The following is a 48,186-nucleotide window of genomic DNA, read 5'->3' as shown; positions in this document are numbered from 1 at the left end:
TTTTACATAAAATACTGGTCTAGTTTCGTGATGTCTTTTTTAAGCAATTTGTCCTTTGATAACTTCAAAAGATATTATTTTTCAGTTGACATACTACCGCAGGTCTTTTCTCCATAAAGATTATACTTATATAATTATAGAAAACCACTGAAAAATCCTTCTTTTTTCTCAATTTTCTGTCTAATAATCTCGCAATTTGTACATATACCGTATAAAACATACAATTCCGTTGAAAAATATAGAAATTAAAGTTGGTTTATCCATGCTTTTCATCTATTTACCATTACAATGAAATGGTGTATTCTTAAGTTTGATAAAAAACAAATATTGAAATTCATTCGCCTTACTATGTAAAAAAGGCTTTATACCCATCTTTTGGGTGTTGTAATAAAGGAATGAAGAACTGGAGGAACATATGGTTAATAAGTTGAAACAAACGGATAACTACTTCCCACATTTCCTATTGCTATTCATTGTGTTTCAACCAATTTTAGATTTATTAACATCTTTTTCAATCTATATACTACACATGAGCGCAACAGTTGGAGTTGTAGTCCGTTTCGTCTTTATGCTTCTTGCATTAGGGTACCTACTTCTTCATCACAAACAACAAGATGCGAAAAAGTACATCCTCTATTTATGCTTACTCGGAATCGCACTCGCAATCGGTCTTGTAAATAATATGATGGTTAAATCTCCAGTTTCATTTGGAGAAGAAGTTAAATTCATCTTAAAGAGCGTATATCCAATTGTGCTACTGTTTGGATATATTATCGCCTTTAAAGAGCTAAAAAATAAAGAGTATGTATTTCATAAAATCATTACATATTTCTTATATGCAACTTTAATTTTAAGCATTACAATGATTGTCGCAATGCAAACTGGAACGGATTTCCCAAGCTATCCTCACTCAAAAATCGGTTCAAGAGGTTGGTTCTTCGCTGGAAATGATTTAAGTTCTCTTTTCGCCATTATGTTCCCAATCATTGTCTTATATTCGATTCATAAAACAACTTCTTTCTCGAAAATATATTACTGGATTCCAACAATACTTGCGATGTATGCAAGTATTATGGTCGGAACGAAAGTCGGATATGGCGCAATTGTTATTACATTAGGCGTAGCACTTTTCTTCTCATTCATTGAATATATGATAAATCGTAAAAAAGAAGGAAAAGGATTCACACATATTGTAAATACCGTTGTTGTCGCAGTTATACTAGGAGGTTTAATTGCTCTTACACCGCATACTCCTATCGCAAAAAATATGGGCATTCACATGCAAATATACGAATACAAAAAATCAGTACAAGAAGAGAAAGATCGAAAAGAAGGAAAAGTAATTAAAGCAGATCCAGAAGATGCAAAAAAACATGCAAAAGGTGAACTTACAGATTCTGAAGTAAAAAGTTTAATTTACAGTGATCGCGACAAATTCTTAAAAACATACAAACAATACTATAAAGACGCACCGCTTTCACAAAAACTATTCGGAATGGGTTACGCTGGTAACTACACAGATAAAATTAAATTAATTGAAATGGACTTCCATGACCTATTTTTCGCATTTGGAATTGTCGGTTTCCTTATTTACTTAATACCACTTCTATACTTTGGTATTAAATTATTCATCCGCATGATCACAAACTTTAAGAAAATCATGAGCGTAAAGTATATGCTATTAGCGAGCACACTCATTCTATCACTTGGCATTGGCTTTATGTCTGGCCACGTATTAACAGCACCAGCCGTTAGTATTTTCTTCGTTGTTATACTCGCTTATATCATTGTTGATTTTGAAATTGAATAAAAAGAAGGTGCTACGAAATATTAGTAGCACCTTCTTTTTTATTTAATTAATGTTTTACGTATTCTAAACTTTCTTTTGCAATATACGCTTCTGTTACAGTAGGATTATCTGAAATAACTTTAACCCACGCTTTTCCATTTATTATCTCTTCACCAGTAACTGTGACAACTACATTTGTATTTAAACGATACAGTCGCTCATTTGATATACTAGGATTCTTTTTCACTTCCACGTTATTCATCACACGTGCAAGTTTGTACTTGTTGTATTCTTTTTTACCTAAATAAGAATCAAAACGGTTCATATGCCCCGCTACTTTTTTACCCCAGTTCGCATCAGATGCATATTTCGCATTTAAACCAGCAGCTTTATCACCTGTATATGTTGCTGTATAACGCCAATGTCCTGGATTTAAATATCCTTCATTCATGTATAATTTTGCTGCATGTTCAATACAATCTTCTTTTGAATTGAATGCTTCTCCGTTACCATATGGACTATCGTCTGTTGCTTTTAAACCAAATAAATTATTTTTGTCTTTTGCAAGAGCGCTTGTTCCATAATAACTTTCATGAATTGCTAATGAATATAAGAATAATGCATTTACATTATACTTGCTTTCTACTTCTTTAAATTTCTTTCCTAAACCAATTAATGGAGAGTCTGGCTTAATCGATTTCACATAACTATCTAGTTGTTCAGCTGTATAATCTGTTTTCGAACGTAATGATAAATAATTGAAATATTGATAGAAAGTTTCGTCTCCAAATGTCTTTCCATCTACACTATACATTTGCTGTCCTTGCTTCATGAAAGAAGGTGCCACACCATATCTAAATTCTGTATATCCAGGTGAACTTGTATTATATGTATAATATTTATGGTATAAATATCCATCTGATTTCACATAATAAGACGACTGTTTCATTTCATTGGTAGGAATTAAAGTGATTTCATTCTTCTTCACATAACCTGTCAAACCAGAAAGTTGAACTTTCACACGATCTTCGCCAACTTCTAACACTTTCAATTCTGTTCCATACTGAATATACGTATATACTGTTGCTAAATTCTCATCATAAATATTAATGATGTTTTGCCCAGTTATTCTTTTCGCACTTGCAAAACCATCTTTAATCCATAAAAATTCGTTCTCGTATTTTACCGCATTCATACCTTTATTTTGAGCAGCGGTAACCGCTTCTTTATACGTATTATAGCGCTCTACTTCTTGCTCTGTTCCGTTTTCTCTTACATTTGTCACGACATATTTCTTAGTTTCTACAGGATTGCTATTTCCGTTTTTTTCAATCGTCTGAAGCATGCGATCCAACATAGCTGAAGCCATCCCTCTTGTAGCTGATAAATGTGGTCTAAATGTATTATCTTCTGGATACCCTTTAATAATTTGAGTAGCCACCATAACTTGCACATGCTCTTTATAGTTAATACTATCTTTATCAGTAAAGGTAAGCGGACTTACAGCTACTTTAATATTTTTATAGTCTAACGCTCGCTTTACCATGATCGACATTTCTTCACGTGTAATCACATCATTTGGTGAGAACGTCTCGTTCGTACGACCATTAATAATTTTCGCTCCATATGCTCTACTTACACCATCATATAAACCGTAAGTCTTCGGCACATCCTCGAAATTCGAATCAGCTTTCGGTAAATTTAAAGCCCTCGCTATGAATGTAGCAAACTCTGCTCTTGTTACTAATTTATCAGGCGCATATACATTGTCTCCATACCCCATTAAAACTCCTTTAGTAATAAGTGAGCGCATATTCGTCTCAAACATATGTCCTGTAATATCATCATTTGCCGCATAACTTGAAATAGGAGTTAAAAGTAATGATCCCGTTAATGCCACTGCTGTTATACCTTTTGAAAAAGTCTTCAAGGTTATCCTCCTCGTAATCTACGAATTTATTATCACAAATTTGATTATATAATAATCACAATCATTTTAGCATAATAAATAGGAATTAAAATAAAACGTTTTTTAATTTGAATTTTCATTACATTCAAAACAAAATAAAAGACACTTTACTTTTTTAATAAAGTGCCTTTTTCCATATGATCAATGAGTTTCTTTGTTGCCTGTTTGCCTTGCAACCGAAGCTCATCTATTGTCAATTGTAACTCTTGCTGCACAGTTCCTTGTTGCATTAATTGCTTTTTCGCAATTTCATATAAATATTCAGCACTCCATTCGCCATCCACACTTCCTATAACTGGCTGATTCACTTGACTTAAAAACGAATCAATTTTCGGATCGTATGAAATCCCGACCATTGGAGTTTTGGCTACAGCAGAAAAAACTAGTGCATGAAGACGCATACCAATTAGTAATGAACATTGTGATAAAATGAATATTTTCTCGTCGATATCCATTTTATATGGAAGCATATACGTCTCTTCTCCCATTAAGTCTACTACTTCACGTGAAGCTTTTTGATCAAATGGCTCATGCATTGGAACAAATAGAATTTGGTATCCTTCTTGCTTTAATTTTTTTAATGCCGCAGCTAATTTTTTTATATAATCTTCTTTTGCATTCCAATAACGCACACTAACCGCAATTACTTTTCCATGTATCGAATGCTTTTGCAACCAATCCGATTGTTTTGTCCGTTTCCATGTTAAAACAGGGTCTGGAACAATTTCAATATCGTTTTTTATGCCAAGTTCTTTTAAATATAAAAACGAATCCTCATCTCGAACTGATACATAGGAAGCTTTTGCCAAGTTCCATTTTACTAATAGACGATTATATCCTTTTGTAATTGGACCTATTCCTTGTGAATAAATATAATACGGCTTTTTTAATAATCGAGCGAGTCCCATAATACCCGTATAATATAGAATACTCTTCGTACTTGTCTGATCTTGAAGAAGGCTCCCGCCACCGCTAATAACTCCATCACTGTTTTTGATTGCATGATAAACAGCTTTTATATCCCAGCGATCTACCGATTCTACACCATACATTTCCTTTGTATATTTAGAATCATTTGATAGTACTACTAGTTCTATATCCGGGTTCTCTTTACTTAACGATTCAATAGTTGATTGTAGAATCGCCTCGTCTCCAACATTATAAAAACCATAATATCCTGATAAGACTAAACGCACCCTAAATCTCCTCCAAAACTAGGTAACCGTTTATTTCATCTAACATAAACTAGTACCCATTCCTTACCTAAACACTTGATACCCTACATAGTTTCCTCTTTATCAGTTCATATGAATTATAATAAAAAATTAAATTTCTATATTTATCTTTTCAAAAATGGTATTTTGTTTATTGATATCCATTTTAATTTCAAAGCACATACACCATACAAAATGGTTGTAATACTTAATGCTATACCACTGAATAATAACGTCATAATTCTTGAAGATGTAATATTTATCACATTACATAATTCATACAATCCTAGTCCCAAAATACATGCTATTGCTAGCACACCAAAAAAGCTTTTTAAATGAATAGAATAGGCAATATAGCTTCGAATATACAAATGATTTACAATACAAATCAATACGTAAGTAATTAATGTACTATACGCCGCTCCATCTATGCCAAACTTCTGCACGAACATTATGTTTAACACGACTTTCACACAACTCGCACCAATAACAATCCATGCAGCTTGTGCAGAACGGTTAATGCCCTGTAAAACACCTATTGATAATACCATAACCGCAGTAAAATACGAACTGCCAATCATCACTGTTAACATACTACTGCCTTTTACGTCTGTGAACAATCCGACATTTAACGGTACTGTTAATGCCATCAACCATATTGTTAACGGTGCTGTCAAAACATGCGCTAGTCGATTTGTATTTTGAATTGTTATTTTCGCCAAATTTATATCTCTTTTGGCCAATGCGGAAGTTAAGAGTGGTATTAACGGAAATACAATTGCGCTTGCAAAAATAACAATTATTTGCGTGAATGCAAAACCGCGACTGTATATTCCAAATTGTTCTTGAATTTCTGTTGATGATCCTTGTAATACATGCGGTATTGTAAGCGAGTCTACTAAATTTAAAAGTGGCATTGATAAAGCTCCAATAGCGATTGGGATCGATACCCGCAATATCTTTTTGCCGTTTTCTCTTAAATCTCGGAGCGAATAGGAATTGCTTTTATTGTAGTATGGACTTCTATTATATTTTATACGCAAATATATAAGCGAACTAATGACTCCAAGAAAAGAGCCGACCATCGCACCACTAGTAATAACAGTATTACTCTTATCCCATGATACTAGTATGTAAGCAATTATTAACATAAAAAACACACGTACAAATTGCTCAATGACCTGTGATACCCCTGTTGGTTTCATATCACCGAAACCTTGAAAATACCCTCTATACACCGCCATATATGGCGCAATGAGTAATGCTAATGAAGTAATAAGCAACGGCATTCTAGTTTCTTGTCCACCAAGCATATTTGCAATTTCAATAGAAAATAATACAATGACTAAACAGCCGAAAACGCCAAATGCTATCCCTATAATTGACGCTGATGTAAATAATTTCGGAATTTCCTTTTGCTTATTTTTTTCGTTCAACTCTGCAATTAATTTCGAAATTGCAAGTGGAACTCCGGCTACCGATAATGTAAGAGCAATCATATATACAGGAAAAACAAGGCGGAAAATACCGAGCACTTCATCTCCTGCAATATTTTGTAATGGAATTTGAAAAAAACTACCAAGCAATTTCGACAAAAAAGTTGTAATGGTTAAAATTGCTGCTCCTTTTACAAATGTTTTATTCATATTTTTTCTCTTTTCTTTTATACATATACTCTCAAACATATTGTTTTAAACGATAGGAATTCACTTTATCCCATTGGTTATCATAACAAATTTATTATAGGTTGAATACTTGGTTTTTTTTTCAAAATAGAAAAGAGAACCCATTTAAGCCTGTCTCTTCACAATATTTTTTCTAATTCCTTCCATTATATGTGTACACACTATAACCGTTTCTGTTACGCAAAAAGAGCCCTTCCTCCCTATCACTGCGATACATATTACTAAAAACATTATAAAAATATCCCACAACTCTACATTATAATTTATGTAAGATTGTGAGATATTCTAATTACCATCTAAACACTTAAAATTTTCAATTGCTCTTTCTGTTCATCGCTTGCCATTACTGCGATTGTTTTTTCAATACTCGGATGTACTTGCTCAAGCTTTACACTTGCTCCTACTTTATTTGATTGCTCAACAAAATTTAATAATGCCATAGCTCCTGATACATCCATATAACGCACATCTTTCATACGTAAAACAACCGGTGACTTCACATCTTGTAAAGTAGAGAAAATACGATCTACTGATAGGAAAGAGAGCGGTCCTTGAATTGTGTACGTTTCTTCTTTTTCTTTTACGATAGAAGTTTTGCGTTCTTTACATTTCACCATATATATGATGAACGAAAGAATAATACCGAATGCAACAGCAATCATTAAATCGAACTTCACCGTTACAATCATCGTTACGAGCATAACAACGACATCACCTTTAGGAGCGACATGCATCTTTTTCATGCTTCCCCAATCGAACATTCCAATACCAGTTAAAATTAAAATACCTGATAATACAGCAAGTGGAATATATTGTACGACCGAACCAAGACCCATAATAAAAATAAATAAGATAACACTATGCATACATGCCGAAAGTGCCGTTTTACCGCCACTTCTTATATTCACGATAGACCTTACAGTCGCACCTGCACCTGCTAATCCGCCAAACAATCCGCTCATCATATTACCGATACCTTGTCCGACCAGTTCTTTATTACTTTTATGACGTGTACCTGTCACATTGTCCATTACAACCGATGTTAACAACGAGTCAATCGATCCTAATAAAGCAATACTAAGCGCTGGCAAAATAAGTGCTGCTATTCCTGTTCCACTTAAAGATGGAATATGAAGCGTAGGCATCGCTTCTGGAATGGTTCCAATCTTTTCAATTACTTTATTTAGTGAAAGATTTCCGATAATCGGTAACTTTACTGTAAGTCCTTCGAGTAAGGAAGAAAATAAAGGAAGCAAAGCTGTCACACCGACTAGTGCTACTAAACTAGACGGAATCGCCTTAATCCATTTACCAGAAACAATCATTACAATAATCGTTAACACAACAAGTAAAAAACTATTTTGTACGTGCTTTATTTCGCCTAAAATAATGATTAATGCAATACCATTCATAAATCCCGAAACGACAGGATACGGAATATATCGAACGTAAGAACCGAGCTTACATACACCGAATAAAATTTGAAATAACCCTGCCATCATAAAGGCAATAAAACTTGCCTCTAACCCGTGCGTCGCAATAACTCCTGTTGCAATAACGGTAATTGGTCCAGTTGGTCCTGTTACTTGCCCAGGTGTCCCGCCAAATAACGCTGCGAATAAACCTGCAAAAATCGCACCATACAATCCAACAAGCGCTCCCTCAGACGTTCCTGTCGCGGCAATACCAAATGCAATCGCAAGTGGTAACGCAACAATCGCAACAGTAAATCCTGCTAAACATTCCTTTGCTATTTTTTGAAACATAAAAAAACCACCTTTGTATAAAGTCCATGTTCCATTGTACACCTAAAAAGATACATTCGTTAGCTCACTTTTTACATTCTCGTGACGTAAACGTATTCAACGAAAAGTTTTCCCCTTATCTTTGGAAACAATTGCAACTATGCTATAATGAACAAATTAAATCTTTTACTATATACTTGGAGGCACTATGCTAACTTTTGAAGAAAAATTATCGATTATTGAATCTTTCCCAGAACTAGAAAGAAAGAACGTATCATTAAAACGTGTAAACTTCCACTTTGAAGAAAGTCGTTTAGATAAAAAGAACGTTGTATTTCATTTACACCCAAATGGAAATGGATTTGTATATGCAAGCGGTATTAAAGGTTATAAAACAGATGATAAAGGCATGGTTAACATCCGTGAGTTTTCAGCAGAGGAGTTACGTTCAGTAATTGAGAAATCAATTGACCTTCTATCACAAGAAGAAGTAGTAGCACCTGTAGAACCTGCGAAAGAAGAAGAATGGCAGAACGAAGATGGTCATATTCTTACTCTTATTTCAGAGGATGACATGTGGAACGTGTACGCTGGTGTAAACTTAGACGGTACATTCAACTCTTATCCAGAAGCTGCGGAATACCTTGATGAAGAAGGCTTTTCACGCAAATAAAAATAGAAACCTATTTTATTCAACGACTTTTATAGTAATCAAAGAAGACACTTAAGGTGTCTTTTTTTGTTATATAAACTCCTTTCTCACACTATCTCTATTAATTTTCATAAAATGATTCAGAGGAGGTTTATATGAATACAACTGCTAAATTAATAACTTGGAAAGAACATGGCGATATGATTATTCTAGAATGTGAATTAAATGGAAAACGCTTCGAGATATCAACATATAAACAACGAATATATAATGCACACCTTTTATCAGCTGACGTTTATATTCGTTTAGACTCATCTGATAATATAATTGGAATAAATATTTATAAAAAGTAAGAAAAGCCCCCTATTCGTAGGCGGGCTTCATCTTTATTACACAATATTAGAGTATACTCTCTTTTTTTTCATACAGTTTATGTAATTATACATATTCATCAAAAATACACTAAATGAATATTACATGTAGTAAAATATAACTTGTGGGCACGTTCTATAAAGCAGATTCTTTTAAAAGGCGTAACATATCAATTATTATAGGGGATGTGGCGTCACTTCGATATTGATCTCAAATCTCTTGTCTTTTGTGAACTAACAATCTAGTGTATATAGACGATTCTGCTTTATAGTGTGTGTTTACACTCATAACAAAGGGGTAATGGTAATACGGATAGATTCCGATTCGTATGAAATGAAATGGTTCAAGTCGGAGAAAGGCACCTTAGGGTGTCTTTTCTTTTTGTATTACATTCACTTTGTGTTTCCACCTTATTTCAAATGCGCTAATTAACCTTCACCAAGAGGAAATGAGAATTAACAAAGATATTGTTTCTTCTGTTTAATACAGAAGAATGCAGGATACCCCATAGATATGGGGCATCCTGCATTTTCTATTTTTTCGCACCTTTCAACGACTCCCTCAGTACAAACTTCTGCAACTTCCCACTCGCATTACGAGGGAGTTCATCTACAAATAAATAATGACGCGGACGTTTATAATCTGCTAGTTCATCACTTTCTTTGCAATACGTTTCTAAATCAGCTTCAGTTATTGTTTCATCTTTCTTCACAATAACTGCCACAACACGCTCTCCCCATAATTCATCTGGCTCACCAAGTACCGCCACATCTAATATACCTGGATGACTATGAAGGAAATCTTCAATTTCACGAGGATAAATATTTACGCCACCGCTAATTACCATATCATCAACGCGATCAGCAACGAATAAATAACCGTCTTTATCAAAATAGCCTAGATCACCAGAATGATACCATCCTTTATACATCGATTTTTTATTCGCTTCTTCACGATTATGATAGCCAGCCATCATAGTTGGGCCGCGTAAAATAATTTCTCCCACTTCATAAGGAGGTAATACATCATCTGGTTCTGCCGGTGCATCCTCGTTCGGTTTCACAATACGAACTTCATGGCTAAAACATGGCGTGCCTGCTGAACCAGCTTTCGTAATTTGATCCTCCTCTACGAGAAACGCAACAACTGGCCCCATTTCTGTCATTCCGTATATTTGAACAAGATCAATATAAAGACGTTCTTTACATTCCTTCACTAACGCCGGTGCCATTGCTGCTCCGCCATATATACCGATTTTCATTGACGTTAAATCATACTGAGCTAAATCTTTTTGCAACAACATATTCCACATCGTCGGCGCTGCAAAGAACGTCGTAATCTTTTCTTCTTGAATCGTATGTAATACTGTTTCTGTATCAAAATGATGCAAAATAACATTCTTTCCGCCAACTTGAATGCGTGGTATGATTCCGGCATTTAATTCACCACAGTGATATAAAGGCGCAACAACAAGCCCAACACTATCTCTATTATATTTAAGGAAATACGTACAAATCATACTATGCTCAGTCATTTCGCGATGACGATGTAATACGCCTTTCGGATGCCCAGTCGTACCGCTCGTATAAAGCATTGAACAATAATCCATTTCATCAATTTCGATATTTACTTTCTCAGAAGATGCTTCATTCACTTTTTCATGGTAGGAACTTGCATAGGAAGGTTTATCGTTTTCTATAGACCAAAAAGATGTATTTGGAAAATCTCTTTCAATTATAGCAACAGTTGACTCAACTGCTTTTTCAAAGACAACGACTTTCGAGGATGCGTCCTGAAGAATATAAGATACTTCTTTCGCCTTTAAGCGGAAGTTAATCGGGTTAAAAATCGCTCCAATTTTCGCACAGGCTAAGTAAACGTTTACAAATTCATGGCAATTATATAAGTAAACAGATACCGTATCTCCCTTTCTTACCCCTTCTTCTAATAGAGCGTGTGCCGTTTTATTTATTTGTTCATCCCACTGTTTATACGTCCAGCGAATATTTTTTTCAGGTTCCACTAACGCCTCTTTATTTGGATACTTACCAACTGATAAATCAAAAATTCTCCCTATCGTCATATACATGCCAACAATTTCCCCCTTTTCTCTTTCATAAATCTATCATTTCGTCCATAAGTAGACATTGTCCTCTAATGATTTGACTAATTTTTCTGATTATTATCGACATAGTTTTACATACGGTACCGCTAGACGCTAAATGAAATTATATCGGCGATTTTCCAGATATATCGACCGTAACTTGAAATATATCAGCGATTTTCAAAATATATCAACCACAACTCAATTTATATCAGCGATTTTTCGAATATATCAACTTACCGACAAAAACTGACAAGATATAATCGGACCGCCCGTTACTGCAGGATAAAAAAGAGGTTGTTCCCACTCGGAACAACCTCTTTCTTCTTATGCAAATAGCTCTTCTAAAATTTTCAGTTTATCTTCTGTATATTTCACAAAGCCATCATTATATGATTTTGGATCTTTCGGATTCGCAAAGTGCGTAATTGCTCCCGTCTTCGGGTGAACAAATTTACTTGATGCACCACAACCAAGTCCGATAATTGATTGTACTTCTTCCATAATGACAATGTTGTAAATACTTTCTTGCGTCGGCATTGCATAACCAACATTCTCTAAGTTACCTAAAATATTCTTTTGACGATATAGGTAATATGGTACGTAATTATGCTTTTGCGTCCACTCTTCTGCTTCGTGCATCATCGCTGTAATTTCTTCGCGACCTGCTACTTTATATTTACGTTTGTTTTGCGTCATTTCAGAAGCACGTTTAAATGATAACGTATGAACTGTTAATGATTCTGGCATTAACTTTTCTGTTTCATCTAACGTATGCTTGAAGATATCTAACCCTTCACCAGGAAGACCAATAATTAAGTCCATATTAATATTGTTCATTCCCATTTCACGAGCTAAATGGTATTTCTCAATTGTTTCTTCTACAGTATGATGACGTCCAATTGCTTTTAGTGTCTCTTGATGGTATGACTGTGGATTAATACTAATACGGTCAATGTTCCATTTATTTAACACTTCTAGCTTTGCTGGAGTAATCGTATCTGGGCGACCTGCCTCAACTGTTACTTCACGCACATTTTTCACATCTGGGAACGCTTCATACATTTCTTCATACAGCATATCCATCTCTTCTGCTGTAATACTTGTAGGTGTACCGCCGCCGTAATAAATCGTCGTAACTTTTACACCTTTTTCTTTTAAAAACTTACCAATTTCACGAACTTCATAATGTAAACCACCTAAGAACGAATCAACAGATCCTTGGCGTCCATTAATTGCATAAGCCGGGAATGTACAGTATGCACATTTCGTTGGGCAGAACGGAATACCGATATAAATACTTACTTCTTCTTTCAAACGGTATAAATCCGGAACAACTGCTAATTGGCAATCAACAATGCGCTGAAGAAGTTCAATTTTCTCTTCATGAATTAAATAACTTTCACGAAGTTCTTGATGCGCTTCTTCTTTTGACATACCATTTTGAAGCATTTTGTGAAGAAGTTTCGTCGGACGTACTCCCGTTAAAATACCCCAGCTTTGTTCAATACCAGTTAACTGCTGAAGAACAGAAAGATATACATAAGAAACAACGTGTTTCACTTGCTTCATACGCTCTTTTTCATCTGTGAAAGCAGATAAATCTTTCGAGAATGTTTCTTCATACACATTTCCTGTGCTAACATCCGTTAATTGAGCGGATGCTTTCACATTATCCTCAATGTGTATATCAACAATCAGATTTGCTTCCTCTTGTTCAAATCCAATCGTACTATCTTCAAAAAATAAGCCGCCAATATTTTGTAGCGGACGTAAAAAACGATCATCTTGTAACGTTTTAATTGAAATTAACAACATTATCACCTTTTCATTTGCAAACTCTCTTTAGTTTACTTGAAGGGCGTTTACAGGTCAATACAGAAGGTTTTACCTGTTTCTCTTACATTTTTTCAAATAATTCTTTTTATGAATATTGCTCATGTATATAGACATCATGATTTTCTCTTGTTAAAATTTATTAGTGTTAAAATCGATACATAGTGAAAATACAATATAAAAAGGAGGACTGTTAACACTAGATTCCACAATCTAATGTGTTAAAAACAAATATGAAAAAGAAATTTTATAGTGTTTTAACTCTCTCTCTTGCATTACAAACTGTTCTTGCACCTACTTATTCATTTGCAGAGAGTGCTGAAAAATCCGCCGAAGTATATACGGAGGATCAAGTTTTTAAAAGTATTAAAGAACATGTTAATGAGCATAGTACTCATGAAGAAGATATCGAGGTTACTGGCCAATTCCTACTATACACTTCAAAAAAACATTCATTATATACCGCGAATGATTTAAAAAACAAATCGAATATCGAGATTACAGAACAAGTCGTAACGGCGACAAAGAAAAAAGGAAATGCTTATTACATAACCACGTCAACTGGCGCTGGATGGATAGATAACAATGATAATAGCTTAGAAGTTCAAGAGATTCATAAACTATCTAACCAAAAATTAATCGTAAAAGAAGAAGCTTCCATACATGCACTTCCGTTCCAATCGTTTAAAGAAGAAGGAAAACTAGAGCCACAAGTCATAACTCCTACTGAACAAGCTGGAAATTGGTTTAAAGTCCAAATAAATGAAACAGCAAAATGGATTTATGCACCTTCTGCTACATTTGAAGGTACAAAAGCTTCATTATTAAAAAACAGTCGTACTGCTAAAAATAGTTTATTGAGATCGCCAGAAGCTCTACAAACAAACAATATTTATGGCGTTACATTTAAAGAAATGATTGTCCCAAAAGGAAATGACGATATTCGCCCTGGCTACCCGATGGTGCCTAAATATATTACGATTCACGAAACGGCTAATACAGCGAAAGGTGCTAATGCTCTGAATCATGCAAAATTCTTAGATAATCAAGCACGCGGAACAGCTGATCGCGCTGCATCTTGGCATTTCACAGTAGATGATAAAGAAATTTATCAACATCTTCCAGTAAATGAAGTTGGATGGCATGCTGGAAATAAAACTGGAAACTATGAATCTATCGGAATTGAAATTGCCGTTAATCAAGATGGAAACTATGAAAAAGCGGTAGAAAATGCGCGTAAATTGGCAGCTTATTTAATGAACGACTTAAATATTTCTCTAGATAAGGTCCAAAAACACCAATTTTGGTCAGGAAAAAACTGCCCTGCGTTTATGATTCAACGCGGACAATGGGATGCTTTCTTAAAAGGAACTGAAACATACTATAAGGAAAACCAAAAAAATCCCGTAACTGATGACATTACAGGTGGATGGTATGAACAAGACATTCGTCAATTAGCAGCTAGAGGCATTATGCAAGGAGAAGGGAACGGCAAGTACTTCCCAGAACGTCTTGTAACGCGTGCTGAATTTGCTACATTAATTACTCGTGCTTTACAATTACCAAGTGGAAATGCTAATTTCACAGACTTAGAACAAGTACACCCATCTTTAAGAGACGGTATTAATCGTGCAGCAAGCGCAGGCATAATCCGCGGACGTGGTGATAATACATTTGATCCAAATACTACAATTACACGCGAAGAAGCTGTTATTATGATCGATCGTTCTCTAAAACACGCTGGTATTTTTGCAAAACAAGTTGAACTACCATTCGTAGACCAAAACTTAATTTACGCTAAAGAAGAAGTACAAAGAGTGTATGGATATGGAATTGTAAAAGGTAATGAATTTAATCAATTCGTACCAAAAGGACCATCACAACGTGCTCACGCAGCTGCATTTATAAACAGAATGCTTAGCGTAATTGAAGCTTAACATATTTATCATTCCATATAGATATTTTCATTTTATCTGTATTCACTTAAAAGGCATCAGAGATTATATATCTCTGATGCCTTTTATACATCCGTTAACTATTTTTAGCCATGAATCTTAAACGTATTCCTAGTAACAGAAGCATAAAACCGATGAATGGAACGTAATTCGTATTGTGTCCTGTAGCTGGAAGTTGTTGATTATTAGAAGAACCTTGTCCTTTTTCTGGTAAATTAGGTTTTTCTACTCCCTCACCTGGCTTCTCTGTTCCTTCACCTGGTTTTTCTGTTCCTTCACCTGGTTTTTCTGTTCCTTCACCTGGTTTTTCCGGACCTTTTTCTGTATCTTTTTTATTTGTAATTTGAAGTTTTACAAATTCAATTTTTTCATTAGAAATCGTAAATTTCATTTCCTTATCGGATAAAGTATATCCTTCTGGCGCTTGGATTTCTTTTAAAATATAATCTCCTGGTTCTAACTTCTGAGAAATTGCTTTACCGCTCTTATTTGTTGTTAATGTGTCAATTTTTGTTTCGTCTTTCCAAATTTCAAACACTGCGCCTGCTAATATTTTATTTGTATTATTAGCGTCTACCTTTGTAATTTCTAATTGACCTGTAATTTCTTCTTTCACTTTTTCATTCATAACTTCTTGTTTTACTACTTCATTTGCTACAACATTTACTTCTACTGTTACTTCTAACGCTCTATAACCTTCTGGTGCTTTCGTTTCTTCTAACGTATACTTTCCTGGCACTAAGCTTTCGAATTTCACAACACCGTCTTTACTCGTTGTTTTCGCTTCTCCAACTACTTGACCAGCTTCGTTCTTTAATTTAAATTCCGCACCTTCTAGAACTTTTCCACTCTCTGCATCCTTTTTGATTACTTGTAAGCTTCCTAGTTCTTTTGCGTTTTCTATTTGTACTTCTACTACTTTATTTGCTTCCACAACGACTTCAATTTCTTCTTTTAGTAGTTTATATCCTTGTGGTGCTTTCATTTCTTTTAATGTGTACTTTCCTGGTTCTAATTTCTGAGAAATTACTTTACCAGTTTTATCTGTTCGTAATGTATCTACTTTCTTACCATCTTTATACACTTCAAATTCTGCGTCTGATAATACTTTCGTTTTATCTTCCGCATCTACTTTTACAATTTCGAATTGACCAAGGCTCTTACCGTTCGTTACTTTTACATCAATAACTTTTTCACCGTCAACTGTTACATGAATTATTTGTTTTGTTAACTCATAACCTTCTGGTGCTTTTGTTTCTTCTAACGTATATTCACCTGGCACAAGTCCGTCTACTTTAACCGTTCCAGACTTATCTGTTGTAATTCCTTCTTTTACAACATTTCCTTTCGCATCTTTCAATGTAAATTCTGCGCCTGCTAAGCGTTTCGTTTGATCTTTATCATCCATTTTAATAATTTGTAGAGAACCTAAGATTTTTTCGTTTTCTGCCTCTACTTTTACTACTTTTTTCTCATTTTGAATTGTTACTTTCCATTCTTTATTTGAAAGTTTGTAGCCCGCTGGTGCTTTCGTTTCTTTCACTGTGTATTCACCTAGCGGTAATTTCGGTGACATCACTTTTCCACTCTCATCTGTTTTCAGTTCCGCTACCTTTTTACCATCTTTATACACTTCGAATTCTGCACCTGATAACAATTTCGTTTTATCATTCGCATCTACTTTCACGATTTCGAATTGACCCATTACTTTTTCATTCATGACTTCTTGTTTTACTACTTCGTTCGCTACAACGTTCACTTCTACTGTCACTTCTAGCGCTTTATAACCTTCCGGCGCTTTCGTTTCCTCTAACGTGTACTTTCCTGGCACTAAGCTTTCGAATTTCACAACACCGTCTTTATTTGTTGTTTTCGCTTCTCCAACTACTTGACCAGCTTCATTTTTCAGTTTAAATTCTGCACCTGCTAGAACTTTTCCACTCTCCGAATCCTTTTTGATTACTTGTAAGCTTCCTAGTTCTTTTGCGTTTTCTACTTGTACTTCTACTACTTTGTTTACTTCCACAACGACTTCAATTTCTTCTTTTAGCAATTTATATCCTTGTGGTGCTTTCGTTTCTTTTAATGTGTATGTTCCTGGTTCTAATTTCTGAGAAATTACTTTACCAGTTTTATCTGTTCGTAACGTATCTACTTTCTTGCTGTCTTTATACACTTCGAATTCTGCGTCTGATAATACTTTCGTTTTATCTTCCGCATCTACTTTCACAATTTCGAATTGACCTGTTACTTTTTCGGGGATCTTTTTATTCACCACATCTACAGTCACTACTTTATTAGCCTTTACATCAACAGAAACTGAACTAGATGATAATTCATATCCTTTCGGTGCTTCTACTTCTTTTAATGTATAGCTTCCAACTGGAAGTTGTTTCGATAAGGCTTCGCCTTTATCACCTGTAACAATTGTTTCCACAACATTACCATCTTTATCGATAACATCAAATTTTGCACCTGGCAGAAGTTGACCAGATTCACTATCTTTTTTCAATAATTTAAATTGGCCATTCTCTACTCTTTTCGTATTCTTCATAACAAGTTCAATTACGTTTGTATTATCAATTGTTACTTTGACTGGTGTATCAACTTTTATATATCCTTCTGGTGCATTTATTTCTTTTACAAAATAGTCACCAAGTGGTAAATCTTTAACTTCCGCAATACCCTTTTCGTTTGTTGTAACAGTAGCCACAACGTTATTATCTTTGTCTATAACATCAAATTTTGCGTCTTTTAAAACAATGTTTTCATCGTTTTCATCAACTTTTTTAATTTGTAAATGTCCTTTTTCAGCTGCTGGTTTATTCCATTTTGGCCAGTTAAATTTAAAGTTATGAACCTCAAAACCATCTCTTTGGTGTAATCCTCCAACATAGGCTTGTCCATTAATAGAACCACCTTTTGTTTCTACAACTGCATTAGGTGCAAACACACTACCTACTACACCATAACCTTTAGTTGTTATCTTTGTAGCATTAGGAAATACCCAAATTACCTTACTAGCTAACTCAGTAAAAGATGAATTAGGGTCATATGCTTGAGATGTATTAATTAAATCCGTCGCCATCCCAGTATTTCTTGTATCATACAAAATTGCACCGCCACCAAAACTCACTTCTTCTGCATCTGAATAAATAACAATAAAATCTTTATTCTCTACATTCGGAAGAAAAACGTCTTTTACATCGAATGCTTTCTTTCCCGTCTGACCTGAAGAGACATAAATATTAGGGTTGTTTGCATCTTCACCGATTCCAAAGCTCATATTAGGTTTTGGCTTATCAGTGTGTAGTTTACTTGCATCCCCAATTACACCATCAACGTCTTTTCTAAATTCTTTAAACTTAGCATCAATCTCCGCTTGCTCTTTATAAGAGATACGGTCATACGATGTTTTCATTGCGCCATCTGGGTCACCGTCTTTTGTCATCGCCACTGTTCCATCTTGAATAATTACCTGTCCTGCTCCAGCTTTCGTAAATTGACCGCCTAGTAATAATGATGGATATCCTTCATCTACCCAAGTTGCTCCAGCTAAGTTATTTGCTCCAGTTGCAGCCGCTACGACTGTATAACTTGATGCGTTCATATTTTTCTGAACAGCCATCGCACCTTCAATATCCGCACTCGTTGCACTATGATCTCCAAAAATGATGGCGTTGTAATAAGATACATCACCTAAACCTTTTAATTCTGTTGTAGCTGCCTCTGCTTTAAATGGTAAATGGATTAAAAAATTCATACATATTAGTAATACAACTATTAAACTACTACTTAACTTTTTAATTTTTTGATTAAATGATTTCCTCAAGAAATTCATTCCCCCTTTTAAACTTCCTAAAACCACAAAAAGAAGTACATTTCATATGTACCAGGTCTTACTCACATTAACTTAAAATAATCCATTTAAATACAACAAAGGAACGCTACAACTACTTAATAAAATTACTACAATTCATTTTTGAAATAATACGTGAACTAAACTGTCATGCGGAAATACTTTTACGTATGGGAGCCCAATAAAATTAATCTGAAGAATATTTCATGTGGTGTAACTATTTTGACAACATCATCCCCTTTACATTAGTTTTCTGAAGGATTCAAGTGAATTGTATGAATCCCATACACAATTCACAATTTAAAACGTTTCCATTCCTTTTAATAAGCTCAACAAAAAAACGTAGCCAAAAAGCTACGTTTTTCTTTCATCGTTTCGGTGTATTTTTATGATTCTTCAAAAACGGAAGCGGGAATTGCTTACGGAAATGCTCTTTAATCATATACTCTACACCGTTTTCGCTATTTGAACGTGTAATCCAATCTGCTGCTTGCTTTAATTCTACAGGCGAGTTCCCCATCGCTACCCCAAGTCCCACGTTTTCAATAACCTCTAAATCTTCCATACTATCTCCAATCGCAACCATTTCATTTAGCGAAATATTTAAATGCTCTCCAAGCAATTGTAGTCCACGTAATTTTGATACATTTTGCGGTAAAATTTCTATTCGTTTTGAATCACATTCAACATACTCTACATCTTGGAACGCTTTTCTTAATGTGTTCAGTCCTCTTTCTTTTTCACCTTTACTTTGGAAAATAACATCAATTTTTGGCGCTGCTACCGGATGGTCACGAAGCGCGTCACCTAACGAATCTACAAATTGAACTGGATAAAATAACGGATCTGCGCTTGATAATACAGTGCGCGCAATTAAGTTTGGTGTATTTCTCTCACGATTTCCTATCGAAAACCGTTCATGAGAAATGCGTACGTTACAATCAAAGTGCTCTAACACTTGCACAATGTTAAAAGTCTTCTCTTCAGATAATCTTCTTTGAACGTACGGCTTATCTAACGTTGCTGAAACGAAAGCACCACCATGTGTCACTAATATAGAATCTAATTTTAACGCCTTTGCTACTTTATGAGCGGATTGAAAATTACGACTCGTAAATAACGTAACGTATACATCTTTTCTTTTCACAAATTCAATTGTTTCTCTTAATCCTTTTGCAATTTTTCCATTGTTGTATAGTAGTGTCCCATCTATATTAAGAGCTAGTAAGCGATAAATCATGTCGCACTCCCCCTCTTCGCTGTTGTACTCTATCCATAATTTATGAAATAAATGTAGCAAATAGAACGAGTTAGAATTACTACTGAAAATTTGGTTTACTATATACATATACACTTAGCAAAGGAGATAGTACAATGCAGGCACCTCCTTCTTTTTATGAAGGCGATACGTTAGAAGTCGCAAAAAAATTACTCGGGCAAAAACTTGTTCATATTGTAGACGGAATAAAGCGAAGCGGAATCATTGTAGAAGTAGAAGCATATAAAGGCCCAGATGATAAGGCCGCACATAGTTACGGAGGCAGACGGACAGATCGCACAGAAGTTATGTTTGGTGCACCAGGACATGCTTACGTATATTTAATTTACGGTATGTATCATTGCTTTAACGTTATTACAGCGCCAGTGGGCACCCCGCAAGGTGTTCTCATTCGAGCCCTTGAGCCAGTAGATGGAATAGCAGAAATAAAACTAGCGCGCTACAATAAGACCGAAATTACAAAAGCGCAGTACAAAAATTTAACAAACGGTCCTGGCAAACTATGCCGTGCACTCGGAATTACTTTAAAAGAACGCGGCGTATCGTTACAAAATGATACGTTACATATTGAATTAGTTCCAAAAGAAGAACACATATCATCACAATATAAAATAACAGCAGGACCTCGTATTAATATCGACTATGCAGAAGAAGCTGTACATTATCCGTGGCGTTTTTATTATGAGGGGCATCCGTTTGTTTCAAAGAAATAAGCGATATCAACGATTTTTCAAATATATCTATCGTAACTTACAATATATCAACGGTTCGACAAGAAATATCGATTTATCGACAAATAATAACATTACGAATAAAAGAAGACTGTTCCAAAATGGAACAGTCTTTCCCTCTTACTCTGCACCTTCCGCAGTTGCAATATTATCCTCTAAATTTTCTCTTGATAATTCAGCCGCCATAAAATCAGCTGTTTCTGGAAGTGCTAAATGCATATGAGCTTTTTGACAAATTTGGATCGTACAGTTTTCTATAACATAGTCGAAAACATGTCCGCCCCCGCTTCTTTCATCATCAATGTAATGTAAGTGGAATCCAGCTACCCCAATACCTTGTGCGTAATCTGGTGTCCAAAATCCAGCAAGCGTACCTTCTGTATTTTCAAATGAAAAGATTGGTTGTGATTTCGTCACTTCAACGAGCGGTGTATACGGTTTTTCTTGTCTTGGAACAGTTCTCGTCCTTACTTCACGGAACGTACCGTCCATTCGAATACCGTAAAACAAGTTTTTACTTGGCATTAATTCATGTAATAACGCTTCAACTTCTTCACGATTCATCGGACGCTCTACCTTATAACTCATTTCTTTTTCAAAAAACGTTACAGTCGCAAATGGCGTTGTTTCTTCTGGCTCTACTTTTTCTGCTGAACCGTCTGAACGTAAATGATAAAATTCATTATCAAATGCAATCATTTCACCATCTAATTGATCAAATGTGCCGATGCCGAAATCACCATGTTTTTTCAAATCTTCAAAGCTAATTACACCATCATATATACCATCTAATAGCGCAAGCATTGTAGATGTTTGATATACTTCATTACTCGTTTTCGTTTTTTTCGCATCAATATCAATTAATTGCGCAACAGTCATCTCAAATCTGCCTCCATTAGTTTAATTGGTTTGGTAATAATTTTTCGCTTAATTTAATGTTGTCACGATAGTCAATTGGAATATCAATAATGACAGGACCATCTGCTGCTAGCGCGGATTTTAACACACCTTCTAATTCATCAGGCGTGTTAACACGAAGACCTAACGCCCCGAAACTTTCCGCATATTTCACAAGATCAACATCGCCAAATTCTGTAGCTGATGTTCTGCCGTATTTCATCATTTGTTGGAATGCAACCATATCATATGTGCCGTCTCTCCAAACAAGATGGACGATTGGAGAATTTAAACGTACCGCCGTTTCTAACTCCATCGCTGAGAATAAGAAACCACCGTCACCTGATACGGAAACTACTTTTTTACCTGGTTCTACTAAAGTAGCTGCGATTGCCCAAGGAAGTGCAACACCTAACGTTTGCATGCCGTTACTAAATAATAATCTACGTGGTTCATAAGAACGGAAACATCTCGCCATCCAAATAGAATGGGAACCGATGTCACATGTAACAGTTGTATCGTCACTAATTAAAGAACGAAGTGTACGAATCACTTGAAGTGGATGCGTAACACCTTCTGAAGGACGATTTGGAACTTCTGCTTGTTCTGATAATTTCGCGCGTAATCGTTCTAACACTGCTTCTGATTTCGTACTTAATACAAGTTTCGGTAATTTCTCTGCGATGCTATTTACCGTTAAAGCGATATCACCAATTAATTCACGCTCTGGTTGGTAATCATGGTCGATATCTGCTTGATGGTCATCAAGATGAATAATCGTTCTGTCGCCAAGTTTATTCCAGAACTTTGGATCATACTCAATTGGATCATAACCGATAGAAATAACAAGGTCTGCTTCTTCTAGTAAAATATCACCTGGTTGATTACGGAATAATCCAACGCGGCCGAAGAAATGATCTTCTAACTCACGTGAAATCGCACCAGCTGCTTGATATGTTTCAACAACAGGAAGCTCTGTATCCGCAATTAATGCACGAACAGCTTTCGTCACTTCATTTGTACTTGCTCTCATACCGAGTAAAATAACTGGTAATTTCGCTGCTTTTATTTTTTCTACTACGTATGTAATATCATGTGTGGGAGCGATTCCAAGCTGTGGCTTAGAAAGCGCACCGATAGACTCTACAGTCGTTTCCGCAGTCATAACGTCTTGCGGCAAACTTACTAAAGTTGCTCCTGGATTTGTAGAAGTCGCACTTCGGAATGCATTTGATAATGCTTCTGGCACATTATCAGGATGCTCTACTTCTACGCTATATTTTGTGATTGGTTCGAATAGTGCAGCATTATCCATAGATTGATGTGTACGTTTTAATCGATCCGTACGCGGAACTGCACCAGCTAAAGCAACAACGGGATCACTCTCCGCATTCGCAGTAACAAGACCTGTCGCTAAATTTGATGTCCCTGGTCCTGAAGTTACAAGACATACGCCCGGTTTCCCTGTTAATCTACCAATAGCAGCTGCCATAAATGCTGCATTTTGTTCATGACGACAAACAATTAACTCTGGTCCTCTTTCTTGCAATACATCAAATACAGAGTCAATCTTTGCTCCTGGAATACCGAAAACATGTGTAACACCTTGTTTAATTAAACAATCAACAACAAGATCTGCTCCCTTTGTTTTTGTCTTCACGTCGTTTGCTTTTACACCTGTACTCAAAACTAATCATCCCTTTATTTCATAATGTGTGTAATAAAGATTTTAATTTCACCTAGTTAATTAAGCTGGTGAAGTATATTTATCATTATATTACAAATGCATTATTTTTCCAACAATATGAATTTGACATTATTTTGACAAGATTTAAAGAATGCGCTTACAACCTTTTGTTTATCTTAAAATAACATTTTTATATCTCTTCTAAAAATGTACAAAAATACTTCCACCTATTCACATTATTAACAAATTTATAGTACCTTGCAAAGAATAATAGTAAGTGATATATTTGTAAATAATGGAATACCCATTATTTGTAATTTTATTCACGATTAGTATATCTCCTTTCAAAAAGTAGATATAGATTGTGTGTGCTGCTTAGAAAAAAGATAGGATTTTCAGCCATAATTCATCATTTTATAAAGGAAAGTGATCGTTATGAACAAGAGTGAATTTTTAGAACAACTTAGTTCTTCCCTACGGAATATGCCTAATTCAGAAAAGGAGGATATTATCTCGGAGTACGAAACTCATTTTATTAGTGGTAAACAAGATGGAATATCTGAAGAGGAAATTTCTAAAAAGCTAGGAAACCCTAAAACCATTGCTAAAGAACTTACTGTTTCCTATGCAATAAGCAATGCTGACAGTAAACGAAGCTTCAAAAATATGATAATTGCACTTTTTTCTGTTATGAGCTTAAGTGTTTTAAACTTTGCCTTTATCTTTATCGCCTTTTTCGTACTACTCTTTTTATTACCGATTCTTCTAGCACTTATCATTGCCACGCCAGTATTAATTATTTCGCCTATTTTATTAATAGGATTAGGATTCTTTAAAGGGTTTCATCAAATTAGTTATTCCGATGTTTATAATGTGTTCATCGCTTTTTGCGTCGGTTTACTCATATCCGTCATATCTTATCAAATGGTAAAACATCTATATGCACTTTTAGTAAAGTATTTGAAATGGAATATTGCTATTTTACAAAGACACTAATGAATGTAAAAGGAGATTAAAATGAAGAAATATACTTTATATTCACTCATGCTACTTACTCTTTTATTTCTATCAGCTTGTTCAAACAGTGCACAACCTAAGGAAGAAAACGATGTACAATCTATTAAAGATGTTGCTATTAAAGTTCCAGAAAATATATTTAGTTCCTCAAAGAAAAACGAAACTATTAATGAAGACGAAATGAAGCAAAATATAAAAACTTATTTAGATTATAGCGGAGAGTTATACGAAAACATCGTTCCACTTTCGTCAGCCATGTCTGACGAGAAGGTTACTGAGTCCGACCGGGATAAATTACAAAAACTAATAGATTTAGCTCAACAAAACGATGCGAACTTCCATCATTTTATTAGTAACAATACGATTCCTGCTGATTACAAACAGCCTTCGAAGGAAATTCATAATTATATTTCAGCATCTACAGCACTTTCAGTAGAATTAGATCAGGAAATAGAAAAATTCGCTCAAGATGGTAACTTATTCAAAACTGATTTCTCTTTTACAAAGCGCTTTGAGAAAGTTAATGGTAGGAAGCAAAAAGAAATTGAAGAGTTTTTGAAGGAGAAAAACATTAAAACGGAGTATTTCAAAAAATAACAAACAAAAAAGACGTGTGTAGAGATAATAAACTTGTTTACTTCTTATAGGGCTAACGAAGTAGTTTAATGGAAGAAGAATTTATAGTGAGTGTTATAATAATCAATAACTTAAGCAAAGGGGGCAGCATTTTTGCACAAACTCAATGCATTAATACCAGAGCTATCAGTTTCAGATATGGAGGAAAGTTTAAATTTCTATTCGGAAATTCTCCTGTTTAAAATTGAATATCAAAGACCAGAGGATAAGTTTGCTTTACTGTCTTTAAATGGCTGCCAGATTATGATTGAAGAAGTAAATGGTCATTGGAGTACTGGGGAGTTATCTTATCCCTACGGAAGAGGAATTAATTTTCAAATTATCATAAATGATATCAATCCACTATATGATAGTTTGAAAAAGAACGAGTATCCAATTAAATTTGATATTCAAGAGAATTGGTATAGAGCTGATACTAAATTAAAGGGACAAAAAGAATTTTTAATTATGGACCCTGATGGTTATCTATTAAGATTTGTTCAAAATTTAGGTGAAAAAGATGTTGAGGCAGATTAAGCTATGTAAAATAGGATGAAAATTTAGTAAATGGAGCAAGCTACTTTTTCAATAAGGGGCATTAGTTGAAGAAGAATTAACCAACTTTATTATTTTTATAAATTACAGGCTACAACAATTAAATTAAGTTTTAAATAACTTTAAAACCACCTAAAAGTTAATTTTAGTAGGTGGTTATTACATTTCTTAGACTAAAATTAAACAACTTTATTGTCACTGAAAAAGACGCCCCTATACTAGGAGCGTCTTCTCTCATTACGCTTGTTGTTGCGCGCTATATAATTCTTCAAGTGGCTTCATGATAATTTTGTTAACGTCACCGATTACAACGTTTAGGCGTTGCTCAGTTTCCATTAATTTTGTAATTTTAGCATCTTGTTGAATGCGAGCTACAACTTCTTGTGCTTGTTGGTTGTCTTCTTCAGTGATTTCTTGGCCTTGCATCATTTTCTGTTGTAGGCTAAGTTGCATTGTACGGAACTCATCGAATAAGTTCTTTGAAGCTGTGTCAGCTTGAACTGCTGCGTAGCTCTCTTTTAAAGTTTTGAAGTCTTCGTTTTCAGCGATTGCTTTTTGTAATTCATATGCAACATCATGAATGTTCTTTGTCATTTTATTTTTCCTCCTTTAGAAGGCTAGCGCTTTTCACTCGCACTGCCTTTTACGTGCATTTACATACGCACCTCTTCTTACCATATCAAACTATGCAAGAGATGTGAAGAAATTTCACTTTTATTTCTATGTACTCACCTTATTATCTAAGAAACAATAGTAACAATCCTTGTACGAGCCCGATCATTCCGCCTAATAACGCTCCTAAATACGTAATCATTTTCAATTCGTTTTTCGTAATAGACAGAACTAAGTCTTCTAATCTTTCTATTGAGAATGTAGACACTTCTTGCTGGACAATTTCCGCAAGGTGTAGATTATTTAGTACACTCTCTACATTTTCTGTTCCCCACTTTAAGCCTTTCGCTACTGCACTTGGAACCACTTTTTCAATAATTGTTTCTCGAACTGGTTCACATACTTGCTGAACAGATTGATTTAAAAACTTACTCACTGTTTCCTCTACTTTAACTGCTGACAGCACGGAGCTTACAATCATTTCTTTCTCTACAAATGCTTCTAATTCTTTTACATCTCTTCCTTTTAACTTTTCCCACTCTTTTTGCAGTACGTCAGTTAAAAGCTGCTTTGTAGCATCTTGCCCTAAAAACTTAATAACTTCTGGCTGCACACGATCCACAACACTTACATTTCCTAAAAACATCCCAACTAAGTTAAGTAGCGTTCCACGAGAAGCAAAGAAATCATCAATCATTTTTGAGAGACGCGCTTTCCCTTCTTCACTTTCAAAAAAGCTAATTCCTCGCTCTAAAATAAACGCCGAGGCATTCGGAATCGCATTCTCTATCTTTTCATGTACAGAATGAGGTAAAGCCTGTTCCCATGTATATGTATAATACTCTGCTAAAAATGCATGAATTTTTTCTGTAATCACATATTCGATTTTTCGAGTCGCTTCTTCTTCTACATGCGCTACATTCCATTTTTCTAACATATATCGCAGTGATTGTTCATTCGTAATTACTTTATCCACTTCCACTTGCGCCCAGTGGATTAAACCTTTTTGAAACTCTTCATTTGTTAGCTTTTTTCCGATTCCTTCTGGTGTTAACAAATGTTCTACAACCATTTTTCCTAATTGAACAGCAAGTTCATCACGACGCTTCGGAATTAACCCTGGTGTAAATGGAACTTGAAACTTTCCGATATAAATAGGACGATGAGGACGAAATAACATTTTTATCGCTAAATGATTCGTGTATCCCCCAATAATTGCTCCGAGTCCTGTCGTCGTTAACATATTTAACCATATATTCATTACAATCAACCTTTCACTTCTCCAAAACTATAGCATATCATCATACGGACAAAAGTATAATGGTATAAAAACGTATTTGCAATATATAGCTTCGCCTATTATGCAAATAGTAGTAAAGGAGTGATTTCGTTGGTTCTCGGCCTTTTAACTTCTAAACTTCATTATGAGCAAACGTATTACACCGAAATCGCTAAACGAGCTCGGCTTTATCATAATGTCGTTGCCCAGTTTACGCCATTTTGTATTGATTCTAAAACAGACCTTGTTTCTGGTCTTATTTACGATACAGATACAGGAAAATGGAAAGAGCAAACATTCCCTATTCCTTCTTATATATATGATCGTTATTCTTTTCACGAGGAAACAGACTTTGAAAAAGCAAAATCAATTATTCACTCTTTGCACAACCGTCCTTCCACTACCTTTTTAAATAACACACTTATTAACTTAAGTGAACTACATGATTTATTTCTCACTAATAAAAAACTGTCTCCTTATATACCCAAATTTGAAGTGGCAACGATACAAAACATTTTCAAACTGTTGTTAAAAACTAAAGATATTATTATACGCCCCACTAATATACATTCTAAAGATAACTTATATCGAGTCGCTTACAAAAATAAAACGTTTCATATCGATACAGTAAATGAAAAATACCATACTTCTCTTCCAATCAAGCGGACAGATGAATTTATATCTTGGTGTAAATCTAACATACGTTCATCACGCTACATAGTGCATACCATGCTACAACCACCAAATCAATTAACATACCCACTCCACATTCGAACCATTTTGCACAAAAACAAAGAACAAACTTGGAATATTATCGGTCAATTTATACAAAAAAGTTCATTTCCTAATCAACTTTTACCTTCAGCAACAGACGATGATTCATTGCATTCATTTTCAAAAATTAAATACGTACTATCTAGTACAGGTGTGCAACTATTGCAAGACGCTTTACACGACATTATAAATGAAGTATTCCAAACACTAGATCAGTCTTATTCTTCATTATTCGAACTAGAACTTTCCACAATTATGGATCAAAAAGGCGCAATTTGGCTTATGTATGTCAACACGATTCCTCCTTACGAACAATACATTCGTCAGAGTGATTCATTAGCTGAAAAGATATTTCACGGACCACTTAAATTCAGTCGCTTTACACCATAATGAAAGGAGGTAAACCTATTTTGAAAGAACATATATATACATTAAACATTTCAGATGAACATCCAAATAGCATTACTTTACCTTACGTTTTTTCTATTACACCGCCTATTACATCTCTCTCCTTCGGCATACGTCATATTGCAAGTGAAGAGGTGAAAATTCATTATTCCTTTACTCGCGAAATTATTATCGGAAAGCATATTGCCGAAAAACTTTTACTGCCTCAATCAACTACTATTCATGCATTTACACAAAACCAAACAATTATTTTCGGACCATTAATCGGCATTTTTACAACTGGCTTTAATGATGATTCTTCTAACCCTTTAGGAAATCGTTCAATTGCTCTGAGTGAGTTGTTAACACCACCATTCTCATTACGACCGTTCGTATTCGTCTTTGGCGTTCAACATATACACTGGGAAGAAGAAACGATTGAAGGATATTTCTTTCAAGAGAAACAATGGATAAAGAAAAAAGTCCCTTTACCAAATGTCATTTACGATCGCTTACCGAATCGGCAAGCGGAAAATTATAAACCAATTGTCAGGGCAAAAAGAAAATTAGAACAAGACTACTGCATTCCATGGTTTAACCCAGGTTTTTTCAATAAATGGGAAGTTCATCAACTTCTTACGAAAGACGAATCAATTAAACCCTTATTACCAAATACAGAAGCATTTCAGCATTTTGAACAAGTAGAACGGTTTCTTGGCACGTATAAATCAGTGTACATGAAACCAATACACGGGAGCTTTGGTAGAAATATTCATCAAATATTTTATTCTCAAACAGAGAATTGCTACTACTGTCGTTATCGCGAAAATGAAGAAAATAAACTGAGAAAGTATCAATCATTAGAAACGCTTCTAAACCATGTATTAAAAGGACATGATTTAAAAAAGTTTATCGTACAGCAAGGTATTTCGTTACTTCGCTTCGATGGGCAACCTGTTGATTTCCGCATTCATACAAATAAAAACCATTTCGGTAATTGGATAGTTAGTGCAATCGTCGCCAAAATCGCCGGCAAAGGCAGTTTAACAACGCACGTAAATAGTGGCGGTGATACAAAATTATTACAAGAGCTTTTTCCAGATTCAACGAAACAAGTTCAAATTGAAAATAAATTAAAACATACTGCCTTACAAATAAGTTACGCGCTCGATGAACAAGTAACTGGAAATATTGGAGAAATCGGTTTTGATATCGGTTTAGACACAAAGGAAAATCCGTGGCTCTTTGAAGCCAACTCTAAACCTGGGCGAACTGTATTCCAAGATAAAAAATTAAAAGAGCAAAGTGAACTGACGCGCCAGTTATTTTACGAATATGCCGTCTACTTAACTGAACATTCTTTACGTGATACAAAAGAAAAAATGTCTCAAATAAAATCAGGGGCTTCATCAAACACCGAACATATCCCTTCTCCTATGATTCACTCACAAATACAAAAACAAAAACTTCCACCTAGATAATAAGGTGGAAGTTTTCTATTTACACAAGTTTTACTACAACCTCAGTTTCCACGTTACATACTCTGCAATAAAAAATATGATTGCAATATTCATTTGAATTATTATGCGTTAAACCATCTACTGCACTTAATAATTCTTGATCCATATAGGCACTATAATCGTCTATATAATCTACAGACTTCCCATAATCTTGGAGTATACTTTGGCAATTTTGACAAGAATATGTTTGTGATTCTAATGCGTTACAAAGCGGGCAAATTCCCATCATGATTCCTCCATACCTTATCGTTTAAAGCCTCTCTTTTTTAGAGTGAAGAGAGCAACCTATCCAGACATAGGAGCGCCCACTCCATCCCTACTTAAAAATAGAACTATGAAGTTGCTACCGATTTCATTTTTATTTCAATAAATCATAAATAAGAAGCTAATAATTAGCCTACAAGTAGCAGGCTACAATGAAAAAATTATATTTAATATCCTCCTTAGTTTGGCCTGTTTTCTTAAAAATACAACGATTACTCTTATTTCATAATTTACGAAATCAATACGTTTTTTGACAAAATTTACAAATTATTATTTTGTATATCTTTCTAGGTAACATCCATACTATGAGTACAAACTTAATTACCGATGGATTAGCGCCAACCGGGGCGATAATCTGGTTCAACTCCAGCTAGTCCAACCAAAAAAACTTTTATAACTCTAAGGAGGATATATTCCTATGGCAAACCAAAATTCTTCAAATCAATTAGTAGTACCAGGTGCAACAGCTGCAATCGATCAAATGAAGTACGAAATCGCTCAAGAATTTGGTGTACAATTAGGAGCAGATTCTACGGCTCGCGCTAACGGTTCAGTTGGTGGAGAAATCACAAAACGTCTAGTTGCAATGGCTGAGCAAAGCCTTGGCGGATTCCACAAATAAATATATATGGCAAAAAGGTCTCAAGGCATATGCCTTGAGACCTTCCTTAATTTATTGCAACATTTGTAAAAACTTCTTCGTGCGTTCTTCTTTTGGATTTGTAAATACTTCTTCTGGTGTACCTTGTTCGACAACGACACCACCATCCATGAAAATAACACGGTTCGCAATTTGATGTGCAAAACGCATTTCGTGCGTTACAATAACCATCGTCATGCCCTCTTTAGCAAGTTCTTTCATTACTTTCAGAACTTCTTGAACGAGTTCAGGATCAAGCGCTGACGTCGGCTCATCAAATAGTAACACTTCCGGCTCCATCGCAAGCGCGCGCGCAATTCCAACGCGCTGTTGTTGTCCGCCTGATAATTGGAACGGATATAAATCCACTTTATCTGCTAAACCAACTTTTTCAAGGAAATAGTTTGCTTTTTTCTTCGCTTCTTCTTTCCCCATCTTTTTCACTGTAACGAGCCCTTCCATTACATTTTGAAGTGCTGTTAAATGCGGGAATAAATTATGGTGCTGGAATACCATACCTGTTTGCGTACGAAGATTAACAATATCTTTCTTCGTTACTTTTTGAGAGAAGTTAAGCTCTTTATTACCGATACGAATATTACCAGCATTTGGCGTTTCTAATACATTGAGACAACGTAAGAATGTCGTTTTACCAGATCCAGACGGCCCAATAATAACAACAACCTCGCCCTTCTCAACTGTTAAATCTATATGCTTTAGTACGGTATTATCTCCGAAACTTTTTTGTAAGTGCTGAATTGAAATCATAAAAACAAAAACTCCTTTTGTAAAAGGATTATTTTAATGTGTAGCGTTCTGAACGCTTTTCTAACATCTGTTGTACGATTGATAATAAGAAACAAATAACCCAATAAATAAGACCTGCTTCAAAATAAACAATTAAAAACTCGTAGTTCATCGCCGCAATTTCCTGCGCTTTTCGGAACATTTCTGTTACTAAAATTAACGATGCTAATGAAGTATCCTTCACTAAGCTAATAAATGTATTCGAAAGCGGCGGGATTGATACGCGTGTTGCTTGTGGTAAAATAACACGTTTTAATGCTTGTGGATATGTCATCCCAATTGTATAAGCTGCTTCCCACTGCCCTTTCGGAATGGAAAGGATAGAAGCACGAATAATTTCAGATGCATATGCACCGACATTTAATGAAAATCCAACAACTGCTGCTGTATATGGCTCAACTTCAATATTAAGAGTTGGAAGACCATAGAAAATAATAAATAACTGTACAAGAAGTGGCGTTCCGCGAATGATAGATACATAGATACGAGCAATCCATTGTAAAATACGACTACCTGAAATACGTGCGAGCGCTGTTAACGTCGCAAGTATAAGACCGATAATAAATGTAATAAGCGTTAATGGAATTGTTGTAAAAACAGCTTCCTTCAGCATAGGCATGAAGGAAGTCTGCATAATATCTATCCAAGTAGACAATCGATCTGAAACTAATGCACTACTTAGATACATTTTCACCGAACCATTTTTTCGTTATTTTGTCATACGTACCGTCTTTTTTCATATCTTCTAACGCTTTATCTACTTCTTGTACAAGCTTATCGCTACCTTTACGGAATAAGAATCCACTTTCTGAAGCTTCTTTTTCTGTATCTACAATTTAATTTTTGCATCTTTTTTCGTTTCTAAATAATTTAATACTGATAACTTATCATTAATTGTAAAATCAACGCGTCCTGAAGCTAATAATTCTGCCGCTTGGCTAAATCCTTCTACACCAATAATTTCCGCACCGTTTTTCTTAGCAATATCTGCATAGTTACTCGTTAAAGATTGTGCTCCTTTTAACCCTTTTACATCAGCAAATGTAGCAGGCTTATCTTTATCTTTTGCGATAACTAATGCCGCTGAAGATGAAATATATGGTTTAGAGAAATCGTATTTCTTTTGACGATCTTCACGAATACCAACTTCGTTTGCAACCATATCGAAACGTTTTGCATCTAGGCCAGCAAGTAAGCTATCCCATTGTGTTTCTTTAAATACAGGTTTTACACCTAAACGTTTTGCAACTTCTTCTGCTAATTCAACATCGAATCCAGTTAATTTATTGCTTGAATCGTGGAACGTAAATGGTGGATATGTACCTTCTGTACCAATTACAAGTTCACCGCTTTGTTTAATCTTTTGTAACGCGTCTTGACTAGCTGTATCTTTTTTCTCTTCTTTACCGCAGCCGGCTACAATCCCGATCGCTAATGTAGTTACTGCAAGCACTGAAAATAATTTCTTCATGATAGTAATCCTCCAAGTATTCTGATAGGAATTTAAAAACTATATTGATTGTATGCAATCTTGAACAATTTTTCAATGAAAATGTTCTTATTTAGTTTATCCTTTTTCTTCATAATCAAACAAAAGGGAAAAATAACGCTACATACAAAAAATAAGTAACATTTTTTAATATAGCATTTATGGAGAAAAAGGTAAAACAATACTTCTTATTTAACTGTCGTAATTCGCTAAAGAGTCGACATGTTCATCAATAAAAAAGAACTTGTGAAAATCACAAGTTCTCCTCCATACATATTAAGCACTCTGATTGCCTTCCATTTGCGTTTTATACATATCGTAATAACGCCCGCGCTTTTTCATGAGTTCATCATGAGAGCCTTTTTCTAAAATGGTTCCTCTATCGAGCACAATAATTTGATCTGCGCTTTTAATCGTTGAAAGGCGGTGAGCGATAATAAATGTCGTTCTTCCTTTTTTTACAACTTCTAGTGCTTGTTGAATCATCGCCTCTGTTTCTGTATCAATACTAGACGTTGCTTCATCTAAAATTAAAATAGCTGGATCAAAAGCGAGCGCCCTAGCAAACGAAATAAGCTGACGTTCTCCAGTGGAAAGCGTACTTCCCTTTTCTGTAATTTCTTCATTTATATTGTTCGCAAATCTTTCAGCACCAACATCACGTAACGCCTTTACAATGCGCTCTTTTGAAATTTTTTCATTTTCTAAGCTTACATTGGAAGCGACCGTCCCGCTAAAAAGAAACGGGTCTTGCAGTACGATTCCCATATGCTCACGAGTTGCTTGTTTCGGCATCTCTTTTACATCGTGACCATCAATCGTAAGCTTTCCTTTTTCAAACTCATAAAATTGAAAGAGTACATTCATGATAGAACTTTTTCCTGATCCAGTATGACCGACAAGTGCCACTGTCTCGCCTTGTTTCGCTTCAAAAGAAATATTTTTTAACACTTCATCTTTTCCATTATAAGAAAATGATACATTATCAAATTTTACATTTCCTTTTAAACGAGGCATACGTTCTTCTTCTACCGGTTCCCCTTTTTCCTCTAACAATTCAAAGACACGTTCTGATGCAACGCGCGCTTGCTCTAAGTTTGCAAGCTGGTTCACCATATTCGTAATTGGCGAGAATAATCGTGTTAAATAATCGACGAACGCATACAGTACCCCAAGTGAAATAATACCTGTAGCACTTAATGACGCACCGCCGAAATACCAAATTACTCCTGTGAAAGCGATATTTCTTAATACGGCTACTAAGTTATGCGAAGTTGCTGCATTTAAATTTAAAATTTTATTTTGATACTTAAAATAATCGCCATTTAATTCTTCAAATTCTTTTTTCGTTTCACGCTCTTGACGGAACGCTTGAATAATTGGCATCCCTTGAATGGATTCATTCACTGTTCCGTTAATATCAGATAAACGAGAGCGCATTTTATGATTGTATACAGACGCGTATTTTCTATAAAGAATCGCCCAAACAATTAAAATTGGGATAATTAATAAACATAATGAAGCGAGCTTCACATCTAATAAAAATAACGCAGCGAATATCCCAATAATATAGATGATACTAGAAACGAATGTTGCCAGCACCGTTACATATAAATCACGAATGGCCTCTGTATCATTCGTCACACGCGAAACAATTTTCCCCGCCGGTAAATGATCAAAGTACCGAATTGGCAACGTTTGAATATGAGAAAAAACATCTTCCCTCATAATTTGAATAATTTTGTTCGCTGCCTTTTGCAAGAAGAACTGCTTTCCGTATGCAAATAATGACACGACTACTAATAAAGCGAAATAGCCACCACCAAGTAATAATAGACGGTTTATTTCTGGCTTATAAAATGCAAATACTTCTTCCTTTGTTAATGCTTTCGCTTTATAAACTTGCACCGCCTTACCATTTTGAACGGTAATCATATCCCCTTTTACAGTCCGTGACCCTTCCGCATTTACTTTATTCGGTACAAAATAATATTGAAAACCGACTTGCATCACACGTACTTCTTTACCTTTTGTCTCGCCTTGTTCAAAGCGATCACTTCGCTTATAAAAAGCGCCATTATACGAAACAGCTTCTTCACTCTTTTCTGTTTCATACCAAGGTTTCTCTATCCCGACGATATGATCATCAATCATCGTTTTAGCAACGAAAGGACCAGCAAGCTCTGCGATGACGAAAATAAATAACATTAACATCGCAGCAAAAATCGTCACTTTCACTTTCATCGCGTATTGAAACAACCGTTTTGAAACGCTCATATTTTCACCCCACTATCCGCACTTTCACTTTCACCTTGTTGTCTTTCAAACTGTTCAGCATACCAGCCTCCGCTCTGGATAAGCTGAGCATGCGTACCTTCTTCTATAACTGCGCCTTCATCCATAACGAGAATCCAATCCGCATGTTGCACTGCAGATAAACGATGCGTCGTAATAATCGTCGTCTTTCCACTTCTTTCCGTTCTTATATTTTCAATAATCGCTGCTTCCGTACGAGCATCTACAGCTGATAAAGAATCATCCAAAATTAAAATTTCTGGATTTTGAATAACAGCTCGTGCAATCGAGATCCTTTGTTTTTGCCCTCCTGATAAAGAAACACCTTTCTCTCCAACGAGCGTTTCTAACCCTTCTGGTAAAAACTCTAAATCCTTTTTAAACGCAGCAATTTCAATTGCTTTCTCTAATTCTTCTTCAGTCGCTTCCCTATTTCCGAATAAAATATTTTCTCGCGCTGTTTTTGAGAACAAAATATGCTCCTGCGGTACATAACCAATCCAGCCGAGTACATTTTCATTCGTCATTTTATCTAATGTCACATCAGAAACTGCAATATCTCCATCTCCAAGCGGATATTGGCGAAGAAGCTGACGTACAAGCGTTGTTTTCCCGCTTCCTGTTTTTCCGACAACCCCTAGCGTTTCTCCTTGCTTTAATGTGAAAGAAACCTTTTTTAAATTTTCTTCAGTTGATGAAGGATATGAGAAAGACACATCATCAAACTGAATATAATCCGGCTCTTGCACAAGCTTTGGATGTTTCGGATTCTTTACATCTGGCTCATACGCTAACGTTTCATTCACACGGTCAAGCGAAGCATTTCCTCTTTGCATAACATTAATTAATTCACCAATTGCAAACATCGGCCAAATCATCATCCCTAAATACACGTTAAAAGAAACGAGTTCACCAAGCGTCACCTTTGACTGGAACACAAGGTATGCACCGTACACTAAGCCGATTAAATAACTAAGACCGACAAGCATTTTCACAGTTGGTTGGAATAATGCATCAACCTTTGCTACCTTCATATTTTTTTCGTAGACGTCATCTCCTAAATGATGAAACCTTTCCTCGTCTGCATTCTCTTGTACATATGTACGAATAACACGCACACCAGCGATTGATTCAAGCACTTTATCGTTCATATCACCAAACGCATCTTGCGCAACGGTAAATCTTTCATGCAATTTCTTTCCATATATATTCATCGCATACGCCATAATTGGAAGCGGAATAAGCGCTGCAAATGTAAGCTCCCAACTAATTGTAAACCCCATCATAAAGACAATCGTAAGCATATATAAACTAGAATCCACAAGCGTTAATATACCAAAACCAGCTGTCATAGCGATTGCTTTCAAATCATTTGTCGCTCTCGCCATTAAATCACCAGTACGATTTTTTTGATAAAAAGTCGGCGTCATCTTAAGTAAATGCCCCATAAATTTAGAGCGCATCGTTTTCTCAAGTACGAATGCACCGCCAAACAATTGATGTTGCCATACGAAAGTGAGGCCATATCCAACGATCGTAACCCCTATTAAAATAAGAATAGACTGTATAATAGCTTCGTTCGATAACGTTCCTGTTTTTATGTTATCTATCGTAACCCCTAACACTTTCGGGGGAATCACTTCAACTATATTCACAATTAAAAGAGCCCCAATGGCAATACTATATCTCTTCCAGTGCTCCCTAAAAAACCATTTTAGCTTTAGTAATACTGATAACAATGTAACCTCTCCCTTCTCGTTCTCGTTTACCTCTCATTTCTTTATCCACTATCCAGACCTATCACATTTACATTTCGTAACCCATACAATCTCATCACATTTTTCCACCTTCCAAAGTTTTTTATCGGAACTAAACAAGGGAAAATAAACAAAAAAAAGCATACCGCCGCTTGACGATATGCACAGGAATGCATAAAAAGCGTACGTTACGATATACGCAACGTACGCTTCTTATAAGACAAAGATGCCCTATATATCCGTACGGGTTGCGTAATGATATGAATGTTTTCTGCCATTTAACAGAGCTAAGCCCATTACATTTACGATTACAATCATTACGCACACCCCTTTCATTTATTTTCCATTTATAATCTTACAACTTTATTGAGTATTCTGTCAATTATTTTTTCACACTTTAAATAAAAATATATGATACACCATTTTGAAATAAGGGAATATTCCATAAGAAAGGGCATACAAAATAAAAAAAGAATAAGAAATCGTTTTCACAAACATTTCATTTGAAAAATGTTATCAAACCCCCTACAATCACCTTATACTCACTCTTACAAGTTGCTATTTTAGGAGGACTAATCATGACAACTAGCAATACGTACAAATTTTATTTAAACGGAGAATGGAGAGAAAGCTCTTCAGGAGAAACAATCGAAATTCCATCTCCATACTTACACGAAGTAATTGGACAAGTACAAGCAATTACTCGCGGAGAAGTAGATGAAGCAATTGCATCTGCAAAAGAAGCTCAAAAATCATGGGCCGAAGCTTCCCTACAGGATCGCGCAAAATACTTATATAAATGGGCTGATGAGCTCGTAAATATGCAGGATGAAATTGCCGATATCATTATGAAAGAAGTCGGTAAAGGATATAAAGATGCGAAGAAAGAAGTTGTTCGTACAGCTGACTTTATTCGTTACACGATCGAAGAAGCTTTACATATGCACGGAGAAAGCATGATGGGCGATAGCTTCCCGGGCGGTACAAAATCTAAGCTTGCGATTATCCAACGCGCACCACTTGGTGTTGTATTAGCAATCGCACCATTTAACTACCCAGTAAACTTATCTGCTGCAAAACTTGCACCAGCATTAATTATGGGTAACGCTGTTATTTTCAAACCAGCAACTCAAGGTGCAATTAGTGGTATTAAAATGGTTGAAGCACTTCATAAAGCTGGCCTTCCAAAAGGTCTTGTAAACGTAGCTACAGGACGCGGTTCTGTAATTGGTGACTACTTAGTAGAACACGAAGGCATCAATATGGTATCGTTCACAGGTGGTACAAACACAGGTAAACATTTAGCGAAAAAAGCTTCAATGATTCCACTTGTATTAGAACTTGGTGGTAAAGATCCTGGTATCGTTCGTGAAGATGCTGACTTGCAAGATGCTGCAAACCATATCGTAAGCGGTGCATTCTCTTACTCTGGTCAACGTTGTACAGCTATTAAACGTGTACTTGTACACGAAAACGTAGCGGACGAGCTTGTTAGCTTATTAAAAGCGCAAGTAGCTGAACTATCAGTTGGATCTCCAGAACAAGACAGCACAATCGTTCCATTAATCGACGACAAGTCTGCTGACTTCGTTCAAGGTTTAGTTGACGACGCTGTAGAAAAAGGTGCTGCAATCGTTATCGGTAACAAACGTGAGCGTAACTTAATTTACCCAACATTAATCGATCACGTAACAGAAGAGATGAAAGTTGCTTGGGAAGAGCCATTCGGCCCAATCCTTCCAATCATCCGTGTTTCTTCAGATGAACAAGCAATTGAAATTGCTAACAAATCAGAGTTCGGTCTGCAAGCAAGTGTCTTCACTAAAGACATTAACAAAGCATTTGCAATTGCTAACAAAATCGAAACTGGTTCTGTTCAAATTAACGGACGCACAGAGCGCGGCCCTGACCACTTCCCATTCATCGGTGTAAAAGGTTCAGGTATGGGCGCACAAGGTATTCGTAAGAGCCTTGAGTCTATGACACGTGAAAAAGTAACTGTATTAAACTTAGTTTAATCTTATAAAAAGAAGCTGATCTATTTATAGATCAGCTTCTTTTCTATATAAATACTTCCGAAAAACGGAGTATTTCATTCTACTTCTGATTTGGTTTTCCAAATCGAACTAAAACATGCCATAATAATTTTAATTCCTGAAGCACTTCTTCATAAGTTCCACGATCACTCCAAGATAATGGATTGCACTTCAAATCCACTACAGCAGAGCCAATTATATTTGCATCAATACAATGATTCCGTGCAATACGCCTTGCTAAAGATGGCATTTTTGAACCTCTAAAATCCATCGGAACTTCGTCTACCGCAAGTACAAAACCGATGTGCCAATACAAATCAATAGCATACTTCAGGCAAATTTCTTCTAAAACTTTTCCTACATCCGTACCCTTAAATGAAGGATCTGCAACAAGCGCTTCCACGTCTTCTTTTAGAGAAATCTCTCCATGAATCTGCGCTTCAATATAATGATTAAGATTACGGGCTGGCTCTTTGCTTACTAAATCTATAAACGGCCTTTTCAGGTTAGCCAGTAAATGATTAATTAATATTGTTGGCGTCAAATTCCCTTCACCGATTGCAAAATCTCTTACGAATGTCTCTTCCAAAAGAGCAGCTAAAATCATATCAAACTCCTCGTAAGTCCCCTTTTCTTTCGGATCTTGATGCGAATCTAAATATGTATATGTAGAACGCGAAGAAACTTTTGGAGATAAGAGAAAATAACAGGAACCAAAACGCGGAGCCGGCCCATCTGGATGTAACATTAAATTTAGCGCTCCGTATTTTGGACGTTGATCATTCGTTACGCCTTCTAATTGATATGCCCCTCCAAATATTCTCTTTTCCCAAAGGTCACGTTCACCACCAGGATAAGCAGATACGCTTCCATTAGATAGCAATGTTTCAAACTGACTTTTATATACTCCTTGCTCAAATAGTGCTTCAGCAACACTTTTCTTACTCGAATCTAGTCTGTCTGGATGAAAGTGTAAAGCAATCCTTGCGTGAGATTTTAAATTAGCGACAGCCTCTTCAAATATTTCATCTGTAATATTAGACATTTTAAGTATATGATTAATCGTTGCTTTAGCCTCACGTTTTTCGTTCTCTGCATATTTTGAAATATACTCTAAAGCAAATAATTGAGATCTTGATAATTCCATAATCAAACCTCTCCTTTAATTAAAATGACCTTAATCATTTCAATTAAAAGCTTATTCTTTCCTTCTTATGAAACGAACCTGATTTATTTAAAAACGTAATTTACTAAATCTTAATTATGCATACACGCATTTTTCATAGGCAAATGTACACATTCTACAGAAATTTGATACCCTAGCCATCGCTCAGCAATATGTTCAAATGATAAAACAGATCCCGTTGTAAAAAAACGATGTTTCGGATTCAGATTGTCAGACAAAATTCCTTTGTGCTGTAAAATGGTACTTAACTCTATCGCCGTTTCTTCTGCAGAACTAATAATCGTTATGTCTTCTCCTAGTTCCTTTTTTATATAGGACTCTAAAAGTGGATAATGCGTACATCCAAGAATTAACGTATCTATATCTTCTTTCGTTAATGGAAGTAAAGCTTGTTTCACTTGCTGCGTGACATATGCTGTATCTTCTAATTGATTTTCTACAACTGTGGCTAAAGTCGGGCAAGCATAGCTATGCACTTCCAAATATGTATCCAGCTCATATAATGCTTTTTCATACATATTAGATTTTATCGTACCTACAGTTCCAATTACCCCGATTTCCCCTTTCTTTGTAACTTTAATTGCCGCTCTTGCTCCTGGATGTATAACGCCAATAACTGGAATGGAAAGTGCTTCTTGCAGCGCATTCAATGCAGCAGCTGCAGCAGTATTACATGCTACGACTAGCGCTTTTAATGGAAACTGTTTGAGGAACTCAACCATTTCAAATACGAAAGATTGCACCTCCTCTACACTTCTTGGCCCATACGGACAACGCTTATTATCACCAATATAATAAATGCTTTCTTTAGGCAATTGTCTTATAATTTCGCTCGCAACTGTTAATCCCCCAACACCCGAATCTAGCACACCTATTACTGAATGTTTATGACATACAGACATTTACTTCATCCCCTTTTCAATCATCTAGCGCTAATAACATGTATTATATTACGAAAATTCAAATATCACATAACAATCCCTCTTACTTTTAATCACAAACTCTTCTCCATAATCTGATTATTACTATATCCATTGACGTATAAAAATACATTTGTTACCCTTAAAGACGTTAATTTAATATTTAAATCCTCATTCGTATCTCGGTGAGGTAGAGGTTGCAATCATTAAGAGTATCATTTCAGGAGATGTAGTGGCATTGATGAAGGAATGAGAAAGGAATGGTTGCCGAAGTAAGTCGTGTCCACCATGCACGCTTGCTGGGTCTGCATTTAATAAGTGCAGAACTGTCACAAACGTTTCGTTTGTGGAGAGCTATCGAGAGGTATGTCGTGGGTTTCTTATAAGATAGAAAGCATGTAGCGGCAAATTACGTGCTTTTTTTGTTTTGTTTGGGACTTCTCTTCCTGACTCAGGAAGACATACATATCTCCTCGCTTGACTTGGTTATACTAACTTTGGAGGTATTTTCTATGCAACAAAAAAAATGGGGCTTTTGGGTACTAACAGCTTTCGTTGTCGGTAACATGGTTGGCGCTGGTATTTTCATGGTGCCAAGTACGTTGGCACAAACAGCAAGCCCACTCGGTGTCACTTTAGCTTGGTTAACTACAGGGTTTGGTGTTTTAATGCTAGCTCTTGTTTTCGGTAATTTAGCAATTCGTCGTCCTGATTTAACGACAGGGCCACAAAGTCATGCATATGCTTTATTCTCAACACCAAAAAAGAAAAAAATGGCTGGCTTCAGTATGGTATGGGGATATTGGGTTGCAAACTGGGCAAGTAACGTTGCCATCATTACATCATTTGCGGGATATTTATCACTCTTCTTCCCAATTATGAAAGATACGCGACTACTATTTTCAATCGGTTCGTTTAACGTAGAAGTCGGAAAACTAATTACATTTACGATTTGTTCCATCTTACTTTGGGGAACTCATATTATATTAACAAACGGTGTAAGCGGAGCTGGAAAACTAAACTTCTTAGCAACAACAACGAAAGTAACTGGATTCCTTTTATTCATCGTCGTTACGTTATTTGCATTCGAAGCTTCTAAATTTGGACAATGGTACACACCGATGATTGATAAATCAGGGGCATCACACGGTCTTCTTTCACAAGTGAATTTAGCTGCTCTTACAACACTTTGGGCGTTTATCGGAATTGAATCAGCCGTTCTTTTATCAAACCGTGCTGTTTCTCCAAAAACGGTAAAACGCGCAACAGTTGCGGGATTACTTATTACAGTTGCCATCTACTTAGGAATCACAATTTTAACAATGGGTGTACTTCACGTTGATAAATTACAAGCTTCTGAACGTCCATTAGCAGATGCACTAAACGCTGCAATGGGTCACGGCGGCGGGAAACTGATGGCATTACTTGCTCTTACTTCCCTGTTCGGTTCTATCTTAGGCTGGATTTTATTAAGCTCAGAAGTACCTTATCAAGCAGCAAAAGAAGGTTTCTTCCCTTCCTTCTTCACGAAAACAAATAAAAAAGGAAGTCCAATTTACTCATTACGATTAACAAACATTATGTCGCAAGTATTCCTATTCTCAACATTATCAGGAACCATTGCGGAAGCTTATACATTCGTTATTACCGTATCAACACTGGCCTACCTCATTCCATATCTCGTTTCACCAATCTTCCAGTTAAAACTAGTCGCAACTGGTGAAACATATAAAAATGAAATGCGGGCAAGAATTACAGATGGCATAGTCGCAGTTATCGCACTTTGCTACGCACTATGGGTTATTAAAACGGGCGCATCCGATATAAAAACGTTCCTTCTCGGAATTGGTTTATTCGTAATCGGATTTGCTTTCTATCCATTAATGAATCGTGATCAGAAAAAAAATAACGAAAAGAAAAACGGGCAAGTTGCATAACGCAATTTGCTCGTTTTTTCTTTTGTAAAACATATATAATAGAACAAAGAGGTGAAAAACATGTCAATCGAATCGCTATGGAGCAGTCGCTTCCAACAACATATTCAAAATATCATTACATACTTTGCACGTATGATTAACGGTTTACTATATAGCTTTATCTTTATTTCATGCGTTGGTGCATATTATTATGCTCAGTTTCTAAAAGCATCTCCTTCTAAAGGAATATCTTTAATAATTATAACGATTGTACTTACATTCATTATAACGAGATGCCCTATCCGTACATTTATTCAAAAACCTGATGCTGTCTATTTACTAGCACTAGAAGAGAAATTAACATCTTATTTCAAAAAATCTCTTCTATACAATTACATCATTCAGCTTTTCCCATTGTTATTTACGTTCCTTATTCTCGTTCCACTTGCTATGCAATCATTACAATTAACGGTACCTTTTTTATGTACAATCTTTATCGTGTTAATGATTACGAAAGCCTGGAACATGTACATACATTGGATGTGGCGTGATAGTCACGAAAAAAATATATGGCTAATCATTCGTATTACTTGTAACGCCCTAATCATTTACATGCTGTTTTATTCCGCAAATGTTCTCATATTGGGCGGACTACTCTTACTACTTGCTTTCCTACTTCTATATACGAAAAAACAGCCTACAAAACGAATACCATGGGATTACATAATCGAGCAAGAAGAAAAAATGAACGTTCGTTTTTATCAATTTGCTAGCATTTTCACAGATGTTCCGCAACTGAATAAACAAGTAAATAAAAGAAAATGGCTTACAAATTGGATTGAACCTTTATTACATAAAAAACGAGCAACTTTCTTCTACTTACATACACTAGCATTTTTACGTGGAAATGATTATTTCGGTATATATATTCGCTTAGGATTGATCGGTGCTTTCGCCTTATATTTCATACCAAATATATACGTAAAAGGTGCTATCGCTTATATCGTCCTATATATGATTTCTATGCAACTTCGCTCTCTGTGGAAATATTTTTCGGGAAATATTATTGTAGCATTATATCCAACCCATACTGAAGAAAGGATGAAGCAATTTCTTAGCTTAATCTTTATATTGCTAAGTATTCAACTCATTGTATTTTCAATTGTTATACTCATTGCTACAGGTCAATTTTTACATAGCCTTATCATTATGATTGTCGGGTTACTCTGGATCAAATTTATTATTGTACCAAAAACGAAGCAAAGAATTTCCGCATTTTAACGAAAAGAATTATCTTAAAAGCCAAGGAGCAAATAAATTTTCTCCTTGGCTTTTTTATTTTTTAATGTTAAACCTATCGTTCATACTTAATTAAAAACTTTAGGTATGTTACTCCTGTTTTTCTTAAGCATAGAGTGCTATACAAACTCCCTTTCTTCCCCTTGATGTTTTAGGGGTTAATTATGATTTTTACATACAAAAATCATAATACATGTTTACATACTAATAAAAAGGGTATCTATTAAATTAACAGAGTAAAGGAGGGGCCTATATTGTGAATAAAAAAACGGAACAATTGAAGCATCACCTTACTGACAATCAATGCAAACATGCTTTAACAACAAACCAAGGAGTAAAAATAGCTGAAGATGAATTTTCTTTAAAGATGGGCTTAAGAGGCCCAACCTTAATGGAGGATTTCCACTTTCGCGAGAAAATGACCCATTTTGATCACGAACGAATTCCCGAAAGGATTGTTCATGCACGCGGGGTTGGCGCTCATGGTTATTTTCAGCTTTATAAATCTTTAGAAACATATACGAAAGCAGATTTTCTTACTAATCCTTCAAAGAAAACACCTGTATTTGTACGGTTCTCAACCGTTCAAGGTTCTAAAGGATCCAACGACACAGTAAGAGATGTACGCGGATTCGCCACAAAATTTTATACAGATGAAGGAAACTATGATTTAGTGGGTAATAATATGCCAGTATTCTTTATCCAAGATGCTATTAAATTCCCTGATTTTGTCCATGCAGTTAAACCAGAACCACATAATGATATTCCTCAAGGAGCTAGCGCTCATGATACCTTTTGGGACTTTGTTGCGCATAATCCTGAGTCCACTCATATGGTCATGTGGCAAATGAGCGACCGAGCTATTCCGCGTAGTTTACGAATGATGGAAGGTTTTGGAGTTCACACATTTCGACTCATTAACGCAGCAGGAAAAGCCCATTTCGTAAAGTTTCACTGGAAACCTACCCTCGGGGTTCATTCATTAGTATGGGATGAAGCTCAAAGGATTGCTGGGAAAAATCCTGATTTTCATCGTCAAGATTTATATGAAGCAATTGAAAAAGGGGATTATCCTGAATGGGAGCTTGGATTACAATTAATTCCAGAAGAAGATGAACATAAATTTGATTTTGATATTTTAGATCCAACGAAATTATGGCCAGAAGAAGAAGTTCCCGTAAAATTAGTTGGTAAAATGACATTGAACAAAAATGTTGATAACTTCTTTGCTGAAACAGAGCAGGTAGCTTTTCACCCTGGTCATGTCGTACCAGGTATTGATTTTTCAAATGACCCTCTTCTGCAAGGAAGATTATTCTCCTATACAGATACACAATTATCTCGTTTAGGGGGCCCTAATTTCCATCAAATCCCTATTAATCAGCCCGTATGTCCTTTTCATAATAATCAACGTGATGGTATGCATCAAATGCAGATTCATCGCGGTCAAACAAGCTATCATCCTAATGGATTAAATAATAATCAACCTGCAACCGTCCAAGCCGAACAAGGAGGATATGAACATTATCAAGAAAAGATTGATGGGCATAAAATTAGAGGTCACAGTAAAAGCTTTCTTAACTTTTATTCTCAGGCTAAACTTTTCTACAATAGTATGAGCCCTATTGAAAAGCAGCACATAAAAGAAGCTTTTTGCTTTGAAGTTGGGAAGTGTAAATCAGACATGGTGAAGGCAAATGTAATTGCTCTCCTAAACCACGTCGATCGTCAATTAGCACAAGAAGTCGCTAACATTATTGGAGCTCCTTTACCTAAGGAAAATCACGAAGTAAATTCAGATGCAAAATCACCTGCACTAAGTATGTCCAATACTATTTTTAAATCTGATTCCAAAAATGTTGCAATTCTATTAAATGGTGACCCAAGCGTCTCACTTCTGTCCGAATGGATTCAAGCTTTTGTACAACACCGAATTAACTATAGCATCATAGATAATAAAATTTATCAGTTCAATGATTCCATTAAAGTAACTGATACTTATACAACAACAGACTCCTCCCTTTTTGATGCAGTATTAGTGTTTAGTAGTGAGTCTGTCATTCAACCCCCTGTTTTAGAATTTGCAGAAACTACTTTTAAACATTTTAAACCGATAGCTCATGTCCTTAGTAATCCTCATGCTTTGGACCATAGTAAGATTAAACTGGATGGAGCAGGAGTTTATAACTTAACAAACACTTCAATTGAATCATTTATAGAAGGCATTGCCCAAGGAAGATTCTGGAACCGATAATATAAGGAGCGGATTAGAATGAGTAAAAAAATTGCTATTGTAATAACGGATTATTTCGAGGATACAGAATACACAGAGCCAGTAGAAGCTTTTAAACAAAAGGGATATGAATTAACAACTATTGAAATGGAAAAAGGGAAAAGTGAAGTCGTGATTGATAAAAGTATTGATGATGTTTCTCCAGAGAACTTTGATGCCCTCTTCATACCGGGTGGATTTTCTCCAGATATACTTCGTGCAGATGAACGTTTTGTTCGCTTTAGTAAAGCATTTATGGATGCGGAAAAACCTGTTTTCGCTATTTGTCACGGACCTCAGCTACTCACCACTGCACAAACACTTGAAGGACGTGATGTCACTGGATATAAATCTATTGAAGTCGATTTGAAAAATGCCGGCGGGAACTTTCATGACAAAGAGGTTGTCGTATGTCAAAATCAGCTAGTAACAAGTAGACAGCCAGAGGACATCCCAGCGTTTATTGAAGAATCGTTGCGTATATTAGGATAACTACCCTCCTTTTATTTACATGAAAATAGTTAATCATTGGGGTTTTATTCATCCCCTACTGATTAATTAGCCCTCACCAACTGGTCGTTTACAGGCAATCCGACCACCACAAATAGCAAGATAAATAAAAAGAGGGGAATCCAAAAGTTCAGTTTTAATAATCTTTTGGATTCCCCCTCGTATATTAATATTTAAGCCCTATCTCAGGCTTAGTTTTACTCTCTAATAAGAGTCCAGTAATAAAGAAAATACTTGGACGTCTCAAGATATTTCTAGATAA

35 protein-coding genes, 1 pseudogene and 1 riboswitch are annotated in these 48,186 nt (G+C 35.6%); of the genes and pseudogenes, 16 read left to right on the top strand and 20 right to left on the bottom strand.

The window, feature by feature from the left end:
• The first annotated feature begins 415 nt into the window (after positions 1 to 415).
• Positions 416 to 1,810 (top strand): O-antigen ligase family protein, encoded by a 1,395-nt coding sequence (locus MR168_RS13430; RefSeq protein WP_086411376.1) that lies wholly within the window; start codon positions 416 to 418, stop codon positions 1,808 to 1,810.
• A 46-nt stretch (positions 1,811 to 1,856) separates the two neighbouring features.
• On the opposite strand, the gene MR168_RS13425 is transcribed toward MR168_RS13430, so the two are convergent.
• The 4 genes from MR168_RS13425 to MR168_RS13410 form a co-directional block, all read right to left on the bottom strand.
• Positions 1,857 to 3,719, bottom strand: coding sequence for an S-layer homology domain-containing protein (locus MR168_RS13425; protein WP_000847503.1), 1,863 nt, complete (start codon positions 3,717 to 3,719; stop codon positions 1,857 to 1,859).
• A gap of 146 nt (positions 3,720 to 3,865) precedes the next feature.
• Entirely contained in the window at positions 3,866 to 4,954 is a 1,089-nt protein-coding gene (gene csaB / locus MR168_RS13420) for a polysaccharide pyruvyl transferase CsaB (RefSeq protein ID WP_086411377.1), read from the bottom strand.
• Positions 4,955 to 5,097: 143 nt separating this feature from the next.
• Positions 5,098 to 6,618 carry a putative polysaccharide biosynthesis protein gene (locus tag MR168_RS13415; RefSeq protein WP_016121967.1) on the bottom strand — a complete coding sequence of 507 codons (1,521 nt, stop codon included), beginning with the start codon at positions 6,616 to 6,618 and terminating at the stop codon, positions 5,098 to 5,100.
• Between the two features lie 335 nt (positions 6,619 to 6,953).
• Complete coding sequence (locus MR168_RS13410) at positions 6,954 to 8,423, bottom strand: SulP family inorganic anion transporter (protein ID WP_000486654.1); 1,470 nt, start codon at positions 8,421 to 8,423, stop codon at positions 6,954 to 6,956.
• A 187-nt stretch (positions 8,424 to 8,610) separates the two neighbouring features.
• Between MR168_RS13410 and MR168_RS13405 the strand changes: the two genes are divergently transcribed.
• Positions 8,611 to 9,075 carry a hypothetical protein gene (locus tag MR168_RS13405; protein WP_000954998.1) on the top strand — a complete coding sequence of 155 codons (465 nt, stop codon included), beginning with the start codon at positions 8,611 to 8,613 and terminating at the stop codon, positions 9,073 to 9,075.
• A gap of 134 nt (positions 9,076 to 9,209) precedes the next feature.
• Entirely contained in the window at positions 9,210 to 9,407 is a 198-nt protein-coding gene (locus MR168_RS13400; protein ID WP_001098262.1) for a hypothetical protein, read from the top strand.
• 551 nt (positions 9,408 to 9,958) lie between these two features.
• Here the strand turns inward: MR168_RS13400 and MR168_RS13395 are convergent.
• Both MR168_RS13395 and MR168_RS13390 read right to left on the bottom strand, forming a co-directional pair.
• Complete coding sequence (locus MR168_RS13395) at positions 9,959 to 11,515, bottom strand: fatty acid--CoA ligase (RefSeq protein WP_000281993.1); 1,557 nt, start codon at positions 11,513 to 11,515, stop codon at positions 9,959 to 9,961.
• Between the two features lie 342 nt (positions 11,516 to 11,857).
• A complete protein-coding gene (locus tag MR168_RS13390) occupies positions 11,858 to 13,348 on the bottom strand; it encodes a coproporphyrinogen III oxidase (protein ID WP_002164625.1) in 1,491 nt (496 codons plus the stop codon).
• A 251-nt stretch (positions 13,349 to 13,599) separates the two neighbouring features.
• Between MR168_RS13390 and MR168_RS13385 the strand changes: the two genes are divergently transcribed.
• Complete coding sequence (locus tag MR168_RS13385; RefSeq protein ID WP_044307491.1) at positions 13,600 to 15,303, top strand: S-layer homology domain-containing protein; 1,704 nt, start codon at positions 13,600 to 13,602, stop codon at positions 15,301 to 15,303.
• 94 nt (positions 15,304 to 15,397) lie between these two features.
• Here MR168_RS13385 and MR168_RS13380 read toward each other — a convergent pair whose 3' ends face one another.
• Complete coding sequence (locus MR168_RS13380) at positions 15,398 to 19,153, bottom strand: MSCRAMM family protein (protein ID WP_242291345.1); 3,756 nt, start codon at positions 19,151 to 19,153, stop codon at positions 15,398 to 15,400.
• A 394-nt stretch (positions 19,154 to 19,547) separates the two neighbouring features.
• Positions 19,548 to 20,420, bottom strand: coding sequence for a Cof-type HAD-IIB family hydrolase (locus MR168_RS13375; RefSeq protein ID WP_000640415.1), 873 nt, complete (start codon positions 20,418 to 20,420; stop codon positions 19,548 to 19,550).
• Positions 20,421 to 20,554: 134 nt separating this feature from the next.
• Between MR168_RS13375 and MR168_RS13370 the strand changes: the two genes are divergently transcribed.
• On the top strand, positions 20,555 to 21,172 hold the full coding sequence (locus MR168_RS13370) for a DNA-3-methyladenine glycosylase (protein WP_001148783.1): 618 nt from the start codon (positions 20,555 to 20,557) through the stop codon (positions 21,170 to 21,172).
• 138 nt (positions 21,173 to 21,310) lie between these two features.
• On the opposite strand, the gene alsD is transcribed toward MR168_RS13370, so the two are convergent.
• Positions 21,311 to 22,069: an alpha-acetolactate decarboxylase gene (gene alsD / locus MR168_RS13365; RefSeq protein ID WP_044306520.1), complete on the bottom strand. Its 759-nt coding sequence runs from the start codon at positions 22,067 to 22,069 to the stop codon at positions 21,311 to 21,313.
• 16 nt (positions 22,070 to 22,085) lie between these two features.
• Positions 22,086 to 23,774 carry an acetolactate synthase AlsS gene (gene alsS / locus MR168_RS13360; RefSeq protein WP_000103510.1) on the bottom strand — a complete coding sequence of 563 codons (1,689 nt, stop codon included), beginning with the start codon at positions 23,772 to 23,774 and terminating at the stop codon, positions 22,086 to 22,088.
• Between the two features lie 435 nt (positions 23,775 to 24,209).
• Here alsS and MR168_RS13355 point away from each other — a divergent pair, with 435 nt between their 5' ends.
• From MR168_RS13355 to MR168_RS13345, 3 genes are all read left to right on the top strand, one after another.
• A complete protein-coding gene (locus tag MR168_RS13355) occupies positions 24,210 to 24,770 on the top strand; it encodes an HAAS signaling domain-containing protein (protein WP_023521266.1) in 561 nt (186 codons plus the stop codon).
• Positions 24,771 to 24,791: 21 nt separating this feature from the next.
• Positions 24,792 to 25,388: an NDxxF motif lipoprotein gene (locus MR168_RS13350; RefSeq protein ID WP_075716849.1), complete on the top strand. Its 597-nt coding sequence runs from the start codon at positions 24,792 to 24,794 to the stop codon at positions 25,386 to 25,388.
• Positions 25,389 to 25,520: 132 nt separating this feature from the next.
• Positions 25,521 to 25,943 (top strand): bleomycin resistance protein, encoded by a 423-nt coding sequence (locus MR168_RS13345; protein WP_086411380.1) that lies wholly within the window; start codon positions 25,521 to 25,523, stop codon positions 25,941 to 25,943.
• A gap of 255 nt (positions 25,944 to 26,198) precedes the next feature.
• Here MR168_RS13345 and MR168_RS13340 read toward each other — a convergent pair whose 3' ends face one another.
• Both MR168_RS13340 and MR168_RS13335 read right to left on the bottom strand, forming a co-directional pair.
• The gene (locus tag MR168_RS13340; protein WP_000164614.1) at positions 26,199 to 26,555 is read right to left on the bottom strand and encodes a YlbF/YmcA family competence regulator; all 357 of its coding nucleotides are present in this window, start codon (positions 26,553 to 26,555) and stop codon (positions 26,199 to 26,201) included.
• 142 nt (positions 26,556 to 26,697) lie between these two features.
• Complete coding sequence (locus tag MR168_RS13335) at positions 26,698 to 27,834, bottom strand: DUF445 domain-containing protein (RefSeq protein WP_140159330.1); 1,137 nt, start codon at positions 27,832 to 27,834, stop codon at positions 26,698 to 26,700.
• Positions 27,835 to 27,963: 129 nt separating this feature from the next.
• Between MR168_RS13335 and MR168_RS13330 the strand changes: the two genes are divergently transcribed.
• Both MR168_RS13330 and MR168_RS13325 read left to right on the top strand, forming a co-directional pair.
• The gene (locus tag MR168_RS13330; RefSeq protein WP_086411382.1) at positions 27,964 to 29,016 is read left to right on the top strand and encodes a YheC/YheD family endospore coat-associated protein; all 1,053 of its coding nucleotides are present in this window, start codon (positions 27,964 to 27,966) and stop codon (positions 29,014 to 29,016) included.
• Positions 29,017 to 29,036: 20 nt separating this feature from the next.
• Positions 29,037 to 30,494: a YheC/YheD family endospore coat-associated protein gene (locus MR168_RS13325; RefSeq protein ID WP_086411383.1), complete on the top strand. Its 1,458-nt coding sequence runs from the start codon at positions 29,037 to 29,039 to the stop codon at positions 30,492 to 30,494.
• Between the two features lie 19 nt (positions 30,495 to 30,513).
• On the opposite strand, the gene MR168_RS13320 is transcribed toward MR168_RS13325, so the two are convergent.
• Positions 30,514 to 30,759, bottom strand: a complete 246-nt coding sequence (locus MR168_RS13320; protein ID WP_000510476.1) for a hypothetical protein — start codon at positions 30,757 to 30,759, stop codon at positions 30,514 to 30,516.
• Between the two features lie 456 nt (positions 30,760 to 31,215).
• Here MR168_RS13320 and sasP point away from each other — a divergent pair, with 456 nt between their 5' ends.
• Positions 31,216 to 31,419, top strand: coding sequence for a small acid-soluble spore protein, SasP family (gene sasP / locus MR168_RS13315; protein WP_000013338.1), 204 nt, complete (start codon positions 31,216 to 31,218; stop codon positions 31,417 to 31,419).
• A 51-nt stretch (positions 31,420 to 31,470) separates the two neighbouring features.
• On the opposite strand, the gene MR168_RS13310 is transcribed toward sasP, so the two are convergent.
• From MR168_RS13310 to MR168_RS13290, 5 genes and pseudogenes are all read right to left on the bottom strand, one after another.
• Positions 31,471 to 32,205 carry an amino acid ABC transporter ATP-binding protein gene (locus MR168_RS13310; RefSeq protein ID WP_000623610.1) on the bottom strand — a complete coding sequence of 245 codons (735 nt, stop codon included), beginning with the start codon at positions 32,203 to 32,205 and terminating at the stop codon, positions 31,471 to 31,473.
• Positions 32,206 to 32,233: 28 nt separating this feature from the next.
• A complete protein-coding gene (locus tag MR168_RS13305; protein ID WP_000281501.1) occupies positions 32,234 to 32,932 on the bottom strand; it encodes an amino acid ABC transporter permease in 699 nt (232 codons plus the stop codon).
• A pseudogene (locus tag MR168_RS13300) lies at positions 32,919 to 33,715 on the bottom strand (amino acid ABC transporter substrate-binding protein). Before MR168_RS13300 ends, MR168_RS13305 begins: the two are co-directional and overlap by 14 nt.
• A 294-nt stretch (positions 33,716 to 34,009) precedes the next feature.
• A complete protein-coding gene (locus MR168_RS13295) occupies positions 34,010 to 36,010 on the bottom strand; it encodes an ABC transporter ATP-binding protein (RefSeq protein ID WP_086411384.1) in 2,001 nt (666 codons plus the stop codon).
• A complete protein-coding gene (locus MR168_RS13290) occupies positions 36,007 to 37,767 on the bottom strand; it encodes an ABC transporter ATP-binding protein (protein WP_242291344.1) in 1,761 nt (586 codons plus the stop codon). Before MR168_RS13290 ends, MR168_RS13295 begins: the two co-directional genes overlap by 4 nt.
• 596 nt (positions 37,768 to 38,363) lie before the next feature.
• On the opposite strand from MR168_RS13290, the gene gapN reads away from it, so the two are divergent.
• Positions 38,364 to 39,803, top strand: coding sequence for an NADP-dependent glyceraldehyde-3-phosphate dehydrogenase (gene gapN, locus MR168_RS13285; RefSeq protein ID WP_086411387.1), 1,440 nt, complete (start codon positions 38,364 to 38,366; stop codon positions 39,801 to 39,803).
• Between the two features lie 79 nt (positions 39,804 to 39,882).
• Here the strand turns inward: gapN and MR168_RS13280 are convergent, their stop codons facing one another.
• Both MR168_RS13280 and racE read right to left on the bottom strand, forming a co-directional pair.
• Entirely contained in the window at positions 39,883 to 40,968 is a 1,086-nt protein-coding gene (locus tag MR168_RS13280) for a DUF3626 domain-containing protein (RefSeq protein WP_086411388.1), read from the bottom strand.
• 110 nt (positions 40,969 to 41,078) lie between these two features.
• Positions 41,079 to 41,909, bottom strand: a complete 831-nt coding sequence (racE, locus tag MR168_RS13275; protein WP_086411389.1) for a glutamate racemase — start codon at positions 41,907 to 41,909, stop codon at positions 41,079 to 41,081.
• Positions 41,910 to 42,110: 201 nt separating this feature from the next.
• Positions 42,111 to 42,292, top strand: a riboswitch (Lysine riboswitch).
• A 147-nt stretch (positions 42,293 to 42,439) separates the two neighbouring features.
• Here racE and MR168_RS13270 point away from each other — a divergent pair.
• The 4 genes from MR168_RS13270 (at position 42,440) to MR168_RS13255 (ending at position 47,906) form a co-directional block, all read left to right on the top strand.
• Complete coding sequence (locus MR168_RS13270; RefSeq protein WP_001186301.1) at positions 42,440 to 43,864, top strand: amino acid permease; 1,425 nt, start codon at positions 42,440 to 42,442, stop codon at positions 43,862 to 43,864.
• 60 nt (positions 43,865 to 43,924) lie between these two features.
• Complete coding sequence (locus tag MR168_RS13265; protein ID WP_086411390.1) at positions 43,925 to 45,124, top strand: ABC transporter permease; 1,200 nt, start codon at positions 43,925 to 43,927, stop codon at positions 45,122 to 45,124.
• A 274-nt stretch (positions 45,125 to 45,398) separates the two neighbouring features.
• A complete protein-coding gene (locus MR168_RS13260) occupies positions 45,399 to 47,396 on the top strand; it encodes a catalase (protein WP_086411391.1) in 1,998 nt (665 codons plus the stop codon).
• An 18-nt stretch (positions 47,397 to 47,414) separates the two neighbouring features.
• Positions 47,415 to 47,906, top strand: coding sequence for a type 1 glutamine amidotransferase domain-containing protein (locus tag MR168_RS13255; RefSeq protein ID WP_242291343.1), 492 nt, complete (start codon positions 47,415 to 47,417; stop codon positions 47,904 to 47,906).
• Positions 47,907 to 48,186 lie beyond the last annotated feature (280 nt).

It is taken from the genome of Bacillus cereus group sp. BfR-BA-01356, from assembly GCF_022663635.1.
GTDB lineage: Bacteria > Bacillota > Bacilli > Bacillales > Bacillaceae_G > Bacillus_A > Bacillus_A cereus.
This window is presented reverse-complemented; position numbering and strand designations above follow the sequence as displayed.

What these genes read in the sequence shown, in the direction of transcription:
- racE (WP_086411389.1), bottom strand. Translation starts at nt 41,909, where the DNA reads ATGTCTGTATGTCATAAACATTCAGTAATAGGTGTGCTAGATTCGGGT.
- MR168_RS13305 (WP_000281501.1), bottom strand. Translation starts at nt 32,932, where the DNA reads ATGTATCTAAGTAGTGCATTAGTTTCAGATCGATTGTCTACTTGGATA.
- MR168_RS13375 (WP_000640415.1), bottom strand. Translation starts at nt 20,420, where the DNA reads ATGATTTATCGCTTACTAGCTCTTAATATAGATGGGACACTACTATAC.
- MR168_RS13370 (WP_001148783.1), top strand. Translation starts at nt 20,555, where the DNA reads ATGCAGGCACCTCCTTCTTTTTATGAAGGCGATACGTTAGAAGTCGCA.
- MR168_RS13335 (WP_140159330.1), bottom strand. Translation starts at nt 27,834, where the DNA reads ATGAATATATGGTTAAATATGTTAACGACGACAGGACTCGGAGCAATT.
- MR168_RS13385 (WP_044307491.1), top strand. Translation starts at nt 13,600, where the DNA reads ATGAAAAAGAAATTTTATAGTGTTTTAACTCTCTCTCTTGCATTACAA.
- alsD (WP_044306520.1), bottom strand. Translation starts at nt 22,069, where the DNA reads ATGACTGTTGCGCAATTAATTGATATTGATGCGAAAAAAACGAAAACG.
- MR168_RS13270 (WP_001186301.1), top strand. Translation starts at nt 42,440, where the DNA reads ATGCAACAAAAAAAATGGGGCTTTTGGGTACTAACAGCTTTCGTTGTC.
- MR168_RS13320 (WP_000510476.1), bottom strand. Translation starts at nt 30,759, where the DNA reads ATGGGAATTTGCCCGCTTTGTAACGCATTAGAATCACAAACATATTCT.
- MR168_RS13405 (WP_000954998.1), top strand. Translation starts at nt 8,611, where the DNA reads ATGCTAACTTTTGAAGAAAAATTATCGATTATTGAATCTTTCCCAGAA.
- MR168_RS13295 (WP_086411384.1), bottom strand. Translation starts at nt 36,010, where the DNA reads ATGAGCGTTTCAAAACGGTTGTTTCAATACGCGATGAAAGTGAAAGTG.
- MR168_RS13415 (WP_016121967.1), bottom strand. Translation starts at nt 6,618, where the DNA reads ATGAATAAAACATTTGTAAAAGGAGCAGCAATTTTAACCATTACAACT.
- MR168_RS13265 (WP_086411390.1), top strand. Translation starts at nt 43,925, where the DNA reads ATGTCAATCGAATCGCTATGGAGCAGTCGCTTCCAACAACATATTCAA.
- MR168_RS13395 (WP_000281993.1), bottom strand. Translation starts at nt 11,515, where the DNA reads ATGTATATGACGATAGGGAGAATTTTTGATTTATCAGTTGGTAAGTAT.
- MR168_RS13400 (WP_001098262.1), top strand. Translation starts at nt 9,210, where the DNA reads ATGAATACAACTGCTAAATTAATAACTTGGAAAGAACATGGCGATATG.
- MR168_RS13410 (WP_000486654.1), bottom strand. Translation starts at nt 8,423, where the DNA reads ATGTTTCAAAAAATAGCAAAGGAATGTTTAGCAGGATTTACTGTTGCG.
- MR168_RS13390 (WP_002164625.1), bottom strand. Translation starts at nt 13,348, where the DNA reads ATGTTGTTAATTTCAATTAAAACGTTACAAGATGATCGTTTTTTACGT.
- MR168_RS13430 (WP_086411376.1), top strand. Translation starts at nt 416, where the DNA reads ATGGTTAATAAGTTGAAACAAACGGATAACTACTTCCCACATTTCCTA.
- MR168_RS13255 (WP_242291343.1), top strand. Translation starts at nt 47,415, where the DNA reads ATGAGTAAAAAAATTGCTATTGTAATAACGGATTATTTCGAGGATACA.
- sasP (WP_000013338.1), top strand. Translation starts at nt 31,216, where the DNA reads ATGGCAAACCAAAATTCTTCAAATCAATTAGTAGTACCAGGTGCAACA.
- MR168_RS13350 (WP_075716849.1), top strand. Translation starts at nt 24,792, where the DNA reads ATGAAGAAATATACTTTATATTCACTCATGCTACTTACTCTTTTATTT.
- MR168_RS13310 (WP_000623610.1), bottom strand. Translation starts at nt 32,205, where the DNA reads ATGATTTCAATTCAGCACTTACAAAAAAGTTTCGGAGATAATACCGTA.
- MR168_RS13280 (WP_086411388.1), bottom strand. Translation starts at nt 40,968, where the DNA reads ATGGAATTATCAAGATCTCAATTATTTGCTTTAGAGTATATTTCAAAA.
- MR168_RS13355 (WP_023521266.1), top strand. Translation starts at nt 24,210, where the DNA reads ATGAACAAGAGTGAATTTTTAGAACAACTTAGTTCTTCCCTACGGAAT.
- MR168_RS13340 (WP_000164614.1), bottom strand. Translation starts at nt 26,555, where the DNA reads ATGACAAAGAACATTCATGATGTTGCATATGAATTACAAAAAGCAATC.
- gapN (WP_086411387.1), top strand. Translation starts at nt 38,364, where the DNA reads ATGACAACTAGCAATACGTACAAATTTTATTTAAACGGAGAATGGAGA.